Below are 56,193 nucleotides of genomic sequence, written 5' to 3' on the forward strand. Positions count from 1 at the left end.
GCTACAAGCAGCGCAACACCGTCGAGCGCTGCTTCCAGAAGCTCAAGACCTGGCGCGGCCTGGCCACCAGGTACGACAAGAGCCCGGAAAGCTACGCGGCTGGCCTACACCTTCGCGGATCGATCATGTGGTTGAAGCTCCTGACCTCAACCACATGATCCCAATCCTCAACAGCACCTAGCAGGGGGAGCTGTTGACGGATTCGTCGTCGGACCTGGTCGGCCGGTTGGTCAGTGCCGTGACCGCCGGGGACACCGATACGGTGCGGACCTGCCTTGAGCAGGGGGCGGCGCCGGATACTTCGGGCTTCGACGGACTACCTCTGCTCTGCACCGCCGTGGCCAGGTTCGACCACGTCACGGCCGAGGTTCTGGTCGATGCGGGTGCCGACCAGGACCGCGAGCTTCCGGACGGCAGCACCCCCTTGCTGCGGGCGGTCGCCACCGGTTCGCCCGCGCTGGTCTCCGCGGTACTCGGAGGCGAACCTCGGCTTCGTCTGCCCGAGGCTTCCCGGAGGGAACTGCTCGACCTGGCCCGGCACTGGCACGAGGCGGGCGTGGTCGAAGAGCTGCGCCGCCGGACCGGAGTCGCGGAGCCGGTTGCCGAGCGCCAGGTCGACGATCCCGACGGTGACACGATCGACGAGTTCTCCCTCGGCGGCCACACCGTCAGGGACGGCCACGGGACCATCCTCACCCACCTCGAGTGGGCGTTCGGTGTCTTCCCGCCTCTCACCGAAGTGATGGCACGAGCCGTCCCGCACGCGAGGGACGGGGACAGCAACTGGTTCGCGGCCACCTCCTACCTGGGCCGGCGCCGAGGCCCACGCATCTGGTCCGAGCTCGTCGCGCTTCGGCAGCACCCCGATCCCGTCTGCCGCCGCTTCCTCGCGGAGGTGATGTGGCACCGGAACCTTCTCGCGACGGTGGACCGCGCACCGGACATCGCCCAGGACGCCGGCTTCCTCGCATCCTGGGCGCGGGAGGAGCGCGACGGGCAGGTCCTGGCCGCCGTCCTGCGCGCCTACAACGGGCACGAGCATCCGGAGCAGGAGGCCATCGGCCTGCGGTGCATAGGCCATCCCGATCCGGGCGTACGCAGCGAGGCCGTGTTCTGCGTGAGCCGGGAACGGACGACCCGCGGCCGCGCGGCCGCATCGGCGCTGCTCGGCCTCGTCCACGACCCCGATCCGGAGGTCCGGGCCTCCGTCGCCCAGGTGTTCGACGAGCGATTCACCTCGGACAAACGGCTGGATCCGGCGGTCCGGGGCGCCCTGCTCGTGCTGCTTGGCGACGAGACCCCTTGGGTGCGGCGCCACGCCGCAGCCGCACTCGCCGGCTACGACGACCGGAGCGTTCCCGTCCTGGACGCCTTCCTGGCGCTCCTCGGCGAGGACGACGCGGAACTGCGCCTGGAGGCGGCCTGGGCACTGGCTCTCCGCAACCACCCGCGGACCGAGGAGGCGTACGACCGGGTCGGACCCCTCGACGCGTTCTCGGAGTACGACCATCGGATCTCCGGGCTCTGGAGAATACCGCGCGAGTAGTCGGAGCCCGGAGGTATGACAGACCGCCGACCGTGCCGGTCTTCGGCACGGTCGGCGGTGCGCGCCGCCCGGTGTGCCGGACGTGAGCCGGTCCGGGACGTCGACGCGATCGCGTCCATCGACTCGCGGTGAGCGGGTCACCGCCGGCCCCGGCCCCGTCTCCGGGGTCGGGGCCGGTCCGGCAGTGACGGCTCCGTCCGCGGCGCGTCAGTCCGGGGCGGGGCCGGTGCCCGCACTGCCGAGCAGCCGGTCGACGAGGAGTTCGGGGTAGCCGGTGGCCGGCGGGTCGATGCCGAAGATCGCGCGCAGGTAGAACGGTGCGACGAGCTGGTCGAGGATCTGCTCGACGGGTGGTGGGTTCTCGCCCCGGGCCGCGGCCCGCAGGCGGATCTGTTCGATGGAGTGCATGCGGCGGCGGAAGTGCTGCGCCCGTTCGTCCTGGGCCTGGGTGCCGCTGGGCATGGAGAGGATGACGGCACGGACGAGGGCGCGGCCTTCGGGTGTGCGCACGCTGGCGGCACTGGCGCGGGCCCAGGTGAGGAGGTCGCCGCGCAGGGTGCCGGTGTCGTCGAGGGGCGAGTCGCGTTCGAGGCGGGTGGTGACCACGTCGGCCAGGAGTGCCTGGAGACTGCCCCAACGCCGGTAGAGGCTGGTGTGGTTGACGCCGGCGCGCTGTGCGACGGCGGGGATGGTGAGGTCTTCGCCCTGCGGGTCGCAGAGCAGGTCGACGACCGCCTGGTGGACGGCGGCGCGTACCTGTTCGGGGCTCTTGCGGGTGCGGGTGGTCGGTTGCTTCGAGGTCACTCCCACATCGTAAGCACAGATGTTTGCTTTATGCGTCCCGGCGGGTCTACAGTTCTCGTCGTAAGCACAGATCCGTGCTTGCGAGTGGCCGGTACGTCCGAGGAGTGTGTGTGCGATGAAGCAGCTGCTGTTCCCGAACAACATCCAGTTCTGGTACGAGACCCTGCGGTCGATGAGTCACATCGCCTACGGCGGGGCCGACTTCGGCGAGGTCGTCTCGACCGGGGAGCGCATCGTCGAGGGCGACTACGCCAGCTGGTACACCGAGTGGCTGGCCACCGCCGACCGGGTCTCGGGCGAAGCGCGCAAGGCGCTGGCGGCCGGGCACCGGGTCAGCGCCCGGGACGGCTTCCTGCGGGCGTCGAACTACTACCGGTCGGCCGAGTTCTTCCTGCACGGCAACCCCTGCGACCCGCGGCACAACGACGCCTACGAGCGCAGCGTGGAGTGCTTCCGGTCGGCGGCCGCGCTGTTCACCCCGGTCATCGAGCCGGTCGAGATCCCCTACGAGGGCACCACCCTGCCCGGCTACCTGTACCGCGTGGACGACTCCGGGACGCCGCGCCCGACGCTGATCATGCACAACGGCTTCGACGGCACCGCGGAGGAACTGCACTTCTTCGGGGCGATGGCGGGCGTGGAGCGCGGCTACACGGTGCTGGTCTTCGACGGTCCCGGCATGCCGGGTCCGCGTCACCGCGAGGGCCTGGTCTTCCGTCCCGACTGGGAGAATGTCGTCACCCCGGTCGTGGACTTCGCCGAGGCCCTCCCGGACGTCGACAACAGTCGGATCGCGCTGATGGGGATCAGCATGGGCGGCGTCCTCGCCCCCAGGGCCGCCGCGTTCGAGCACCGCCTGGCCGCCCTGGTCGCCGTCGACGGCCTCTACGACCTCGGCGAGACGTCGGTACGCAACATCCCCGGCACCCGGGAGGAGGCCGAGCGACTCCTGCGCGCGCCGTCCGCCCCCGAGCTCGACGCCGCGATGGAGCAGATCATGGACAAGGACCCGATCGCGCGCTGGGCGATCAACCACGGCATGTACGTGATGGGCGTGGACACCCCGCGCGCGTTCAACGCCTCGTACCTCGACTACACCCTCGCGGGCGGGATCGCCGAGCGGATCCAGTGCCCGACGCTTGTCTGCGACGCGGAGCAGGACATGTTCTTCAAGGGCCAGCCGGAGCAGCTCTACGACCACCTCACCTGCCCCAGGACCCTGATGCTGTTCACCGCCGAGGAAGGCGCCGGCGCGCACTGCCACCCCGGTGCCATGCGCCTGACCCAGGCCCGGATCTACGACTGGCTGGACGAAACCCTCGCCGCGGGCGAGTGAGGCGCCGGAGCCCGGCCCGGTCGGGTCCGCGCGCCCCGACAGGCGCGGGGCGGGCCCCCCCCCGGGGGGGGGGCGGGGGGCGCCCCCCGCGGGGCGGGGGGCGGGGGGCGCCCCCCCCCGGCCAAACCCCAGGGCCGGTCCCACCCCCCCCCGGGCGGCGGGGGGGGCGCGGGCGCCCCCCCCGGGGGGGCCCGGGCCCCCCCCCCGCGCGCCCCCCCCCCCGGGGGGGGGGCGGGCCCCCGCGGCGCACCGATCGAAAAGTGTGAGGGGGCCAGCCACGAATCGTTGGCCCTGCGGGTGAGCCAGCTCGCCCACGAGGCCGGGCTGACCACCGCACATACGCACACCTCGGTTGCGAACCGGTGCCGCCGGGGCATGGTCCCCGACTGGCCGGTGCCCAAGCTGTTGGGCTGGGCAATCGGCGAACGGCTCGGCCGGACCGTGCAGTTGGCGGAGATCGGTATGGCGGATGCGCAGATGAACGGCTCGTTCAGCGATGACGTGGGCCGCGAACTCTTCTCCGTGACCGCCGAACTCTCCCGCCTCGCCGGCTGGACCGCCTTCGACGTCGGCCAGCACGACGCCGCCCAGAGGCACTTCATCCAGGCACTCCGCCTCGCGCGGGCCGGCGGCGACATCGAGCTCGGCTGCTATGTGCTCACCACGATGGCGATGCAGACCCTGCTGAGGGGCTTCGCCAGCGAGGCCATCGACATGACCCAGGGCGCCTTCGAGCGCGCCAAGGCTGGGGCGGCCCCCCGGGTGCTGGCGTTCACCAAGTTGATCGAAGCCCGGGCTCATGCTCGCGACAACAACGCCAGGGCAGCTTCGGCCGCGCTGGCCGCCTCAGAGAGCCTGCTCGACCAGGTCCGCGACGGCGCCGGGGAACCGACGTGGATCGACTTCTGTCACCACGCCGGGCTCTCTGCCGACGCTGCCGAGATCTTCCGTGACCTGAAGAACCCCAAGGCAGCGCTGGCCTGGAACGCCCAGGCGGCGGCCATGCAGTCCGGGGTGTTCACTCGCCCGGTAGGCATGCGGCTGGCGATCGTCGTGACCGCTCACCTCCAGGACCGCGACCTGGACCACGGGCTCGAGCTCGGCAACCAGGCCATCGATGTGCTCGCCCGCGTTCAGTCGACCCGCGCCTTGGACTACGTCCGCGAGTTCAATGCGGCCCTCGCGCCGTGGCGCCGGGAAACGGCTGTGCGGGAGTTTCTCAACCGCACCCGGACCGAACTCGGCATGGCGGCCTGACGCAGCATCGCCAGCGCGGGTAGCAGCCCTCCTCCCGAGATCGTGTGATCCTCCTGACCTGGGAAGATGATCAGGCCCCTGTTATTGTGCGCCAATGTCAACGATCAAGCAGTTCCAAGTGACCTTCGACTGCGCGGAGCCGGTGCGCCTCGCCGCCTTCTGGTGCGAGGTGCTGGGGTACGTCCTGCCGACGGTCCCGGAGGGCTTCGCCACGTGGGAGGAGTGTTTCCGCTCGCTGCCGCCCGAGGACACGGTCTACTTCGCGTGCACCGATCCCGCGGGCGTGGCCCCGCGTCTGCTCTTCCAGCGGGTCCCCGAAGGCAAGGTCGTCAAGAACCGGGTGCATCTCGATGTGCGGGCCGGTGTCGGGCTCGTCGGTGACGAGCGCCTGGCCACGCTTGAGGCCGAATGCGCACGGCTGACGGCGCTCGGCGCGAAGCACGTGCTGACGCAGCGCGCCGACGGCGTCAACGAGTCGTGCATCACGATGCAGGACATCGAGGGCAACGAGTTCTGCCTCGCCTGATTCCTCCTCGAAGACTGCGAGGCTGGGAGCCGTTTCCCGGGGCCCTCTCAGGTCCCGCACGCGGCGGGAGTCATCCCGTGGGGGCGAGCCTGTGCGGGCGGGCAACGCCGTGTATCGCGTGGCGCACACCGTCGCCTCCCGGCCGGCAGTCGCGCGGGATCCTCCAGGTCCTCATCCGGGCGAAGGCGTGCCCGACGCGGGCGTGAACCCGTTCGTGGTCGCGGTGGTGTTCGGCCTGCCGGCCAGTCGGTCCGCCGCCTCGGGATCGGCGGTGCGGGATGACGAGGCCGGTGCCGCGGGCAGGGCAGGCCGACCACCACGACCAGGGGAGTGTCGGCGTCGACGACCACCTGGTGCTTCGTCGAGCAGCGATGGTTCCCCCCGCCTGGCAGGCTTCCCAAGTCGCGGCTCTGTCGGTGATCCTGTACGGATGCTGCTTCCCGGGACCGCCGCGCGGACCGACCTGATCGAGGTGGTCCGCATCACCGCGCGGACAGGGTCGGGCGCGGTGGTCGGCGATGTGTTGGAGATCTGGATCGAGGACCAGGTCCGGCGGGCGCTCGGTCTGGTGGCCGAACTGCCGGACGACGAGTTGCATCGCTGCTTCGTGCCCGCCTACGGCATCCGCGCCCACAGTTCCACCGACCTCCTCTTCGAGGTCGCGTTCTGCTTCCGCTGCCACGGCGCGCTGCTCCTGGAGCCCGGGGTCCCGTCCGCGGTACGACGTATCCAGGGCTTTGATCCGGACAGTGTGCCCGGGCGCGAGCTGCTCGGCCTCTTCCGAGCCTGCGCCGGGACGGTCGACGGGTAGTCGGACGGACCCGGAGGAGACCAACTTCTCGGGCACGCCGCGACGGTGAGATGACCGGAGCGGGGACGACGGCTTCCGCCGACGAGACCCCGACCCCCGGGTCCTGCGTGCCCACCTGCGCCGGCGCAACACCGACGCCCGTCGCCCCGACGTGCTGGCCGCCCAGCACCGCGCCCGCCTTCGCGGCGAGAAGGCATGCGCTGGGGAGCCCCACCTCATCACTGCCGACCTCGGCCGCCGCCGTCTCGCGGTTGCCCCGGAGCAGGACCCACCCACTGACCCGCCGTCCGGCGAAGCCCTCCAGTGGGAGTACCGGCGAGGTCCGGGCAAACCGAGGCATGGGTCGGCCCACGCTGAAACACGTTTGCGTGGTTGTCGTGCTGCGCCTGAAGCACAACTGAAGTCCGCCGGACACTCCCTGCGTTCAAGATCGTGGCCATGCGGAACGGCCCGGTGCCGTTCCTCCGTACATACCCGCCCGGCCTCGTGGCCGGCGGCGGACGAACGGGAGTCACACATGCGCACATGGATGAGCCGAAGGACGGCCGCCGTCCTCACGACGGGGGCAGCGGCGATCACGAGCCTGGTCACCGCCTTACCGGCACAGGCCGTCGTCGGGGGTACCGAGTCCACTCAGCCGTACTCGTTCATGGTCTCGGTCCAGTACGACCCTCCCCGCGCGGACGGCCACCGGTGCGGGGGCGTGCTCGTCGCTCCCGATTGGGTGATGACCGCGGGGCACTGCGCCAGCACCCCGACCGGCTCGAAGGCGGGCGTTCCCCGTGACTGGAAGGTCCGCGTCGGGTCGCTGGACGTCACCACCGGCGGCGAGGTCGCCGAGGTCGACCGGTTCTACCGGCGCATCACCAAGTACGACCCCCCGGGCGAGGACATCGCGTTGCTGCACCTGCGCACCCCGGTGCGGGCCAAGCCCGTACGGCTGGCCGGGACCACGCCCGCCGCGGGGACGCCCGCCCGCCTCCTCGGCTGGGGCCCGTCCTCGACGGGCTGCGACGACTTCGCCGACACCACGTGCTTCTCCAACAAACTGCGCGAGGTCGACACCGAGGTCACGCAGCTCCAGAAGTGCTTGGACGAGGTCGAGGGCATTCCGCCCTTGTGCATCGGCCGTGTCGATCCTCCCGCCGGGCCGGGGACGACGGACTCCGGAGGGCCCGCCCTGGTTCGCGAGGGCAACGAGTGGGTGCTGGCGGGAACGGTCGTCGGTGGCAGCAGCAAGGACTCCGACTTCCCCGGTGTGTACTCCGATGTCGCGAAGAACACCCCCTGGATCAACGGCATCGTGAACGGAACCGATGTGCCGCCGTTCGACCCGATCCCGAACGTCGAGGGCGCGGCCAAGGTGGGCAACTGCGTGGGGTCCGTGGTGCGGCCCCCCACCGCGCGCCCCAAGGACCCGGCACTGGTGCTGACCAACGGCCACTGCGTGCCGAGCGGTCGGCCCGTACCGGGCACGGCCCTGGTGGACCGGCCCGCCGATCTGAAGGACCCGGTCACCATCACCGACCCCGAGGGCTACACCCGGACCAGCGCCCGAGCGACCCGGCTGGTGTACGCGACGATGTCGGGCACCGACATCGCGCTGTACCGGCTGGACAAGACCTACGCGCAGTTGGCGGCGGAGGGCGCGAAGGTCTTCCGGTTGTCCACCACCCCGATGCGCAAGGGTGACCGCCTCACCATGGCCTACAACTTCAACCGTCCGTCGTGCACGGTGGACGCCGTGGTGCCGCACCTCCGGGAGGACGGCTACCAACAGGACCGCGCGGTGCGCTACGCCGGTTGCTCCAGCGGGCCCGGCCACTCCGGCAGCGCGCTGCTGGCGTCCGACGGGGAGACCGTCGTGGGCATCAACAACACCCACAACCGCGACGGCGAGCAGTGCACCAACAACAACCCCTGCGAGGTCGGCCGGGACGGATCCGTGACGGCGGTGCAGGGCCGTAGCTACGGCCAGCAGGTCCACCAGATCGCCGCCTGCCTCACCACGGGCTCGCGATTGAACCTGAACCGCCCGGGCTGTTCGCTGACCGGTGCCACGGCAGGACCTCGCTAGGTCTGTTGACGGTTCGGATCGTGTGGTTGGGGTCAGGGGCCTCAACCACATGATCCGAACTGCGAAGGTGCGGGTCCGCCGCGCAGCTTTCGGGTGCGAAATCGCCACCACACCTCGGGGAGGACCCTTGCGGGCGCGGGGCGAACTCCTGGAGGCGCGGCTTCTCCGACCGCTTGCCAGGCCGACCCCCAGGCGCGTGGGCAGGACGGCTCGCGGTCCGCGGGTCGTCCGCGGGTCGTCCGGGGGCACTCGCGGCAGCCGGTCCGGCCGGGCGGGCGGGCGGGCGTCGAATGCTCCGTCAGCCTCGGACGGTCCGGTCGTCGTTGGCGCTCAGGGCCATGGTCGGGCGATTCCTACCGGCCGAACAGCCTTCGCAGACCGCGGCGTTCGGGCTTGTCCTGCGGGGTGGGCGGGCCGGGGTGGGCGGTTGTGGTGGGGCCGGCTTCCGGTTCGGCCAAGAGGTCCACCACGGCGGTCAGGAAGCCGGACAGATCGGAGGCCGGGCCGGGGCCCAGGTTGAGGTGGCTGCCGTCCGCCCACTCGCCGAGCACCGTGTACGGCTCCCCGGTGAACGGGTTCAGGGCCAGCTCCAGGGTGAGGTACCGGCAGCGGTCGGCGCCGCCCGGCTGGACGACGGCGGCGTAGTACGCCTCCGCCGGTGCGGCGGGTCGGGGCAGGACGACCACCAGCAACCGGTGTCGGCCCAGAGTGATCAGGTCCGCGTTCAGGCCCTCGCTCGGCAGCCGGTCCGCTGGGGGAAGTTGCTCACCGAAGTTGTTCCAGAGGGCGACCAGCCCGGGGCCGAAGCCCTGTTCCGGTTCGCTGTCGAGCATCCGCGGCCCCAGGTCGCGGGCGAGGTCGGCGAGCACCTTGTGCGCGAAGCGGTAGTGGTGCGGCCGCGGGTCGTTGTCCACGATGTTCATGCGCGGAAGTATGCCGATCACACCGGGATCGTGAGAACCGCCTTTCCCGCGGCCCCGTCCCGGCCGGTCCGGGGCGGGCGTGTGATCGGGACGCGGCGATCAAGGGCGACCGGGAGGCGGCGACCTTCGTGGGACTGGCGGCCGACGCACTGGCCGCCCTGCCCGGTGTCGGCGCGCTCGCCAAGAGCCTGCGGGTCGGAGAGGCCCTCGCCGGGACCATCGGTACGGGCACCTGGCCCGGTCCCGGAGCGGGCGCCAGGCAGCCGGGCAGCAGCCCGGCCGTCCCGCCCGACAGCCGGGCAGCAGCCCGGCCATCCCGCCCGGCAGCTCGCCGCCGAATCGGGCGATCCGCTCAGCCGCCGGCCCGCTGTGGTCCCCGTTCGCGCTGCACACCGGTCGGCGCGGCCCGTGTCGGGCCGGGCGGCGGAGGGTACCGGTCGAGGACCGTCCCGGCCGGCACCCCTGCGGCCAGGCCCGCCGGGGTGCGGGGCCGGGCCGGATGCGGGAGCAGTCGGGGGGCGCGTCAGGCGGTGTCGGGCGCGTCGCGCAGGGCGGCCATCAGGGTGATCTGGGCACGGTCGCGGCGCTCGGCGAGTTCGGCGACCGGGGTGGTGCCGAACGCGTCCTGGGCCTGCCGGGTGAGCAGGGCGACGGTGGCCTCGTCGAAGGTCGGGCGGCCCAGGCCCGGCCAGCCGGCCTCCATCGCGGTGCCGAGGTGGGCGAGGAAGTGCGGCAGGCCGTCCGGGCCGCCGCCGAGGTGGAAGGTGCGGAACGGTCCGGCGACGGCCCAGCGCAGGCCGATGGAGTCGGTGACGACCGCGTCGAGTTCGGCCTCGGTCACCACGCCCTCGGCGACCAGGTGGACGGCCTCGCGGAAGAGGGCGGACTGCAGGCGGTTGGCGACGAAACCGGGGACCTCCTTGTGGAGGACCTGGGGCTTCTTGCCGAGCGAGGCGTAGAAGGCGCGGGCCCGTTCGACGGTCCGCGCCGAGGTGTGCTCGCCGGGGACGATCTCGACCAGCGGGACCAGGTGCGGCGGGTTGAAGGGGTGGCCGACGACGAGCCGTTCGGGGCGGTCGAGCACCTCGGCGATCGCGCTGGCGGGAATGCTGGAGGTGGAGGTGGCCAGCAGGGCGTCGGCGGGGGCGGCCTGTTCGACGGTGCGCCAGATCTGCTGCTTCACGTCGAGGCGCTCGGGACCGTTCTCCTGGACGATGTCCGCGTCGGCGACGGCGGTGGCCAGGTCGGGTTCGAAGCGCAGGCGCTCGCCGAATCCGGTGGCGGGCAGGCGGAGGGCGGCCAGGCTCGGGGCGATGGCGTCGAGCCCGGCGCGGACCAGGTCCTCGGCGTCGGGGCGGGGATCGCTGACGACTACGTCGAGTCCGTGGGCGAGGAACAGGCCCGCCCAGGAGATGCCGATGACGCCGCCGCCGATGACGGCGGCGCGGCGGCGGCCGGTCGGGGCGGGGTGGACGGTCGGGGTGGAGAGGGTGTCGGACATGGCGGTACGGCTTTCGTGGAAGGTGGTGCGGGGTTTCAGCGGGCGAGGTAGTCGTGGACGGGCTCGGCCGGATCGAGGGTCAGGTCGGTGCGGATGTGGCTCGCCGAGACGACCTCCAGCACCGGAAGGTCCGCGAGCGGGGCGAGCGCGTGGGCGAACAGCTCCAGACGGGCCGGGCCGCGGAAGGCGCTCTTCACGGTGATGTTGAGGTACTCCCGGTCGGTGAAGCGGTAGCGGGCCGGGGCGTAGGCGGGAGAGTCCAGCGGGCTGGCGAAGGCCCGGGTGACGTCGCTGGCTTTCATTGCGTCCTCCAGAGGAGATGCTCTCGGTGGCTCCGTCATCCAGTGGACTGCACCCGAGTGATATCCGTCCAATACCAATGGTCGACCATTCGATATCCTGATCCATATGGACATGTCCCGGCGCCTTCTCGAACAGTTCCTGGCCGTCGCCGAGGAACGGCACTTCGGCCGGGCCGCCGAGCGCCTCCTGATGCGCCAGCCCCCGCTCAGCCAGGCGATCCAACGCCTCGAACGCCACGTCGGCGTGCCGCTCTTCGAACGCGGACCCGGCGGGGTACGCCTCACCCCGGCCGGCGAGGTCTTCGCCACCGACGCGGCCCGCCTGCTCGGCGCCGAGACAGCGGCTCTCGACCGGGCCCGCCGCGTCGGCCACGGCTTCGCGGGCGACCTGCGCCTCGGGTACGTGAGCCTGCTCAGCCTGCGTTACCTGCCGAAGCTGCTGCGGGCGGCAGCGGACGAACTGCCCGACCTGCGCGTCCTCCTGCACCAGGACTCCTCGGCCGCGGTCGCCGAGATGGTCCGCGTCGGCGCACTCGACCTCGGCTTCATCCGTGATCCCGCACCGGTCTCGACCGAACTCACCACCGCCGTCTTCGCCCGCGAACGCCTCATGGCCGCCCTGCCGACCGGCCACCCGCTGGCCGGAGCCGACACGCTCGACCTCGCCGAGCTGAGCGCCGAACCCTTCGTCCTGCCGACCGCAACGGCCCTTCCGACACTGCTGAGCGAACTCCACCTCGCCTGCCGGGAAGCCGGATTCACCCCGCTCGTCCGCGCGTCCGCCGACGACCTCACCGGCCTCCTCGGCTACGTCGCCTCCGGCCTGTGCGTCAGCCTGCTCACCGAGGCACTGCTCGACCTGCCGCTGCCAGGCATCACCTGCGTCCCGCTCCGGGGCGACTCCCTCCACCTGGAGAGCATCGTCACCGCCGTCCACCATCCGCGGCCCGACCCCGCCGTCCGCCGGGTGCTGGACCTCGCCACCCGGCTGTACGGGCCTGTGTGACAGCCGGAGGGGTGGGTCCGGCCGGGGGGAGGGGGGACGGCGTTCCCGGGGGCCCGCCACGAGCGGATCCAGACACCACCGGATCCGCTCGTCCTCCGCGGTGACAACCCTGGGCGCGACGTTTCGGGGGGAACGTCAGGACACCAGCGCGACAATGACGTCTCCGCGCCGCGGGTGGTCCTGAAGTAGCAGACGCCGAGAGGCACTTCGGCGGGGGAGTCCGGTACCGGCGGTGGACGTGCCCGGCTGCCGCGGGCACCTACGCTCGCCCCGACGGCCCGCCGAGGAACCCCAGGGAGAGACCGTGATCCGCGCCGCCGAGTCGGCCGCCGCCGTGGCGGTGCTGGCCATGACCCTCCTCACCGCGTCGGCCGCCCCGGCACTCGCCGCCCCGCCACCGGCCGCCACCGCAGTCACCACCGTCGACCCGCTCGCCGCACTGCGCGCCCAGCAACCGCCCTGGCACCCCTGCGCGATCGGCTCGGACGACACCGACGGCGCCGCTCTCGACGCGGCCGGCGCACGCTGCACCGGGATCACCGTCCCGCTCGACTACCGCCACCCCGACGGACGCACGCTCGCCATCGCCGTCTCCCGGCTGCCCGCCACCGACCCGGCCCACCGCCTGGGCACCCTGTTCTACAACCCCGGCGGCCCCGGCGTCCCCGCCCGCGCGCTCTCCCTCGCGCTGCGTCAGGCCGCCCCCGCCCTCGGTGCCCGCTACGACATCGTCGCCATGGACCCGCGCTTCGTCGGCGCCAGCAGCCCCCTGGACTGCGGGTGGCCGGCGTCCGGCCCGGGCTCCGCCGGTCCCGACCGTCTCGGCTTCGACCGCTCCGCCGAACTCGCCAAGGACCTCGCGGCCCGCTGCGCCCCGTACCGGACGCTGCTGCCGCACGCCTCGACCCGCAACACCGCCCGGGACCTGGACCTGGTGCGCGCCGTGCTGGGCGAGGCGACGGTCGCCTACCTCGGTTCCTCCTACGGGAGTTACCTCGGCGAGGTCTATCTCCAGATGTTCCCCCACCGGGTGGGGCGGGCGGTGTTCGACGCCGCCATGGATCCGGACCGCTTCGGTCCCGACCTGACCGCCACCCAGGGGCCCGCGATGGCGGCCGCGCTCACGGCCTGGGCCGCCCGGGCGGCCGGCCACGACGACCGCCACCACCTGGGCGCGAGCACCGCCGAGGTGCTGGCCTCGGTCGAGCGGGTGCGTCTGGCCGCCGAACGCGCTCCGCTGACGGTCGGGACCCGTCGCGTCGACGCCCGGGCGCTGCCGCAGGTGCTGTGGACGGTGTCGGCGGGCGACGACGACAACACCTACGAGGAGTTCTCCGCCCTGGTGCGTGTTCTGCGCGACGCCGCCGAGGGCCGGCCGGCGGAGCCGACGCCGCTGCTGGAGGCGGTGCTGACCGGCCTGGCGTCCCCCGACACCGGAGGCTACGCCGCCGTCCAGACCGCGATCATGTGCGCGGACCGCGCCGTCCCGCGCGACCCGCTCGCCTACTACCGCGACATCCAGGCCCACCGCGCCGACGAGCCGCTGTTCGGCCCGCTGACCCGCAATCTGACCCCCTGCACCTTCTGGCCCGCCGAACCCGCCGAGGCGCCGACCCGGGTGCGCAACGCCGTCCCGGTGCTGCTGGTCGGCGCCGACGGAGACCCGGCCGCCACCTACCCCGGTCAGCTCTCCGCCCACCGGGCCCTGACCGGCTCCCGGCTCGTCACCCTGCGCGGGGCCTTCCGCCACACCGTCTACGCGGGCCTGTTCGCCCCGCGCGACACCTGCGTGGACGCGGCCGTGGACCGCTACCTCCTCGACGGCGTCCTGCCCGCCCGCGACACCGACTGCCCCTCACCCCGCCCGTAGGAAGGACCAGGGGCCGGCCCGGAACGGTCCGCCGGGGCCCACGGCGTCCCTCCTCAGGTCTTCGGGGCCGGGGCCCGCCGCACGGTGCGAGCGTCGGACCTCCCGGAACGGGCGCCGAAAGGGTCGGTTCGCGGTGGCGGGTTTGCCCCGGCGGATCCGGGTGAGAAGTGGGTGCGGTGGGCGAGAGCGCGGTCCGGACGGCGGACATCCCCTCTTCGCCGTCCGGACCGGCCCACCGCGTTCAGAGCCCGGCCGCCGTGACGACCGCACACCGGCGGCCGGGCGTCCCGCCGGCCCCGCTGCCCGGGGCCGGCGGAACGTCCGGTCAGGCGGCCGGCTGCGCCTCCTTCGCGGCGAAGCGGGCCGAGATCGCCCGGATGTGGCAGTAGTAGGCGGCCGGATCCTCGGAGTAGCGCCACGGGAGCGCGTCGACGTAGCCGTCGACGAGCCGGAACTGGGCCAGTGCCTCGGCCGGCCGGTCGGTCATGGTGTAGCACCAGGCGAGCAGGTGGCGGATCTCCGCGGCCCGGGCGTGCCCGGCCGGGGCGGCGTCCACGGCACGCCGGGCCGCGTCCACGGCCGACCGCGCGTACGGGGTGGACCAGTAGGCGCCCTCGTTGTCGTCGGGCTCGTGCTCGAAGAGCGCGACCAGGCGCATGCCCGCGAGCAGGCTGCCCTCCGGGGCGTCGGTGGCGGCGCGGTCGGCGAAGGCGTTGGCCTCCTCCTCGGAGCCGTGCCACTTGGCGGACCGGTACTGCACGGCGGCATAGTGAGCCGGGTACAGCTGCGGGTCACGGGCGGTCAGCCCGGCCCAGACCCGGTCGAACTCCGCCGGCGGGTAGTTGAGGCCGAGGGCGATCCAGAGCTCGGTGGTCCACGGCAGCGGGTCCCGCGGGGCGATCTCCTGCGCCTCGCGGGCGGCGGTCCGGGCCTCGGTGAGCAGCCGGTGGAAGCCGCCGGCCTGCTCGGGGCTGGTGTCCTCGGCGTAGGCCGCGCCGCGCAGGCGCCAGGCGAGCTTCACCAGGGCTTCGGCGTGGACGACGGCGGCGTCCGGGTCCCCGGGCCGTTCGGCCCGCCAGGCCCGGAGCCAGTCGTCCTGCTCGGCTCCCGCTTCGGCCAGTTCCTCGACGACGCGGTAGCGCCGGTCCGCGTCGGGTCCGGCCGCGGCGAGCTGTTCGGCGCAGGCGCGCCAGTCGCCGCGGTCCGCGGCGGCGCGCAGGGCGTCGAGTTCGGGGGCGGCACAGGCCCGTTCGGTGTTCTGCCGCTCCTCGGGCAGCAGGCCGTACTCGGTGACGACCCGCTCGTGCCAGGAGTCGATCTCGGCCTGCTTGCGGGCGGTGTAGCGGTTGAGCGCCCAGGTGAGGAGCTTGAGTGCGCCGACGGAGACGACGCTGACGAGGATGACGATGACGGGGACTGGCATGGTGAACCTTGTGGATCGTGGAACGTGGATTCGGGAAGGAGCCGGATCAGGGGGTGGTGACGGTCGCCGGGGCGGTGGGGAGTCCGACCTCGGTGAGCAGGGCGCGGACGGCGGTGGTGTCCGGGGTGTCGGCGCAGGCCGCGTCGAGGGCGGTGGTGAGCCGTTCGCCCAGGCCGTCGGGCAGCGGCAGCCGGGCCGGTCCGGACCAGGACAGCTCCCAGCCGGTCAGCCCGGCGTCGACCAGGGCGAGCACGGTGATTCCGGAGAGGGCGCCGCGCAGGGCCGGGCGGGCCAGTTCGCGGGCGGCCCGGCCGGTCGCCGCACGGGCCTCCGGGCTGAGGGGCAGCCGCTCGACGAGTTCGCGGGCGCGGCCGGCGTCGATCGCGTCCAGCGCGGCGCCGACGGTGGGCGCCAGGCCGAGGGCGGCCAGCGCGTCGCGCAGCGGGCGGGTGGACTCGCGGCAGTCGGCGAGCAGCGAGCGGTGCACCAGCGCCGGCCAGTCGACGCGCTCCTTGCGGGCGGCCTCGGGGACCAGGCTGACGACCTCCAGCGCGGCGAGGACCTGCTCGGCGTCGTGCAGCAGGCCGAGCGCGGGGGCGGTGCTGCCGGCGCCGCGGCCGTCGTCGGGCAGGGCCTCGACGGCGGCGACCCGGAGCTCGATCGGCGGGTGCGAGTCGTAGGGGTCGGGCTCGGTCCCGGGCAGTTCGATGGCCAGGGAGGCGAGTTCCGCGCGGCGCTCGGGGTCGGCGAGCAGGTGGGCGAGGCCGCCGTAGAACTGCCCGGCGGGCGGCAGGAGACCGGCCTCCCAGCCGAGGGTGGCGTAGTGGCCGAGGTAGAAGTCCTGGGCCGCGTCGAGGGCGGGGATCCGGCGCAGCGCGGAGGCGGTGGCGTCGCGTCCGGCGAGCCGGGCGGCGACCAGGTCGGCGGCGTACTCCTGGCGGCGGCCGACGGCCTCGGAGACCCGGAAGTAGAGCTTGCCGTACTGGGTGAAGAGCTTGGCGAGCACCCGGTCGACGCCGCCGGTGGCCTCGTCGGCGGAAGCCTTGCGGCCCTTGGCGAGCCGCTTGTCGGCCTTGGCCTGCAGCTTGGCGGCCTCCTTGGCCTGGTGGGCGTCGGCGCGCTCGTGCAGACCGCCGACGGTGCGCAGGAGGGCGGTGCGGCCGGCCAGGGTGATCCCGGCCAGGCGGACGTCCTGGTTGCTGTAGTGCCCGAACTCGTGCGCGAGGACGGCCTCCAGCTCCGCCTCGGTGAGGCCGAGCAGCAGCGGGACGCCGATCACCAGGTGCCGCTTGCCGGGCACCAGGCCGAGGAACCTGGTCTCCTCGCGGACGCCCGCGTTGACCTCCGGGACCAGTCGGATCTCGGCCGGACCGCGGATGCCGGTGCGCTCGGAGATCCGGTCGACGACGGCCCACAGCCGGGGCTGTTCCTCGCGGGTGACCGGCAGTCCGGGCAGCTCGTGGTCGTCCCGGCGATGGCGGGTGAGGAAGACGACCCGGACGACGGGGTAGGCGATGACGGCGCTGACGGCCCAGATCTTCAGCAGGGCCGGGCGCATCCCGCCGGAAGCCTGGTAGAGGCTGACGTCGAGGGCGATCAGCGCGGCGACGATGCCGAGGGCGAACAGGTAGAAGCCGGCGAGCATGGCGACGGCCGTCAGGGCCCTGACGGAGGTGCTCATGCCGGAGGAGGGCCTGCCGACGGCAGGCTGGGACGCGCCCATGCGGGTTCCTTGTCGGGGAGCGCGCCACGGGACGGTGGCGGCGGGGGACGGGTTCGGTGCTGAACGTGTGTTCGGCAGGTGAGCATGGTAGCTGCCGGGACTGACGTTCTCCCACTCGTTTCCCGTCCGTGACCTGCGCTTTCCTGACGCTGCCGGGGCTTTCGCGGCGGATGGCGGGGCGGACGGCGGGGCGGACACAGGGGCACGGGGCAAAGGCCCGGCCTCCGGCGGGTCAGGCTCCCGGGAGGACACGGCGCGTCTCGTAGGCCCACATCGCGATCTCGACCCGGTTGCGGGCGCCCAGTTTGGCCATCAGGCTGGCCAGATGCGTCTTCACCGTGCTGAGGCTGATGTGCAGCGCGTCGGCGATCTCGGTGTTGGTCAGCCCGCGGGCGACGGCGAGCAGCACCTGCTCCTCGCGGGCGGTGACGGGGGAGACCGGCTGGGCCGCGGGCCGGCCGGCGGGCAGGTCCGCGAACGTCCGGAGCAGACGGACGGTGACGCTGGGCGCGATGAGCGCCTCACCGTCGGACGCCGACCGTACGGCCTGGGCGAGAAGGTCCGGTCCGGTGTCCTTGAGGAGGAACCCGCGGGCGCCGGCCCGCAGGGAACCGTAGACGTACTCGTCGAGGTCGAACGTGGTGATGACGACCACGGCCAGCGGGTCGGCGACGCCCGGGCCGGCGATCAGCCGGGTGGCCTCCAGCCCGTCGAGCGCGGGCATGCGAATGTCGAACAGGCAGACGTCGGGGCGTAGTTCGCGGGCCAGGCGGACGGCCTCGCGTCCGTCGGCGGCCTCGCCGACCACCTCGATACCGGGCTGGGCGTTCAGCATGATCCGCAGCCCGGTGCGGATGATCGTCTGGTCGTCAGCGACGAGGACGCGAATGGGCACCGCTCCCGCTCCTCGCTCTCGGCAGTTCGGCTTCGACGTGCCAGCCCCGGTCGGTGCCCGGGCCGGCCCGTAGGGTGCCGCCGAGCAGGGTCGCGCGCTCGCGCAGCCCGGTGAGCCCGTACCCGTCGCGGCCCCGACCGGTGCGCCGGCCGTCGTCGCGCACGCTCACCCTGACGGTGTGCCTTTCCGCGGCGACCCGGACGACGAGCTCGGTCGCGTCGACCGCATGGCGCAGCGTGTTCGTCACCGACTCCTGCACGATCCGGTACACGGCCGCGTCCACCGCCGGGGGCAGCGCCTCCAGTTCGCCGTCGAGCCCCAGGTCGACCCGGAGACGACCGCCCGGGGTGCGCACCAGGCGCTCCAGGTCCGTGACTCCGGCCGGGGGCGCCAGTTCGGCGCCGACCCCGCGGTCGCGCAGCGCGGCGACCATGGCGCGCATCTCCTCCAGCGTGCGCGCCCCTTCCTCCTCGACCCCCGCCAGCGCCTCGACCGCGGCGGACGGGTCGGTGCCCGCGAGCACCCGGCCCGCCTGGGCCAGGATCACCATGGCCGACACGTGGTGGGCCACCGTGTCGTGCAGCTCCCGGGCGAGCCGCTCGCGCTCGTGGGAGCGCACCTGCTCCAACTGCCGCTCGCGCGCGGTCACCCGGAACCGCACGGCGGACCCGACCGCGCCGGGCAGCAGCAGGAAGACGAAGCCCATGACCTTCTCGACGACCGGACTCCCGTCCGTGAGGACGCACACCGCGCCGGCCACGAGGATCACCGTGCCGCCCAGCACGATCTCGCGTCCCGATCCCCACCGGGGCAGCGCGTACACCAGCACGAGCACGACCGCGCCGGTGTACAGGCCGACCGGCTCGCGCGGTGCCGCGACGAGCGAGGCCACCGGAAGCAGGACCACCGAACCGAACGCCAGCGTCACCGTCGCCAGCGGGCGGGTCCGGCGCCACAGGAGCAGCACGCACAACCAGACGGCGGCCACCACCGCCACCGGCCGCCACACCACGTCCTCGCGCAGAACGGCCTCCAGCGCCACGGCGCCGAGGCTCGCGGCGAGCAGCGCCCAGTCCCGCCGCACCCGGGCGGGAGCGTCGGGCGGCCGGGGTTCGGTCCACAGGGTTCGCAGGTCGTCTCGGAGCACGGTTACCAGCCTAGGGACCCTGGCGTGCCGCGCATCGGCCGAAAGGACGGGTCGTCACTCCGCCCCGGGGCCGACGGATCCGCGGCCGGCGGGCCGATGCCGGAGAGCGCCGCGGCGACGAACCTCGGCATCGGCGCCCGTACAAGGACGGCCGCCGAGGTGGTTGGAGGACCCGATGCTCTCGAAATCCCTGCTGCGCCTGGGTACAGGCGCCGCCCGCCGTCCCTGGCGGGTGATCGCGGCATGGCTGGTCGCCGCCGTGCTCGCGGTCCTCGCCGCGGTCGCCCTCGGTGGGCGGACCGCGGACTCGATGACCGCTCCGGGCCTGGACTCGCAGCGGGCCGCGGAACTGATCGAGCGGGCGGGCACCGGCCAGGAGGGGATGACCGCCCAGGTGGTCGTCACCCCCCTCGGCGACGGTGCGACGTTCTTCGACGACGACGGCGCGCGCACCGCTCTGACGCGGCTGCGGGCCGAGGTGGAGCGGCTGCCGCACGTGCTCGGCGCGAGCGACCCGGCAGGGGCGCTCGACGCGGGTGGGGACACCGCGGTGCGCGGCGGCCTCGTCTCGGCCGACGGGCGGACCGCGGTCGTGCGGGTGCAGTACCCCGACCAGAGCCGGCTGTCGGCCGGGGACCTCGACGCCCTCGTCGGCCTCGGTGACCGGCTGCGCGCCGAACTGCCCCTGCGCGTCGAGATGGGCGGGAACCTCTTCTACGCGTTCTCCGACCCCGACGGCGGCGTGAGCGAGCTGATCGGCCTTCTCGCCGCGGCCACGATCCTGTTCCTGGCGTTCGGTTCGCTCGTCGCCGCCGCGCTGCCGATCGGCATGGCGGTGTTCGGGCTGACCGTCGGGGTCGCCACGATGACGGTCCTGGCGGGGGTGACGGACGTGCCCGCCTTCGCACCGGTCCTGGGCAGCATGGTCGGGCTCGGGGTGGGCATCGACTACGCGCTGTTCGTACTCGCCAGGCACCGGGAGTACCTCGCGCGCGGGCTCGATCCGCGCGAGGCGGCCGGCCGGGCGGTGGCCACGGCGGGGCGGCCCGTGGTCTTCGCCGGCGGCACCGTCGTCGTGTCGATCCTCGGCATGGCGGTCGCGAACGTGCCGTTCATGACGGTGGGCGGCCTCGCCGTCTCGATCGTCGTTCTGACCATGGTGCTGGCGTCGGTGACGCTGCTGCCGGCCTTCCTCGGCGCGGCCGGCCCGCGCCTGGGCCGGGTCGGCCGGATCGCCCGGGCACTCGGGGCGGGGCGATCCGACCGGCCCGACCGCGGCCGGTCGGGCCGGTTCGGCCGGGGGCGGGACCGGGAGACCGGCGCCGCCTCCGCCGCCGGGTGGCGCCGCTGGATCGGGCACGTGTGCCGGCACCCGGTGCCGTACGCGGTCGGCGCGGCGGGGCTGCTGCTGACGGCGACGCTGCCCGTGCTCGGCCTGCGCGTCGGGCTGCCCGACGACGGTTCGCTGCCCCGGGAGCGGACCGAGCGCCGCGCGTACGACCTCGTCGCCGAGGGCTTCGGCCCGGGCACCAACGGTCCCCTCGTCATCGCCGCGGACCCCGCCGGCGATCCGGGAGTGCTGGACCGCCTCGTCGCGACGGTCACGGCCGATCCGGGCATCGCGTCCGTCGCGCCGACGCACATCGACCGGGCCACCGGCATCGCGACCCTCGTGGTGTTCCCGACCACCGGCCCGCAGGAGAAGGCCACGGCCGACACCATCGCCCGGCTGCGCGCAGGGGTGCTGCCCGCGGCGATCGGGCCCGGTCCGGCCAGGGCCCACGTCGGCGGCGCCGCGGCGAGCCTGTCCGACGTGGGCCGACGCACCAGCGAACGCCTGCCGGTGTTCGTCGCGGCCGTGCTGGCGATGTCGTTCCTGCTGCTGACGCTGGTCTTCCGCTCGGTACTCGTACCGCTCAAGGCGGTACTGCTGAACCTGCTGAGCATCGGCGCGGCCTACGGCGTCATGGTCGCGGTCTTCCAATGGGGCTGGGGAGGCGCGCTCATCGGGCTGGAAGCGACGGTCCCGATCGTGTCGTTCATCCCGATGTTCCTCTTCGCCATCCTGTTCGGCCTGTCGATGGACTACGAGGTGTTCCTCCTCTCCCGCGTGCGCGAGGAGTACCTGCGCACCGGCGACAACGGCACGGCGGTCGTGGAGGGTGTCTCGGGCACGGCCCGGACCATCACCTCGGCCGCCCTCATCATGGTGGCGGTGTTCCTGTCCTTCGCCGTCACCGACGACCCCTCCACCAAGATGTTCGGGTTCGGCCTGGCCACCGCGATCCTCGTCGACGCCACGGTCGTCCGCATGGTGTTGGTGCCGGCGACCATGACCCTCCTCGGCCGCGCCAACTGGTGGCTGCCGGGGTGGCTGGAGCGGATGCTCCCCCGAGGCCCGGTCGGCCTCGACGACGCCCTCGACTCCGAGGTGGAATCCACGGGCGCGGCCGCCCGTCCACGGCCGGCCGACCGTTGACCCGACTCCCCGTCGGCCCTCGGGCGTCCGGCACCTCGGGGCGTCACCGGCGGCGCGGCCGAAGCGCCGCCGGCAGGGGCGGGCCCGGCGAAGTGCTCGACCTTCGCGCTCGTCGGGGCCGCCCCTCGCCGACCGCCGGCCCGTGGTGCGTGAGGCCCGGGCGACTGACCCGGACGAGCCGGACGGCTTGGGAGGGCGGCCGAGGCCGAGCACAGCGGGCCGCCCGGTGCCGGTGCGGTGTCGGTGGTGACGTGATTCCCCGCCGGTTGTGGTTCGTGTCGGAGTCGTTCCCGCGTCCTCGTGGTGACGAACCTCCGGGGGACGGTCGCCAGGTCGCCCGGGTCAGATACGCACGGTGCCGTCCCCCAGGAGCGGTCGGGCGGGAGCGGTCGGCTCCGCACGGGTGAGTTCCACCCAGCGGCGCACCTCGTCGGCGTGGCTGCCGGAGGCGGTCGCCTCCGCGACAGCCGAAGCGGCCTCGGGCGTCGGCTCGCCCTTGCGGAAGAGCAGAGCGAGCGGCCAGGACGGAGTGGTGGGCTGCCCACCGTCGAACGCTTTCCAGCACCAGGGGGCGTCGAATCTCCACGCGCGCCCGGCGCGGTCGACGACCTCGTCGCCGGTCTCCAGGAACGCGAAAGGGCGGAAGAGCAGTTCGAGTCGGAAGGGCACACCGCCGACCGGGTCGATCTCGTACCCCTGCTCGTCAAGGCCGGCGTCGTAGGACTCGCCCTGCCGCAGGATGTCGAGGTAGGTCGTGGGCCGGGGCAGCCAGCCGGTCTGCATGGGCGGATCGAAGTGGTGGACCGCCAGGACGTGCACCACGGTCGAGGGGATCCCCACCAGGCACCTGTCGCCCCTCTTCAGCCTGTCCGCGGCCGGCTCGGTCCGGAAGTACTCGTTCTTCCAGTCGCGGTCCGCGGGCATCGGAAGAGCCACATCGCCGTTCCACTCGATCCCGTCCGCCACGGTGTCGATTTCCCACCACGGCCAGCGCACCGAGACGTGCGACCGGGAGACCCCAGTGACCGTGGCCTCGGTGAACGGGCACGCCAATCTCAACACGTCGCCCGGACGATGGCCCTCGGCTTCAAAGGTCTGGGTGCTCATGTGTCTCAAGGTGTCCTGGGGTCTCGGCAGCGTCAAGGGATCCCGGAAGTGCGGGATGCCGGGCGGACGGCCCGGCCGACCCTGGGCGCCCGTGACTTCCGGTCACTTCACCGGTCACTTCACCGGTCGCGGGCCGTGCGGTTTCGGCGGGTGGGGCGGCTGGTCGTCGGGGTGGTGCTCGGGCAGGAAGTCGTCGGTGAACTCCGTGCCGGTGAGGGCGGCGTCGACCCGGGCGCGGATGTAGGCACCGGTCATCGGGCAGTCCAGGGGGCTGTCGGTGCGGCAGCCGAGCATGTGCTCCAGGACGGCGGCGGCCCGGGTGAGCCTGCGGATTCGGGCCAGCATCTCCTCCCGTTGCCCGGCGATCAGGGCGTGCCGGTCCTCGACGTGCTCGCTCTCCAGGACGGCGACGGTGTCGGCGATCGGCAGCAGGCCGTCGTCGTGCCACAGCTGGGCGTACGCGAGCTGCTGCAGGGCGGCGTGGTCGTAGTGGCGCACCCGCCCGCGCCGGGCGGCGGGGCTGATCAGGCCGCGCTCCTCGTAGAAGCGCAGGGCGGGCACGGACAGGCCGAACGCCTTGGCCACCGTGCTGATCGAGTACAGCTGCTGTTCCATCGTCCGTCCCTCCGGGTGCCGGGTGCCGGGTTCCGGGTTCCGGGCTTGCGCTCAAGCGCACTTGACCGTGAAAGGTAAGGGCATCCTAACGTCGAACCCGAAGGGCAGGGCCGCCCCGTGCCGGTCTCCTCCTCCGCCGGAACCACCACCGGAATACCCGCGCCGTCCGCCGGGCCAACGGCTGGGAACTCCGCGCCGCCCGCCCCCGCCGGCGCCCACCAGGCTCCGGCGGCGGGGGTGCTGCTCGTCCTCGGCTTCGTGCTGCTGAGCCTGAACACCCGGGTCGCGTTCGGGCAGATCGGGCCGCTGGCCCCGGTCGCGCACTTCGGGTCCGCCGCGGTGACCGTGCTGGGCCTGCTGCCGCCGCTCTGCATGGGCCTGTTCGCGCCGATCGCCCCGCTGGTGCGGCGGCGGTTCGGTGAGGAGCGCGGCCTGCTGTGGGCGAGCGTCGTCCTGCTCGTCGGCGCGGTGCTGCGCATGTTCGGGATGCCGGGCCTGTACACCGGCACCGTCGTCGTCAGCCTCGCCACCGCGGTGATCAACGTGCTCGTGCCGGTCTTCGTCCGGACGCGCTTCTCGCACCGGCACGTCGGAACCATGATGGGCGTCTACGCGCTGTCCATGGGCGTGGGCTCGGCGGTCGTCGCGGCGCTGGTGGCGCCCGTCGCCCTGGCGAGCGGGGGTTCCTGGCAGCTCGCGGTGGGCATCGCCGTCGTGCCGGCCTTGCTCGCGGCGGCGGGCACCGTCCCGCTGGCCTACCTCCGCCGGCCCCGGCCCGTACCTCCGGCGGGCGGCGCGCCCGCACCGCGTCCGCACGTGGCCCGCACCGGGCTGGCCTGGAGCCTGACGGCCTTCTTCGGCATCCAGACCCTCGCCTTCTACACCGCGCTGGCCTGGCTGCCCTCCGTCCTCATCGCCTCCGGCACCGGCCGGACGGCCGCCGGAACCTGTCAGGCGCTCCTCATCCTCGGTGTGGCCGCGGGCGGTTTCCTCGCGCCCGTCCTCGCCGCACCCCGCGCCGACCAGCGCCCGCACATCCTGGGCACCGTCCTGGTCTGCGTCGCCGGGTTCACCGGACTGATGCTCGCGCCGAGCGGGCTCCCGGCCCTGTGGGCGCTCGTTCTCGGCGTCGGCCTGGGCGCGGGACAGGCCCTGCCGGGGGTGCTCTACGCCCGCCGGGGTGTCGACCACGACCACGTCGCCGCCCTGTCGACCATGGCCCAGACCGGCGGCTACCTCGTCGCCGCCACCGGACCCGCCCTCGCCGCCGGCCTCCACGGCGCGACGGGTTCCTGGACCGTCCCGCTCGCGGCCGTCACCGCTGCCCTGCTGCTGGGAGCCGCACTCAGCATGCGGGCGGGCCACGACCCCCGCTGATCGCCGCGACCTCCGCTGTTCGCTTCGGCCCCGCCCGGACGACCCCGTGGACTTCCGGAGGGACCGGACCACCGCACCACCCGCTCGCACCGCCGCACACAGCGGCCCGCCGTCCCGGCGGGCCGCTCTCGGTGGCACGGCACAGCCGGACCGGGCGAGCGCGGTAACCGCCGCCGGGGGTCGAGGGGGCGGGCGGTCGGTCATGCCTGGCTCGGGACGGGAGTGTCCGGGTGGTCGAGCCAGGCAGTGTGGCCGTCGGGGGTGACGGTGACGCCGAAGCGTTCTTGTCGTGCCGCAGTTGACCGTCGAACCGGCATCGAGGGCCCGTAACGGCAACCGAACGTCCTGTCGGAAAGCGCCGGCCGGCTCGGCCCGGTGGGTTCTGGCGTGCTCCGTTCCGCTCCGGGCCGAGCGGTTGAGCTCCGGTTGCGGTCAGCGGCAGTTCCCAGCGGGAGGGTCGCAGAGCTTGACGTTGCCGACGCCCGGGAGGTCGGCGAGCAGTTGACGCAGGACGGTGAGGTCGGCGTCCGGTGTTCGGGGGTCGAAGACGACGACGAGGCGGCCGCCCGGCCCGTCGCCGGACGATGAGAGGTCAACGTGGGTGGCGCCGTGGCCGAGGCGCGAGCCGTCGTAGGTGAGGAGCTCCGGAAAGCCACCCTCCAGGAGAAGACGGCGCTCCTGGACGGTGGCGACGAACGCGTCCGGCTCCCGGAAGTAGGGAGCGATCCATTTTTCGACGAGGACCCAGCCCACGAAGCCAAGGGTGGCCGCGGACACCAGGGCGCCGATCGCAACCGGCAGGCGCCGAGGTTCGGGACGCGACCGGCTTGCGGCGGCAAGGAGGACGATGCCCGGCGGCGTCAGCACGAACAGCCCCCAGACGGAGCCGAGCACGGAGAGCACGACCAGGCACCAGCCGACCGCCAGACAGGCACCCCGGAAGCCCTCGGCTTCCCGCGCGAACAGCGGTATGCCGACAGCCAGCGGACCGAGCACCATGAAAGGGCCCATGAGCGTCGCCCAGGCGCCGTAGACCACCAGGGCCACGGTCGGTGCGGTGCACAGCATCGCCAGCACCAGGAAGATCCAACCCGACCGCGGTACCGGTCGGCGCACGCCAGTGCTGTCCATCCCCACCCCAATACTGAACGCGTTCAAATAAGGCGGGGGTCACGCTACCAGGCATGCGCGGCAGCTTCGGGAGTGCAGGGCCGTGGACGCCGTCGCCGATGCCTCGCGCTGAGGGTTCCCGGGCACCGGCAGGTGCCGGGGGCGTTCGGTGTTGCGGGGGCCCGCTCCGGTCGGCCGCTTGCCGGGGATGGCGGCCGGAGCGGGAATCTCGGAGGCCCATAAGGGTCGATCTCGCACCCACCAGGGGGCCGGGGCGGGAGACGGTCCCACGCACACCGCCGGCCCGCCCACAGGCCGCCGATGCCGAACACCGGGGCGGCGCAGGGGTCCATCAGCGCGGCCGGGGGTGGTCGGCCTCGCGCACCCGCGCCGGCAGCCGGGCGTGGCGGGCCCGGTCCCCCTCCGGCAACGGTTCTTCCGTCCAGTCCTCAGGTGCCAGGACCGGGCGGGGGCGGGACGCCTCTTCGGCGAGCCAGTGGTGGGCCTTCGGTCAGGCGAACGGATCCACCGGCCCCGGCTCCCCACCCGGGTCCTTCGGGGCCGGAGCGTCCCTGTCACTCACCGGTCACCCCCGGCGCCGTCGCACCGTCGGGCCCCCCGGGCCCGGCCGACAGCGGTGCCCCGCAGCGGGGCCCGGCCCCGCTGCGGGGCCCGCCGCGTGCTCAGTCGGTGTCGCCGCGGCGTTCGGCGAGGAGGGCGTTCAGCCGTTCCACCTCACGGTCCACCAGGACGTGCTTGTCGTCGACGGCGGGGAGGAGGACCTTGCGGCCGTCGGCGCGGAACGCGTAGGTGAGGAACGCCGGTGCGGCGCGTCCTGTGTGCGCGTTCGGGTTGGGCACCTTGGCGAACCGGGTGATCCCGGCCCAGGGCAGGCGGCGGCGGCGAACGATCCCGCGCACGGTGATCCCCTGGGCGGTGACCAGGGTGCCGGCCCGGGCGGCGCCGGTGATCACCAGCAGGCAGAAGCCGATCACCAGCAGCGAGCCGATCAGTTTGCTGGACGGCGCGAACTCCTTGTCCTTCCAGATCGGCAGCAGCGCCCCGAAGGACAGCAGCAGGATGGTGACCGCGAGCCCCGCGATCCGGGTCGTCGCCATTCGGTACTCGTGCGGAACTCCCAGTCGGTTCTCGCTCATCCGGCCCGCCCCTCGATCGTCCTCGCCGGTCCGCCGTCCTGGTCGGCGACCGGTCGGACTCGCAGTGTAGGGGCGGGAGTTGACCGTCGACAGGGCATCGACGGATCAGCGGACGGACGGGCGGACGGTGGCCCGGCCGGGTGAGGCCGCGCGTCGGGGACGGCAGGGTTCCGGTGGTACCGCCCCGGGCCGGACAAGTCCTACGCGCGGGCGGCCCGCAGGAGGCGGACGGCGGTGGTCACCACGAGCAGGACCGTGGTGACCACCGCGAGAACGGTGTACAGGCGGGCGGCGCCGAGCCCGTCCGCGGTGGCCACACGGACGTCTGGGCGACAGCGCCGCGGCCGTCGCCGCGCTCGACCGCTCGGAGCACCTGTTCCACCAGATCCACCCCGGGAGCGAGGACCCGGCGTACCTCGGATACTTCACCGAATTCAGGTTCGCCGCCGACACCGCGGAGGTCTTCCGCGACCTTCGCCAACCCGTGCAGTCCCTGGCCTGGGCCGAGCGGGCCGCCGCTTTGCCGAGCGACCGGTTCGCCCGCGCCACCGGAATCCGCCACGCTGTCGCTGCCACCACCCATCTCCAGGCCCGCGACCTCGACCACGGCCTTGTGGCCGGCCACCAGGCCGTTGCCGTCCTCGCCGACGTCACCTCCATCCGCACGGCCTCCTACCTGGGCGACGTCGCCAACGCGCTCACCCCGTGGCAGCGCGAACCCGAGGTCCGCAACCTCATCGGCATCATCAGCCGGACCACCGCGACGTCAACCGCAGCCACGGCCTGAGCGACCGGCACCGGCACCGGCAGAACTGGCCTACCGTCGAAGCACGCAAGCCAGCTCGGCGCCACGACCACCGCCGGGCACCACCGACTCGATCAGGCCGCCTGACCCCCGGGACACCCATTGTCCTCCAGTTCCGAGCCGACCGTCGACGCGGTGGTGCTGACCATGAACGACCGTGCGGACGAGTTCCCCCGGGCGATGGCCTCCCTGCTCGCCCAGCAGGACGTCGACCTGCGGGTGGTGATCGTCGGCAACGGCGGCACCCCCGACCACGTTCCGGACGGCGTCCAGACCGTCGTCATGCCGGAGAACGTCGCCGCAGCCGGTCTGCCCGGGCTCGGGGGCGGGGTGTAGCTTCCGGCCCTCGCGTCGTCGGAGGGCCGGAAGAGGGCACGTGATGCCGCCGGCGTCGCCGGACGCCACCCGGAGGGGCCGTGCGGTCCCGTACGGTGGATCAGTCGGTCGGCGGCACCACGGGAGCCAGCAGCGCCAGCGCGGTGAGGCCCACGGAGGCGGCCAGAGCCTGACAGGAGGGTCCGAAGCCGGGGATCGCGATCGGGTCCTTCTTCTGTGCCCAGAGTCCCTGCACGGTGATCCAGGCCGCGTCCCGCGCGGCCTCCATGCTGAAGCTCGCGAGCAGGTGCTTCAGCGCCTCGGCGTCCGCGGTGGCGAGCTTGAGGAGCTCGGGCTCGAAGGCGGCCCGCACCTCCGCCTCCGTCTGGGAGAGCAGCTGGTTGACCTTCTGGTAGTCGGCGTGCACGGGTGGGGTGTTGGGCTTGGTGTGCCGCTCCTCGCAGGTGAGGATCACGGCGAGGGCCAGGTCGTGGCCGATGTGCGCCGTCATTCCGGCGAAGGCGAACTGGATGGGCCAGATCGCCTCCCCCCGGTGCCGTGCGTCGACGAGGGGTTGCCAGGCGGGGTTCACCGACCGTCCAGCCTTGGCCGCGTCGACGTTGCGCAGGAAAAGACCCGCGAAGATCACGTCCATCCGCTCGATGAACGCGGGGTCCTGGAAGAATCCGTCGGTGAGCTTGGCGCCGACCAGTTCGGTGACTCTCAGATACATGCGGTTGAATGCGGCGACGCCGTCCCTGGCGTCCAGTTCCGCGTCCAGTTGCTTCATCCGTTGGATCGCACCGTTGACGCTGTCGGGGAGTTGACCGATCGGAGCGGGGGCCGGTTCGGTGCCCATGGGTGACCTCCTGGAGTGTGGGGACGACGCGCGGTGACTACCGTACGTGACCGACTGAGCGTACAGCGCCACGACTCGTAAGACGTGAGCGAACCATTCCGGCGCGCCGCCCGCCCTTGCCCATCCTCGTCCGCTCGTCCGTTCGGGATGCCGTCGGGCGCCCGTGAGCGGCGGAACGGGACTCGGGGGTCATGCGAGCGGCCCCGTGTCGTGGCACGGATCGCGACTCCCGTACTCCCACTATGTACACGACCAGTCGTCGGTGCGGTCCCGGGCGAACACGCCGGGCATGCACCAGCCGGGAATCCGCCGACCGAGCACGAGGGACACCGAACATCCATGGCCATCCGTCGCTCCTCCACCATCTGTGCCGTCTCCGCCCTGCTGCTCGCGGCCGTCGTCGGGCCGCTGGGCTCCTCGGCCCGCGCCGACGACAGCGACCCGGACGCCCCCGAGGGCACGGTGGTGCTGGAGAGCCTGGTCCACCAGGCACCCGACCTCGTCACCGCCGAGATCTCCTACAGCTGCGAACCCGACACCGCGCACTCCCTGTTCGTCGGCTTCGAGCAGGAGCTGGACTTCGACGAAGAAGCCGCCGGCAGCGCGGAGATCGAGGACATCACCTGCGACGACACCACCTACACCGTCACGGTCGACATCCCGACCAGCGAGGGCGGCGCGGACTTCGAGGAACCCCTCACCGGCCAGGTCGTCATCGCCCTGACCGGGGACGACCTGCCGGTCGTCGAGGACGCGTTCGACGTCGACCTGTCCGAGCGCCCGCGTGCCCTGGGCCGGAAGGCCGAGAAGTTCCGCTGGAAGAAGGCGACCGTCCCCTACGTCGTCAACTCCAAGCTCAGCAAGGACCAACAGGGGGACGTCAAAGCCGCGATCGACCACTGGCAGCAGAACACCCCGATCAAGTTCGTCGTCCGGACCGCCGCCAACGCCAGGAGCTACCCGGACTACGTGGAGTTCCAGCCCAGCAAGGACGGCGGCTGCAACTCCGAGGTCGGCCGCGTCGGCGGCCGGCAGGCCGTCAACATCGTCGACGACGCCTCGTGCGACGCCGTGGAGATCGTCCACGAGATCGGGCACACGGTCGGCCTCTACCACGAGCAGGAGCGCCCCGACCGGGACACGTACGTCACGGTCTCCTTCGAGAACATCGAGCCGGCCGACAAGCACAACTTCCAGATCCAGAAGGGCGAGAGCACCTTCGGCACGGCCTACGACTACGCGTCGATCATGCACTACGGCCCGAAGTCGTACTCCAAGAACGGGAAGAACACCATCACCCCGAAGCAGAAGCTCCCCGCCGGGCTCGTCCTGGGCGGGACCACGGAGCTGTCCGCCGGAGACATCGCCGCCGTCAAGGCCATGTACAAGTGACCCCGGCACGGCGCGGGTCGGGACTTCGACGCCGAACCCGGCTCCGCGTACGCCGTGTGTGCGGTCGCCCGCGTCGGCGGGGCCGCCCGCGCCGCGAGCGCTAACCGGTCGCCGGTCCTACGGGCAGGTCCCGCTCCTTGCGCAGCGGCGAGGCCAGCAACAGGGCGCCGCAGAGCACCAGCAGCCCGGTCATGATCCACATCGTGGCCCGGAGTCCGAGCGTCGCGCCGAGTGCGCCGCCCGCGACGGCGCCGAGCGGGATGGTGGCGTGGTTGGCGAACATCGAGGTGGCCACCACCCGGCTGAGCAGTGCGGGCGGGGCGTAGGTCTGGCGAAAGCTCCCGAGGACGACGTTGCAGAGCGTCACCCCTCCCACCAGGACGACCGAGCCGAACGCGTACAGGGCCACTCGCGGTCCGGGGCCGGCCGCCGGGAGCAGCAGGCCGAAGGGTGTGGCGGCGAGCAGGACGATCCGCACGGCGCGTGCCGTTCCGAGGCGTCGGCAGAGCGGTCGGGCCGCGAGGGCGCCGAACACTCCGCCCACCGCGCCGGCGGCCGCCAGGAGCCCGACCGCGCCCGGGGCCACGCCCACCTCGCGGACCAGGAAGAGCACGGCGATCGACTGGTAGCCGGTGAGTGCGGCGTTGGCCGACGCCCCGTACAACAGGAACGAGCGGAGGTAGCGGTCGCGCAGGATGAAGGCGAGGCCCTCCCGGACCTGCGCGCGCAGCGGGGCGGGCGCCACCGGCGCGGGCACCGGCTCCCGGTCGCCGCGGATCCGCAGCAGGGCGGCGGAGGCGACCAGGAAGGTCACCGCGTCGGCGAGCAGCCCGGCGGCCGCGCCGCACCACTGCACGGTCAGGCCGGCGACGCCGGGCCCGGCCACCTGGGCGGCGGAGGCGCTGCCCTGGAGCTTGGCGTTGCCCTCGATCAGGTCGTCCCGGTGGACGAGTGCCGGCAGGTAGGCGTGGTAGGCGGCGTTGAAGAAGACGGCCGCGGTGCCGGTGAGCAGGGCGACCAGCAGCAGCTGGGCCGTCGTCAGCACGTCCAGCCACTCGGCCGCCGGGACGCTGGCGAAGAGCGCCGCCGAGGCGAGATTGCAACCGATCATCACCGGTCGCCGGGGTAGCCGGTCGACCCAGGCGCCAGCCGGGAGGCCGAGCAGCAGCCAGGGCAGCCAGACGGCGCCGCTCAGCAGGCCCACCGCGAGCGGCCCGGCGTCGAGCGAGACCACGGCGACCAGGGGGAGCGCGACGGAGGTGACGCTGCTTCCCAGCCGGCTGATGCTCTCTCCCGCCCAGAGCAGCCGGAAGTCGCGCTGCGCGAGCAGGCCCCACCGTGGGCGGGCGGGCGCGCCGGGCGAGGTGTCGGCCGTGGCACCGGCCCGGGCGAGGTCGGTCGTCACGGCCGGGCCGGGACGCTGTGGGCGAAGGCGAAGACGGACTCCCGTTCCTGCCCGTCCTCGGGCACCGGACGCGCGGCCCAGCCCTCCAGGACCGCCACCAGGTCGGCCGCCAGCTCCCTGGCCTCTTCGGGGGTCAGCCGCAGCCAGGTCTCGGTGGCGACGGCGCAGTTCTCGCGCCATGCGGGTTCGTACTCCGGCCGGCCGGCGAACCAGGCGCGCACCAGGCCGGCCTGACGCTCCAGTTGCAGCGAACCGGCGGCGTCGGCGACCGCCTCGGCGACGGGGTCGTCCTCGAAGTCGGCCCGTGCCCAGCGCAGGCTCGCGGAGGTGGGGCGCCACCACCGCTCGCGGCGGTCCCGGGCCAGCTCGGGTGCCTCCTCGACCAGTCCTGCCCCGGCCAGCACCTTGAGGTGGTGGCTGACGTTGCCGACCGCTTGCCCGGTGCGCTCCGAGAGCAGGCCGACGGTGGCGGCGCCGTCCACCTTGAGCACGTCGAGCAGGCGGCGGCGGACCGGGTGGGTGAAGGCGGCCAGGACGCGGGAATCGGAGATCTGCCGGACGTTGCCGCGCGCGGCGGCCGAGGTGTCGGGTTCATCGCTCATGCAACGAGGATATGTACAAGAGCTCTTGTGCGACAGTGGTTGCACAAGAATTCTTGTACATATCCCCGGTCGGTGCGCTCCGCCGCAGGCGGAGGCGGGCCCCGGCCCCGTGCTCCGTCCGACGCCGCCGCGTGGGTGACCAGCACTGTCTTGCGGAGCAAGACAGTGCCTGACTATCTTGTACCGCATGACAAAGGAGGCGTCCGCCCACGACCAGCGGCGAAGCCAGCTCCTGCGCGGCGTGCTGGACCTGTGTCTGCTCGCGCTGATTGCCGAAAGACCGCGCTACGGCTTCGAGTTCGCACAGGGCCTGGCCGAGGGCGGGCTGGAGCTGGTGAGCGACGGCAGTATCTATCCGCTCCTGGCACGGATGGAGCGCGCGGGGCTCATCGCCGCGTTCCGCGCTCCGTCCCCGAGCGGGGGAGCCCCGCGCAAGTACTACCGCCTGACCGAGGCCGGCCACGCGGAACTCTCCGCCGGCCGGTCGGACTGGCACGCCTTCGCCGGCCACGTCGGCCGGATCCTCGACGACACCGACTCCAAGGGGGACGACACATGACGACCGAGCGGGTGCTCGCGGCCTGCCGCAGCAACTGGGAATACCGCGGCATCGACGAGGCATCCGTCCGGGAGATGCTCGACGAGCTCGACGCGCACCTGCAGGACGCCGCGGCCGCCGGGCGCAGCGCCCAGGACGTGGTGGGCAAGGACGTCAGGACCTTCGCCGCCGCCTGGGCCAGGGCGCGGGCCCCGCTCTCCCGCCGGATACTGCGGACGGCGGGCACCGCCTCCTTCGTCCTCGGCGTCCTCCTGCTGCTCAGCCACCTGATCAGGCGCAGCGCCGAGCTGGAGGTCACCGCGGACCGGGTCGTGTTCTGGGCCGTCATTGCGGCGGTCACCGTCGCCTGGGAACTGCGCCGGGGAAGTCTGGGGCTCCGCCGCAGCTGGGGCGTCTCACTGGTGGCCGGACTGCCGGCCCTCCTCCTCACCCGCCACTTCTTCGGCGACCAGCCACTGCTCACCCTGCCGCTGTGGGTCGCCCCGCTCTTCCTGGTGCCCGGTCTGCCGTTCGTCCTGGCGGATGTCCGGGCGAGGAGGGCGATGTCCCCGGTCGGGGGCTGATGCCTTTCTGGCGGACGGTGCCCGTCCCGGACGGGGCCAACGGCAACCGGCAGGGGACTCAGGCGGGCGGACGGGACCGGTCGGTGAGGAACTCGGCCAGTGCGCGGACACCGAAGCCGGTGGCGCCGGGGACCCATTCGGCGTCCGTCCCGTCGGAGAGGGCGGTGCCCTGGATGTCGAGGTGGGCCCAGGGGATGCCGGGCGGGACGAACTCGCGGAGGAAGTGGCCCGCGAGCAGTGCGGTGCCGTGCCGGGTGCCGAGGGTGTAGTTGACCAGGTCCGCGACCCGGGAGCGGAGCTGGGGCCGGTAGGCGTCGGGGAGGGGCAGTGGCCAGAGCGGTTCTCCGGCCCGGGTTCCGGCGGCGCGCAGGCGGTCCACCAGGGCGTCGTCGGTACCCATCAGCGCGGCGACCCGGCGGCCCAGCGCGACCGCGGCGGCGTCGGTGAGGGTGGCGATGTCGATGATCGCCTGCGGTCGGGTCTCCCCGGCGAGCACCAGCGCGTCGGCCATGATCAGCCGCCCCTCGGCGTCCGCGTGGCAGATCTCGACGGTGGTGCCGTTGCGCATCACCAGGACGTCGCCGATCCGGATCGGGTCGGCGTTGGGCATGTTCTCGGTGAGGGGCAGCCAGGCGTCCACCGCGACCCGGCAGTCGAGTGCGCCGAGGACGGACATCGCGCCGAGGACGGCGGCCGCTCCGGCCATGTCGGCCTTCATCCCGGCCAGGTGGGCGTTGGGTTTCAGGGAGAGTCCGCCGGCGTCGAAGGTGACGCCCTTGCCGACGAGGGCGATCCGTTCGGTCTCGTTGCTCCGGTGCTCGGGCCGGTAGGAGAGCCTGACCAGCCGGGGCGGTACCAGGGAGCCGCGGCTGACCCCGAGCAGTCCGCCGAGCCGCTCGTCGGCGATCCGCGGGCCGTCCCAGACCTCGCACTCCAGCCCGGTCGCCGCGGCGACCGCCACCGAGCGGTCGGCGAAGGCCGACGGCGTGAGGGCCTCGCCCGGTTCGTTGACCAGGTCCCTCGCCAGCAGCACGGCTTCCCCCAACCGACGACCCTCGAACAGGCCGCGGGCGGCGTCCGGCGTCTCGGCGGTGAGGAGTTCCACGAACTGGTCGGGCGAGGGGCTCGCGTCACTGCGGTACCGGGTGAACCGGTATCCGCCGAGCAGGTAGCCCTCGACCAACGGCCGCAGGTCCGGGCCCGGTGGGTGGACGGCCAGCCGCCGGTAGGCGCGGACGGCCCGGGCCAGTCCGGCTGCGGCGGCCCGGATGGCGGCTCGGATGGCGTCCCGGTCCGTCCGGGCCCGCGGTCCGACGCCCAGCAGCACGGTCACAGGGGTCCCGGGCAGTTGCAGCACCTCGCCCGCCTCGCCGCCGAATCCGGTGCCGGCGAGGAACTCGGCGGTCAGTCCGGCGGGCGGCTCACCGGCCCACACCGGCCGGACGACGGCCTCGGTCCCGGGGCCGGGCTCCGGGCGCAGCGACCAGGTGACGCTCACTCCCGCGCCTTCCGGGCGGCGCGCCGGGCCGTTCCCCAGGACTCCAGGTCGGCGAGGTACCCGCGGGCCAGCTCGGCCATGCCACCGGCCGCATTGCGGGCTGCTGTTCCGGCGGCGTCACCGGCTGCGCCATCGTCCCCACCACCGGCCGCGTCGTCGCCAGTGGTGACGACCGCGGTGAGCGCCGCCCACCCGCGCGCCGCGGAGATCGCGTACGGGTCCAGCCTGAGGGCCTGGAGGTAGCAGTCCTCGGCCAGGACCGGCTGGCCGGCCCGCCGGAAGCACTCGGCCGCGGACGCGTACCCGAACGCGGTGGAGACCGGTCCGAGCCGGGCGGTCCGCAGGAAGCTGTCGGCCGCCTCCCGGGGACGCTCGCGCCGCAGCAGGCCCTCCGCCACCTCGATGTGCGTCTTGGGCTCGTACGGGTCCAGGGCGAGCGCTTCCGCGACCAGGAGGTCGCCGCGTTCGTCCTCGCCGAACGCGTAGCACTCCTTGGAGCGGCTCTCGACGCAGGCCCGCAGGTTCTCCCGCTTGAGGAACTCCTGGTACGCGCCCTCGGCGGGCACCGCCCGGGCCAGTTCCTCCGCGCGGTCCATGTCGCGGGCCAGCCACTCCCGGTCCTTGGCCATGAACGGGACGAAGCTGACGCTGCGGTAGAACCGGCTCTCCAGCATCGCCTTCTCGAACGCCGGGCGGTCCGGCTCCGCCAGCAGCTCCTCCAGCGCACGCGCGCCGATCTCCCGCCAGCGCGTCGCCTCCTCCAGCGAGCGCGTCTCGCGGGCGTGGAACACCACCGCCACCACGGCGATGACGAACCGCAGGTGCGTCGGGCAGGCGGGGTTCTGCGCGATGGCGAAGGAGGTCTCCGGCGCGGCGACCGTGCCGCCGACCGAGGCGACGTACCGCACCAGGTCGCGCCAGTGGTGCAGCCGCAGTTCGGCGGGGGTCCGGAGCTGATCGGCCGGTACGGCCGGGACCAGTTCCAGGACCAGTTTGATGAAGCCGAGGCGGTACAGCACCATGGCGATCTGCTGCCGGCGTTCGGTGTCGCAGCTGTCGAAGTCGTCCAGCCACGCGCACAGCCGGTTCCAGCGCGGTGTGCGCAGGGCCTCGGGCAGGTCGGCGGGGTGGTCGACCGCGAACTCGGCCAGCCCGGACTCGCGGATCAGGTTGCCCCGGAAGGCCGGCGGCATGAGGCGCTGCCAGTTGACGTCCTCCCGCGCGGCACCACGGCCTGTCCCGCCCTCGTCCCCGCGTCCGTCCGCGTGCCCGTCCCCGCGTTCGGCGACCTCGTAGGCCAGGCCGGGAAGTCGGGCGTACAGCCCGGGGGACTCCGACTCGCCCAGGTTGAAGTACGCGGCGTACATCCGGTAGTGCCAGTTGTTGGCGTAGGGCCGCTCCGGGTCCCGGGTGGCGGCGCGTTCGGTCAGTTCGGCCAGGGGCAGGTCGCCGTCGTCGCGGCAGGTGGCCAGCAGCGCGTCCCGGGTGGCGCCGGCCCGGGGTGCGGCCCGGAAGGCCCGTTCGTTCAGCACCCGGGCGAACTCGCCGTGTCCGAGGTGGCGGGCGCGTTCGGCGGCCCGCAGCAGTGCGAAGGCGGTGCCGAACGGGCCGAGCCGGGCGGCGTGCAGGTAGCCGGCCAGGGCCTGCTCGTGCTCCCCGGCGCGCTCGTGGGCCTGCGCCGCCTGCATCCGGATCTTCACGTCCCACGGGTCGAGGGCCAGGCCCTCCTGGACGGCGGCGCGTTCGGCCTCGGCGTCGCCCGTCCGCACCGCGATCTCCAGGTGCCGGTCGAGCAGTCGTCGGCGGGTCTCCAGCAGGACCAGTTCGTCGTCCCGGTCGGGTGCGGTCAGCTCGGCGATGCCCGCCCGGACGTCGGCCAGCAGCGCCCGGGCGCCGCCGAAGTCCCGCTGCCGCTCGGCGTACATCACCTCACGCAGCGCCAGCCGGGCGCTCAGGACGGTGTGGGTGAAGGGGGTGAGCTCGCCCGCGACCTCCTTGAGCAGTTCCCGGGCGCGGCCGAGGAAGAACGGCGCGGCGGAGTCGTCCCCGGCGTGCCGGGCGAGCAGGTAGCCCCAGGCGGCCACCGCCTGGACGTGGGCGACGGTGGGCGCGGGGTGGTCGGCCAGGGCCCGGTAGGCCGCGGTGGTTCGCTCGGAGAGGCCCTCGGAGCCGAACAGGGTGGCCGCGCGGGCGGCCTGGATGCCCGCCGCCACCTGGTCCCGGCAGGCGTCCGGGTCGAGGTCCTCCGGGACGAGCTGCAGGACCGCGGCGGGGAGGCAGACCGCGACCAGCCAGTGCACGAGCCCGGCCCGGTCCACCCGGTCGAGTTCGGTGTGCCGCAGGTAGACCTCGGCCATCCGCCGCCAGGCGGGCGAGGCCAGCTCGTCGGGCAGGTCGGTCGGCAGCGCCGTCCGGTAGGCGGTCAGCCGGGACTCCTGCACCAGCAGCCGGCGGTAGCTCGCGGGCATCGTCATGCCGAACCGCAGCGCGCCCGGGGAGGGGTTCTCGAAACGCCGGGCGGCCAGGATCGCGGACCGTGCCTGGACAGCGGTGGCCGGAGACTCGGCGCCGTCGAAGTACGGGCGGTGCACCTCGAAGGTGAGCCAACTCGGCGCGTTGACCCCGACGATTCCGTGACTGAATTCCCAACGGTTCACGCGGTACATTCCTCTGCTCTGCGGACGACGCTTCCGGGCGATCGGCGACATGCCCCGCGGTGCAATCCGGATGTTCCGGAATCGGCATCGCGGGGCATGCGTGGATCACCGGTGTCAGACGCCGCCGTCGTCGATCAGACAGGTCCAGCAGTCCGCCGCACCAGTGCTGATCTCGACCTCGTCCTCCAGGGACTCCCAGGTCTCGTAAGCCATTTCACAACCCCTCTCTTTTCACGGGCCGGTCCTGATATCCGGGCCGGCGAAGCGGTCGGTCGATATTCTTCGGGAACCGGAACAGCACCGTCAAGGCTTGTGCACGGCAAGCTCCGAGAGGATCTCCGCCACTTCTTCGTCAGTGGTCCAGAAATGCGGGGAAACCCGGACCAGGCCGTCCGGAACGGAGACGTGTATTCCGGCCGACGCCAATCGCCGGACGATCTCCGCCCCTTCCGTCCCGCGGCCGCTGAAGCACACCAGCCCGGAGTGCCCGGCCCCGTCCGGCGGCAGCGCCGGGCCCGAGTGCCCGGTGCCGTCCCGGGGGAGTACCAGGTCGTAGCCGAGCTCGGCGATCCCGGTGCGCAGCCGGTCGGCCAGGGCGCGGACCCGCTCGGCGACCGCGGCCATGCCGGTCTCCTCCAACTCGGCCAGCGCTGCGGCGAGCCCCGCCATGCCGACCAGGTCGTACATCCCGCCCTCGACCCGGGCGGCCTCGGGGCGTTCGGGCAGGTCGTAGCGCAGCTGCCCCGGTCCCTTGGTCACCTCCGCGGCGCCCACGTGGCCGAACCAGCCGGTGGGCGTGCTGCGCAGCAGTTCCAGCCGGTCGGCGCGGCAGTAGAACACCCCGGTGCCCGGTGGTCCGCACAGCCACTTGTGCGCGCCCGCGGCCAGGAAGTCCACCGGGGTGTCGGCCACCGACAACGGCAGCGCACCGAAGCTCTGCACGGCGTCCACGCACACCAGCGCCCCGGCCTCGGCGGCCAGCGCGCAGATCCGGTCGAGGTCGCAGCGGAAGCCGGTGGCGAAGTTGACGTGGCTCACCGCCACGAGACGGGTCGCCGGTCCGATGGCAGCCGCGACGTCCTCGATCCGGTAGCCGCCGTCCCGCATCGGCACCCAGACCGGCTCGACGCCGTGGCTGCGCAGCCGCAGCCACGGCCGGACGTTGGCGGGGAAGTCCCGGTCGAACAGGACGACCTGGTCGCCCGGGCACCAGTCCAGTCCGTCGGCCACCAGGTGGATGCCGGTCGATGTGTTGGGGACGAGGGCGACCTCCTGGGGCGTGCAGCCGAGCAGCCGGGCGACGGACCGCCGGGCGGCGGCCCGGGCGCCGAAGAGCGGGCCGAGGCTGGCACTGCCGTACGGAAGCACCTCCTCGACGGCGGTGCGCATCGCGGCGACGGCGGCCGGCCGGAGGCGGCCGAACCCGGCGTAGTCGAGGTAGGCCCCCTCGGTGGTGGCGCCGTCCGCTCGGCGGGCGCCGCCGGCGCGGAGGGGCCCGGTCAGGGGGTGGGGTCCGGCTACGGGGAGGGGGTCGCCGGGGTGGTGGGGTCCGGTCACGAGGCGAGGCCCGGTCGTGAGGCCGCTCCGGCGGCGCGCAGCGCCCGGGTCGCCGTGACCGCCATCCAGCCGGCCACCAGCAGCGGGACGCCGTGCAGCAGCAGCACCCACGGCGCCACCCAGTCCGGACGCAGCACCAGGCTCGTGACGAGCAGTCCGGACATGAAGCCCGCGTTGACCGTGATCTGGGACAGCCCGAACACCCCGCCCCTGCGTGCGTCGGGCAGTCGCTGCAGCGACTGCTTGTAGGTGATCTCGCTCAGCGCGTCGCCCAGCCCGGCCCCGGCCGCCGCCAGCAGCCGCGGCCACCAGCCGTCGAGCCAGAAGACGCCGATGAAGCCCAGTGACATCACGATGGTGGCCAGGCAGTACACCGGGCCCGGCGCGCGTTCTACGAGGCGCCGGGCCAGGGGGCGCAGCACGAAGCCGGCCACCAGTAGCCCGGCTGCCCAACTGCCCCACACCGCGCCGGAGACCACGGCCGGCTGGCTCGGGTTCAACTCGGTTCCCAGCAGTGGCAGTCCGACGTGCTGGGAGGAGCTGCCGAAGGCGTCCAGTCCGCGCAGCACGACCAGCCCGGCCAGGCCGGAGGTCACCAGCAGCGGCCAGGCACCGGAACGGTCCCGGGCCGCGGCGGCCGGGCCGCCCGGGTCCCGCATCCGCAGCCGCAGTGCGAGCAGGACCGTCGCCGACAGCGCGTAGCTGGCCGCGTCCAGGGCGAACACCCACCGGTACCCGGCCACCGGGACCAGGACCGCGGCGAGGCCCATGCCGACCATGAACGCCACGCCCCTGAGTCCGGCCAGCACGCTGTTCACCGACGGGGTGAGCGGCCCGGCCATGACGGGGGTGGCGGCGGACAGCGTGGCCTCGAAGACCGACCGCCCGGTGCCGATCACCATCACCGCCGGGTACAGCCACCAGTTCTGCGCGCCCGTCGGCAGCGCGGCCAGCAGCGCCAGCGTGAGCGCCCGGACGAGGTCGGCGCCGATCATCATCCGGCGCCGGTCCCAGCGGTCCCCGTAGCGGTGCCCCAGCCGCCCGCCCACGATCGCGCCGGCGTACAGGGCCACACTGACCAGTCCGGTGTGCAGGGCCGAGCGGCTGTGCTCCCAGACGAAGACGGACAGGCAGATGAAGTCGAGCGCGTAGCCGACGTCCGAGACCGTCTTGGCGGTCAGCAGGACCGCGAGCTGACGGCGACTCGCCGACGCCGCCCGCGCCGCCGTACCGGTGCCGACGACCACGGCGCCCATGAGGCTCAACTCCCCGGTTGTGTGAGGGCTGTCATGATTCCCTCACCAACTCACCACGTGCAAGAGGTCGTTCCGTGCGAACGTGCGCAGCCTGCGGCGGGGCGCTCGCGCCGGTCAGGTGCAGCCGGACGTCGTCACGGCTTCCTGACCGGCGCGCACCGCGATTGCCGTGACCCCTTGAAGGTTCTCGCGCGTGAGCGCGCAGAGGACGATTGAAGCGCGGTGATCACGCTCTTTGCGCACCGGCCCTCGTGCCGGTTCAGGCGTCCGGCACACCCGCGTAGGCCCGCATCGCCGGACGGTCCCGGGGGAGGCCCCACGACCTCAGGATCTCCAGGAAGTTGACCCACTGCCAGATGGACGCGTCGAGGTCGGCCAGCACCCGGATCAGCCGTTGCTGCCGCTCGTCGAGCGCCGCGAAGGCGGGCAGGGGCATCGGCCTGGTCCGGAAGGCCAGGTACAGCGCCGCCGCGGTGACGGTGAAGGTCGACATCCCCGACGCCCTGGAGAGTCCGTCGGTCACGGCGTCCAGCGTCTCCTCCGGGTGTGTGGAGGCGAGCTGGGTGAGTGAGAGGGCGGCGTAGCCGCGCAGGTCGCCGTCGTGGAACTCCAGGAGCGGGGGCCCGGGCTCCGGGGGAGCGGCCTCGGCCGCCGCCAGCTCGGCGAGCACCGCGGTGGTCGGCCCGGCGTCGGGCACCGTCCGCACCGGCCAGACCCCGGCCGGCGCGCCGCCCGGCGTGCCGTCGAGGGTGCCCAATCGCGCCAGTGCGACGGCGGCCGCCCAGCGGGGCAGACGTCCGGCGGCTCCCAGGAACGGCCGCAGCCGGGGGACCAGTGCGGGGCCGCCGAGCAGCCCGGCCGCCACCAGGGCCGAGGCCGTTGCGGCAGCCTCGGGCTGCTCGTCGCCGAGGCCCGCCACCCCACCGGCCCGGTCGACGGCGTCGTCCAGCAGGGCCAGCAGCCGAGGCAGGGTGCGGTCGGCCTCCTCGGGGAACCAGGCCAGCAGGTACGCGGCGGTGGCCCGCACCTCGGCGTCCTCGTCCTCCAGCAGCAGCGACAGCGCGGACAGCTCGGCCCGGACGGCGTCGTAGGCGGCGAGCTCGGCGTCCATCGACCCCAGGTGTTGCTCGACGTCGAAGAGCGAGCGCCGGAACTCCCGGACCCGTCGCTCGCCCTCGTCCGGCGCCGCCGCGACCCAGGCGTCCATCTCGGCCAGCACGGCCGCCGGGTCCTGTGCCGCGAACTCGGCCCGCTCGCGGCGCATGCGGGCGATGCCGATGCCCTCCGGCAGGTGCGCCTCGTCGTAGCCGATGGCCAGTGACGCCAGCAGCCGGACCACGTCGGCCCGCCCGCCCTGCCCGGGCTCCGTGGCGAGCCGGGCCAGGAACGGCACGGCCGCCGCCGAGGCGGGGTAGCGGCTGCCCTGGTGGAAGATGTTGCCGTACAGGGCGTGCAGCGCCCGGCGGCGCTCGGTCTCCTCCGGTCCGCCGAGGGCGCGCAGCAGTGCCGGAACGTCGTCCGCGTCGCCGTAGGCGTGCTCCAGGCCCGCCCAGTCGATCGCGTCCAGGCCGGCCAAGGGGTCGGTGGTCTCGCTCGTCATGCCCGGTACTGTGTCACGCCCCACCGACAGCGCCCCCCGAGGCCCGGCCGAGCCCTGACGGGCCCGCCCGCTCACCCGGACGGCGGAGCCCGATCGCGGGGCAACCGGGCTTGCGGCGAGGCTGTCGGTACGACCGTCGACACCGAGTACCCACCGTCCGCCCCGCCGGTGCTGGACGCCCGGCAGCGGAACGTCCCCCAGGTGGCCCGCTCTCAGCGGGCGGCCACGACCGGGCGGGTGCGCAGCGCCCAGGCCGCGGCGGGAGCGGCGCACAGCGCGGCGAGCAGCAGCGCGCCGGCCGTCACCACGCCCACCTCGCGCCAGGGCAGGACGAGCGGGGCGGGTACCCGCAGTACCGCCAGGGCGCCGTACAGGGAAGCGAGTTGAACGGCGGCCGCGGCGCAGCCGAGGACGGCGCCGACCGCCGTCACCAGCACGGACTCGGCGGTCACCAGGCGCACCACCTGGCCGCGGGTGGCGCCGGCCAGGCGGAGCAGGGCGAGTTCGCGGCGCCGGTCGGCGGTGGCCATGAACAGGGTGTTGGCGAGCGCGATGCCGGTGTAGAGGAGCGCCAGGCCCAGGACCAGGACGGTGCGCAGCCAGGTGATCCGCGGGGACGGTCCGGCGGCGAGCCACTCCTCGCGGGTCGACACGGTGGCGCCGAACGGCAGCGCGGCTGCCCCGACGGCGGCCCGGACGGCTGCGGCCCCCTCGTCGGCGTCCCGGCCGTCCGGGCCGAGAGCGACGTCGACGCGGTCGACCCGGGAGCCCGGGGCGTTGGCGGCGGTCACGTACAGGCCGTTGTCGCCGAGCCCGTCCCGCAGCACGGCGGCCACCCGCAGGGTCGTGCGACTGCCGTCGGCGCGGACCACCGGTACTGATTCCCCGACCCGGTGGTGGCCCCACTCGGCGGGCAGGACGAGGGAGTTGTCGTCGAGTGAGGCCGTCGAACCGGCCAGCACGGGCAGTCGGACCAGCGCCGCGAGCCCGGTCGGGTCCGCGACCGCGCGGGCCTCGGAGCGGACGGCCACACCGTCCGCTTCGACGAGCGAGAGGGAGGTCGGCCCGGTGGCGGAGACGGCGCTGACACCGGAGACGGCGCGCAGTGCGGCGAGCAGCGGGCCCGGGGCGCCGTCGGCCGGGACGACGACCAGGTCGGCGCCGGTCCGGGCCCGCGCCTCGGCGGACCGGGCGGCGCCCACCGCCTCCGGTGCTCCCGCCAGTGACCCGGTCAGCGCCACGGCGACCACGACCGGCGCGGCCACCGCGCCCGTCCGGCGCAGCGCCGCGGCGGCACCGGCGGGCACCAGGCGACCGAGGGCCACCAGGCGGTCGACGGGGCCGCCGACCCGGCGCGGCAGGGCCCGACCGGCCAGGCGGAGCAACGGCGGGGCGAGGAGCGGGGAGAGCAGGCCGCATGCGCAGATCAGCCACATCGGCCGGGTGGTGAAGGTCTTGCGATGCAGCAGGTCGACGGGGTCGGTGGCGAGCGCGGTGACGGTCAGGGCGACGAAGCCGAGCAGCAGCCCGAGGCCGGTCAGGAGGCGGCCGGCGGTCAGCACGCCGGTGTCGAGGTCGGCCGTGCGCAGGGCGTCCAGCGGGCCGGTCCGGCCGGCCCGACGGGCCGCGACTGCGACCCCGGAGACGGCGACCAGCAGGCCGGTGGCGAAGGCGGCGGGCAGTGGCCACCGGGCGGGGACGAGGGTGAAACCGGGCGGGGCCAGGCCCGCCTCGGACAGCCACCGTACGAGAGCGGGAGCGCCGAGGCGCCCGAGCGCACAGCCGCTCGCGCAGGCGACGGTGCCGAGCAGCAGCGCCTCGGCGAGCACGGTGCGCCGCACCTGGCCGCGGGTCGCGCCGGCCAGGCGGAGCAGGCCGAGTTCGCGACGGCGCTGGGCGACGGCGTAGGAGTAGGTGGAGGCGACGACGAACGCCGACACGAACGCACTCACCCCGCCCGCGGTGCCGAGCCCGGCGACCAGGGAGACGAGTTCTTCCCCTTCGGCCGCGCCGGCCGACGCGGAGGCGAGGCCGAGCAGCACGGCGGTGGTCATCGCCACGCCCAGGGCCAGGGCGACGAAGGCGCCGAGGAGGGAGACCGGGCGGGCCTTCAGGGACTTCAGTGCGATCCGCAGCATTCTCATGACGCCCAGCCAAGCGCCGCCCCCCGGGGTGGCGCAGCAGGCCGGGGGCCACTTCGCAGGGTGGGGCAGGCCCTACCGACGGGCGGCGCCCCGCCCTCTAGGGTGGGCGGATGCCGGGAGGGCGCGTGGGGGAGGAGAGACGTGATGGGTGACTGTGGTCGGTGGGGCGGAAAGGCATGATGGACGACAGCGGCCGGTGGGGCGGAGTGACGCGGCCGGGGTTCGTACGTTCGGCGGCGCCCTGGCGGGCGGCCGGGTACCTCCTGGCAACCGGACTGACCGGGCTGCTGCTCTGCGCCGGGCTGCTGGTGTCGGTGGCGGCCGGCGGCGCGCTGGCGGCCCTGCTGGTCGGGCTGCCGCTGCTGGCCGCGCTCGCCCTGGTCGGGCTGCCGGTGGCCGCCTGGGAACGGCGCCTCGCCCGGTTCCTGAACGGCGAACGGATACCGGACCCGCACCGCGTCCCCGACCGCCCGGGCCTCGCGGCCTGGCTGCGGCTGCGCTACCGGGAGCGGGCCACCTGGCGCGAGCTGGGCTTCACCGTGCTCGCCGCGTTCCTGCTCTGGCCGCTCGACCTGGCCGTGGCCGGCTGCGCCCTCGCCGTCCCCGGGTACCTGCTGGCCGCCCTCCCGCTGCTCCTGCTGGACGGCGAGCAGGTCAACGTGCTCAAGCTCTGGCAGGTCCACTCCCCTTGGGCGGCGGGCCTGTTCGGGCTGGCCGGGCTCGCCCTCGTGCCGGTGCTCGCGTACCCGGTGGCACTGCTGGCCGCCGCCCGGGCAGGGCTCGTACGGCTCCTGCTGGGGCCGGGCGGCCAGGAACGCCGGATCGGTGAACTCGTCCTCTCCCGCGCCCGGTTGGTGGACGCCTTCGAGGCCGAGCGGCGCCGGATCGAACGCGATCTGCACGACGGCGCCCAACAGCGCCTGGTAGCCCTGCGGATGACGCTCGGCCTCGCCCGGCTGGACGCGCCGCCGGACGGCCCGCTGGTCGCCCGGCTCGCCGAGGCGCAACGCGAGGCTGGCGACGTGCTCGCCGAACTGCGCGAGCTCATCAACGGCATCCATCCGCAGGTGCTCACCGACCGCGGCCTGCCGGAGGCGTGCGCGGACGCCGCCGACCGTTCACCCGTCCCGGCGACCACCCGCTTCGCGCTGCCGGCCCGCCTCCCGCCACCGGTCGAGTCGGCGGGCTACTTCGCGGTCACCGAGGCACTCGCCAACGTCGCCAAACACAGCGGGGCGAGCACCGCGACCGTCGAAGGCCGCTGGGCGCGCGGCCGGTTGACCATCGAGGTGACCGACGACGGCCGCGGCGGCGCCGACCCCGGGCGCGGCACCGGACTGACCGGGCTGGCCGACCGGGTGGCGGTCGTGCACGGCACACTGACCGTGAGCAGTCCGCCGGGCGGACCGACCGCGGTGCGGGTGGAGATCCCCTGCCGCCCGATGGGGGAAGGAGCGCAGCGGTGGGTCTGAGGAGCGCAACGGTGGAGCCGAGGAGCGCAGCGGTGGAGCCGAGGAGTACGGCGGTGGAGCTGAGGATCGTGCTCGCCGAGGACGGCGTCCTGCTGCGCGAGGGGCTGATCGGCCTGCTCGCCCGATTCGGGCACCGGGTGGTGGCGGCCGTCGGCGACGCCCCGGCGCTGCACACGGCGGTCGAGGAGCACCGGCCGGACCTTGTGCTCACCGACGTCCGGATGCCGCCGGGCCAGAGCGACGAGGGCCTGCGCGCGGCCGTCGCCCTGCGCGAGCGGCACCCCGCCCTGCCGGTCCTGGTGCTCAGCCAGTACGTGCAGCACTCCTACGCGGCCGAGCTGCTGGACTCCGGGGACGGCTCCGGCGTGGGCTACCTCCTGAAGGACCGGATCGGCCAGGTCGAGGAGTTCACGGCGGCGGTCGCCCAGGTCGCGGCCGGCGGGACGGTGGTCGACCCGGAGGTGGTCCGGCAACTGCTGCGCCGCCGACGGGACCCGCTGGAGCGGCTGACCCCGCGCGAGCGGGAGGTACTGGCCCTGATGGCCGAGGGCCGCTCGAACGCGGCGATCTGCCGGGAGCTGGTGGTGTCCGAGGCCGCCGTGGGCAAGCACATCGGTAACATCCTGATGAAGCTGGACCTGCCCCCTGCCGCGGAGACGCACCGCCGCGTGCTGGCCGTGCTGGAGTTCCTGCGCGCTTAAGGGCTGTCCCGTAATTGACCTTCGGGCGTCCCGGGCGAGGGTCGAGGCTCGACGGTCGCCCGTCCCACGCGGCACCTGGCCGGAGCCGCACGAAGGCCGCTTCTGGAACGCGCCAGTCTGCCTGAGGAGTTCTTCGATCCACTGATGGCTGCTGCGGTCTACGACCCTGACCCAAGCTTTTGCCGCTGGTTCGTCGAGCCGGCGCTCTACGTCTTCGGGCGCCGCAGGGTCCTGACCGCACTGCTCGACTACCTCCGCACAGGCACGACCGCGGAACGAGCAGGCGCCCGGCGGGCCTGGTACTGCGCGCATCTGCCACTACGCGCTGACCGGTCACCGGCCTACGCGCCCAACGGGAAACGCAATACGGCCCTGGACGAAGCCGATGACGTGGTGGACCAGTGGCTGGAGTCGTCCAGCGCCTCCGACGGCCAAGGTCAAACCTGAGACCCTCGCGGCCAGAGGGCCGTGGCCATATCCTCGGGGTTGCGGGACAGCCCTTGGCCCGATTTTCGAGTGAATCACCGCCGGCAATCTGCCGGACGTGATCACTCGTACCGGCGCCGACCGCATGCGGAGGTGGCCCGGAACATTCGCCGGACCGGCCGGGGGCAGGCCGGAGCGAGGTGTCGACGGACGGTGCCAAATTCCGGCGAATCACGCCCGGGGTATTCCTTCCGGCGAATTCGGATCAGATCGTACGACCGGGCATTTCGACTGCGGCCCGCCGAAATAGCCTACGAGTGTCGGCGGGCGCCGCGTGCTGCGGCCGGCGCCGCCGTCACGGCGGGGCCGGTCGTAGCAGGTGAGCGGGTGAGCGGGTGAGCAGGCGAGCGGGTGGGCTACGGCGTGGACGTCACTTGCCGCACCAGCCCGGGCCCTTGCCCCACCAGTCGCCGGAGTTGTAGTCCCGGCCGCCGTAGTAGATGCACTGCCCGGGTGCGTAGAGGTAGGCCGTGGCGTAGTAGCTGAGGTTCCGGTACTCCTCCTGCCTCCCGCTGCCGTCGCCGAAGGTCAGGTAGGCGCCGGTCAGTGACGGAGTGCCGACCTTGGAGTTCTTGATGGTGGCGACGCAGTTCTTGCCGGTCGCGCTGCTGTAGGTCAGGTAGACCGTCGAGGTGCCGCCCGGCAGGTTGAACGAGTCCTTCGTGACGTAGCTCGCCCCGCAGGCGGTCTGCGGGGTGTAGGCGGTGACGGCCGCATCGGCGGTCGCGGGGACCGCGAACAGCACCGAACCGGCCGCGACGGCGAGGGCCGCCGTGCGCGCGTAGTTCCTACCGAACATCCTGGACTCCTTCGTGCGGCTCGTACTCCTGGAAAACCGACGTGCCAGACCATGACAACAGTCGGCCCCCGCAGTCACCGGTGGGCGTTCGCGCGATGTCCGGAACCGGGTCGAGGACGGTCCGATTCCGCCCCGGAATTGTCGGCGAATACCGGAAGCGGAACCGGAACTGCCCGACCCGGCATTCTCTCGATTTCCGGGAATCGCCGATGACTTCCGAAATGCCTGCCGCGAGCGCGGCTCCGCGAGGGGGCGACGAATTCCTCGGCGCAGGCCCGGCCGACCACGAGGTCGCCGGGCGATCCGTCAGTCCCCGGCCGCGAAAGCCTCGCAACGCCCGTCGGCGGAACTCCCGCTCGGCGCCGTGGCCGCCCGCCCGGTCGTTCCGGGACAGGCGGCCACGGCGCCGAAGGTCTCTCAACTGCCCTGCTGTGTAAGGGATGTCACGAGTCCATCAGCGACTCCCCGGCTCCTCGCGCGCAGGAGGCGGGACGACACCCGCCTCCGGATCCTGCGTGGGTCAGTACGTGTCGTTGTCGATGATCGAGCTGGCGTAGATGCTGAAGCAGGGGAAGGGGTACGCCTCCTCCGTCTCCTCGGGGTGGGCTTCCAACTGCTGAAGGGCGAGGATCTCGGTCATGAACGGTTGCCTCCGCTTTCCTGTGGGTGGGTGGGAGCCAGGGTGAACCAGTCGTCACCCGGGCCGTGCAGGGCTCGGTGCAGTGCCAGCAGGATCCCGGCGCTGCCGCTGGCCACGTCGGCGCTGAACCGGAGCGAGCCCGGGCCGAGCCAGCGGACGTCCTCGCCGTGCGGTACGGCGTACTTGAGGAGCCCGGTGGCCTGCCGGAGCGCGTCCCGGCGGTCGGCGTCGTCCTGGGTGAAGTCGGCGTGCTCGGCCAGCAGGTGGACCAGTCCGGCGAAGCCGTCGTGCAGGCCGGCCTGGACCGTGCTGGCCTTGCGGGCGTCGGCGAGGACGCGGGGCAGGGCGGTGGCGGAGCGCTCGTCCTCGGTGCCGGCGTAGCGCAGCAGGGCGGTTCCGATTCCGGCGGACCCGGTGGCCAGGTACGGCATGACGCGCCGGTTCACGGCGTTGTCGGCGAAGGAGAGGGAGCCGTCGGGCAGTTCCACCGCGCGGTCCAACTCCTCGTGGAGCAGTCGGCGTCCCGCCGTGCGGTAGCGCGGTTCGCCCGTTTCGCCGGTGAGATGGTGGAGGAAGAGCGCCAGGCCGGAGCGGCCGTGGAACAGCCCGCGGGCGTCGTGGGCGCCGAGGGTGGGCCCCAGGTCCGCGCCGAGCGCGAGGATCGCGTCGCCGGCGGCGGCCGCCCGCTCCAGATGACGGGGGTCCCGGCTCTGCCGGTGCAGGGCGAGCCAGGCGAGGCCGACGCCGGCCCGTCCGCCGGCCAGCGTCGTCGTGGTGGCGGCCAGCGGATGGCGGTCGGCGGTGCCCAGCAGGTCCACCGCCTCGTCCAGGTGACCGATGCGGGCCAGTACCCGCCCGACGCCGGCCGAGCCGACCGCCAGTCCGGGAGGCAGCGCGTGCGCCGCCGCGAGCGCGTCCCGTCGTAGTCGCTTGCGGACCTCGTCCGGGACCGGGACACCGGCCCGGCACAGCGCGTGCACCACACCCGCCGTCCCGTACGCCACGCACACCGTGTTGGTGCGGAACGCCTGGGGCGACGGCGGGAAGGCCCAGTCGGACCGCTCGGTGTCGGCCATGGCCAGCAGGCCCGAGGCCGTCCGCTCGGCGAGCCGGGTCAGGCACCCCACCGGATCGGCGTCCACCGCCCCGGGGTGGGGCAGCGTCGACGCCCGGTCCGCGTCGGAGCGGTGGAAGGCGGTGGCCCGGCGCCACAGGTCACGCGGCACAGGTCCCCGCGCCGCCAGATCGCGGCGCAGCAGGGCGAAGTTGGCGGGCGACAGCTGGGGTGCGTTGTGGAACGGCGCGAGCAGGGTGAGCGCGAGGGCCGCCAGGCCGTACCGGTCGGCGAGCACGGGGTCGGCGGCGTGCTCGGCGGCCAGGCCCGGGGGCGGCGCGAAGCCGGGCGTGCCCATCCGGGCGGGACGGGCGTCCAGCGCGGTCACGGACTCGAAGTCGACCAGCCTGGCCTCGCCGGCGGGGGTGACGATGACGTTGCCGGGGCTGACGTCGCCGAACCGCAGCCCCAGCGCGTGCAGCCGGTCCAGGGCGGTGTCCAGCGAGTCGAGGACGCGGCGGCACTCGGCGTGGTACCGCTCGAAGTCGGCGGCGGGCCGGTCGGCCAGCAGGACGGGCGACGAGCGGTTGATCCACTGCACCAGCGGGAGCCCGTCGACGTGCTCCATGACGAGGAAGTCGTGCTCCCACTCCGTGAACCGCTCCAGCGGTTCCGGGCACACGCCGACGGCCGCCGCGTGCACGGCGGTCAGCGTCCCGTGCTCCCGGTGCAGCCGCTGCCGGGCGCTCGCCCCGTCCCAGGTGTAACCGTTGTGCGGGCGCGCCTCCTTGACCAGCACCAGCCGCCCGGTGCGGGTGTCGCGGGCCCGGTAGGCGCCACCGGCGTTGCTCGGCTGCAGCACTTTGAGGATCTCGTAGTCACGGATGCGGACCGGTCCCCGGTGCGGGGCCGGCTCCCTGTCCACGAAGGGGTCGCCGACGCCCTCCGGCAGGACGAAGTACGGCAGCCGCAGGTCCGGCACGTCCTGCCCGTGGCCGTCGGCCACCAGCGGCTGCGCGGTGCCGTCGGGCAGCATCCGGCTGCGGCCGGCGAACGCGCCGTAGCGGTAGTGGACCGTCCGCGAGTCCCGGTAGCGGCGGTCGCTGAGGACGTAGGCACCATCCTCGCCGTCCAGGGCCTCGGCGAGGAGCACGAGGAGCCGTTCGGCGCCCGCCGTGTCCGGCGGGTACACGGTGCAGAACTTGCCTGCCTGCGACCGCCCGCCGTGCTTGTGGTGGAGGGCGAGGAAGAACACGCGCGCCGACACGTGCTTGAACGCCACCCCCTGGGCGAAGCAGGTGTCCGCGACCGTGTCGAGGACGTGCTGCGCCCGCTCCGGGCGCGCGGACACGTGGATCTTCCAGCCCTGCTCGGCACGGCGTACCCCGGGGCCGCTCCACGCCGTCCAGATGTCCCGCTCGCTCGCGCGCCAGCCGTCGGCGACCCGGACGGGCGCGAAGCGCGGGCCGGGGTCGGCCATGGTGCCGAGCGGCGCGTAGAACTGCTCGTCGGCGAGGGCATCGGACAGTGCGTCGAACAAGGGGCCCCCTCCACAGGGTCGTTCGCCCGCCCGGAGCCGCCGGGCCTGCTCCGGGAACGGCCGTCGCCCCGACGCACCGGGATGCTGGACGGGGCGGGTTCGACAACGGTTCGGCCGCGGTATGGAACCGCTTGTCCGCCGTCCTTCGGCCCGCCCGTGGAGGCCGGCCCGGCCGTTCCGGTCCGCGGTCCCGGGTTGCCGCGGGGTGGTCCAGATCACTGGGACCGATCCCGGGAAGATTCCCTCGCGTCGGTTCCGGCTGCCCTACGCTCACGAACAAGGCATGCTCATGACATGCGACTCGACCCGTACAGGAGCACCATGCACGGAACCGTGACGAAGGCCGCGAAGCTCCTCATCGCACCCGCCCTCGCCCTGTGCCTCGCGGCACCCGTCCTCGCCGCCACCCCGGCCGGTGCCGCGGCGACCGCCGCCGCGACGACTGCCGCCGCCCCCGCCGCCGCCGCCGCGACCGACGCCTACACCTTCACCAACCCCGACGGCACCCTCAACGCCACCGGCACCGGCGACGGGAACCAGATCTCCGTCACCCCCGACGGCACCAACTTCACCGGCTGGCGCCTGATCAGGCTCGGCGAGCCCGGCACCTTCAACCTCGCCAGCACCTCGTCCGGGAAGTGCGTCTACGCCAGCCAGCCCGCGGTGCAGCAGTCCTGCGGCAAGGACGGCGAGCAGTGGCACTTCCGCCCCGTGGACGGCAGGCCCAACGCCTTCGGCATCGTCCGCCGCGACGAGACCAGCGGCACCGAGTACTGCATGGACAACCGGGGCGGCCTCCACCTCTGGGGCATCCTCGCCCAGCCGAACGTCTGCAACGGCAGCGCCGCCCAGGAGTGGACGGTCCCCGCGGCCAAGGCGGCCGAGGCTCGCAGCCTGGCCCTCGACTACTACGCGGACCTGTGCTCCAGGAAGACCTCCACCTGTTCGTGGACCCAGCGGTCCGAAGGGCAGCCGGAGCCCCTGCCCCGGGTGAAGGCGTCGTCGGTCTGGTACAACGACACCGCCGACACGGTCAGTCAGGTGTTCACCACGGTCTACCACTCCGGCTGGTCGCAGTCGCTGTCCGCGAGCCTCGGCACCTCCTTCGGCGTCTCCGTCCCGTTCCAGGCCATGGTCTCCGCCCAGTTGACGTCGGGCGTCACCTACACCTCGGACTCGACCACCATCAACGGCGTGGTCGTCACCGTCCCGGCCAGGAACTACGGCTGGGTCGACTTCGCCGCCGTCGGCAAGAAGGTCACCGGCACCTGGACCTTCGACACCGACAACCAGCCGTGGACCGCCGACGCCACGGTGACCGTCCCCGTCGTGGACTCCCCGGCGGGCACCACGATGTACGTCGCCCACACCAGCGCCGACGCGCCCGGGAGCGGCACCACCCCGGCACCGGCCCCCGCCGTGCAGACCTTCGCCACCACCACCAGCGCGAAGCTCGACCTCCCGGCCGGAACCCGTCTGACGGCCACCGCCAACGGCGCCGAGATCACCGACGCGAGCGGCAGCCCCGTCATGCGGATGCAGCCCGGCACCGTGACCGACACCCAGGGCGTCAAGCACGCCTACAGGCTGGCCGTCGACGGGAACACCCTGACCCAGACCATCGACGGGGCCCAGGGCCCGACGGTCGACGGGACCGAGACACCCTCGGCGGTCACCATGGGCCCGGGCGCGTTCCCCGGAGGGACGGCGGCACGGTCGAGCGCTGCCGCGGCGCCGAAGTCACCGTCGGCTCCGGCGCTGCGGACGCGGACCGGGGACGACGTCGGTGCGGCCTGCGCCAGGGCCCAGGGCCACACCTGCTCGGACGCGGAGAAGAAGGCGTACGAGGAGAAGCTGAAGAAGGCCGCCGCGTGGGACAAGTGCGTGGCCCAGTGGACCGTCGGCACCGCGATCACCGGAGCCGTGGCGGGCGCCCCGGCGGCCGGTGTCGGCGCCCTCGCCGGCGGTGTGCTCGGTCTGATCGGCGGCGCGAGCGCGGGCATGGTGGTGTGCAGCTTCTGAGCCGCCGACGCGCAGCGAGCCGCGTCCGCCGACGGACGCGGTGAGCGCTGCCGCCGCCGCGCCGTACACACGTGTGCCGCCCGTGTGTGCCGGCCGCGAGAGCGACCGGCACACACGGGCACGCACTACGCGGGGCCCACCGTCAGGGACACCGAGCCGAGCCGGCCGAAGGTGGCCTCGACCGGCGTGCCGGGCAGGAGGTCGACGGCGGCGGCCCAGGCCCCGGAGAGGACTACCTGCCCGGCGCCGATGCGCTGAACCGGCTTGCGCCGGCCGGTCCCGTCCTGGCCGACGGGCCGCTGCGGGCGGAGGAGGTGCACGACGAACCGCACCCCGACCGCCTGTACGTGGAGAACGTCAACCGCTGGGTCGCCCGCAGCCGGCCGGGCAGCAACCGGGGCCTGGCCGAGGTCGCGCCGCCGGACTTCGCCCACACCGAACTGCCGAGGCTCCCCGGCCGCTACTCGCCCCGCACCTTCGTGGGCCGCGCCCGCGAGGCCGGCAGCTTCCACACGGAGGACCCGCGCGACCTCGTCCCGGCCGGGCCGGCGCGCAGCGTCGAGTACGTCCTCGACGTGACCCGGGACCTCAACGGCGCCGGCCTGGTCTACTTCGCGGCGTACTTCTCCATCTTCGACACTGCCGTGCACGGCCTGTGGCGCTCGCTCGGCCGCAGCGACCGGAGCTTCCTGCGGCGCCGGGTGGTCGACCAGAAGCTCGGCTACTTCGGCAACGCCGACCCCGGCGCGGTGTTCACCGTCTCCCTCCGCCGCTGGCACGACCGGGCGGACCCGCGCACTTCCACCGCGAGCAGAGGGTGATCAGGGAGGGCCGCCACACCCTCGCCACCGTGCTGACGCACGAGGACGAAGCCGCGGTGCAGGCGTCGTTCGCGGGGATACTGCACGACGGGAGCCCGGTGTCACTGCGCTTCGCGGACTTCTTCACCTTCACCGCCGACGGTGCCTTGCGCAGCCGAGACTCGTTCTTCTTCACCCCTCTCGTGTGACGGCCGCCGGTGCCCGCGCGGGCACCGGCGGTTCGGGCTGCTCCGAGCTGTTCCGGTCGGGTCCGGCGGCCCGGCCGGCCGTGGTCAGGTGAGGATCGTCAGGGTCCCCGTACCGCTCGCCGAGGTCGATCCCCCGGGAAGGAGGCAGGCGGCGGGGTTGGTGTGCAGGACGACGAACAGCCCGCTCGTCGAGGCGCCGGCGAAGCGGCCCGAGGAGACCGAACCACTCCTGGAAGCTGCCACCCGGCCTGGTCACAGGGGAGCTCCGCCGTGCCCGATGACCGACTTGAAGGTTCCCGGCGCTCCGATGCCCCAGGCGGCGGCCAGAGCGTGGCCGAGAGCGGCCTCGCGCGGGCTGGGAGGAACCCGCGTGGTCCACCGCACCTCGATCTGCCCGGTCTGGTCACGGCGGAACAAGCCGAGTTCGGCGCCGTCGCGCTCGAAGCGACTGGAGTGCTCCGACAGTGGCAGCAGCATGTAGGAGGTGCCGGCGAGGCCGGCCTTGACACGGTAGGAGCGGCGGGGGGCGAAACCCGTCCCGGGCGTCACCGTGCCCTTCTCGCCGTCGACGGTCAGCAGGACCTCGTGGCCGTTGCGGGTGCCGACCGGGGACGGGTCGGTGGCGTGGTCGGCCAGGCGCTCGACGGTCGCGGGCGGCAGAGCGGGGGCGCTGACGCCGACCACTCCCCTCAGCGGGTCGACGCTCACCACCACACGCCGGAAGAGCGGATCTTCGATGACCTTTTCCATGGTCCTCAACCCTTTCTCGTGCCGTCAACGTATCTCGTAGGAGAAGCCCGCTGTGCTGGAGCTGAACCCGCACATCGCGGTGGACTTCTGGCCGATCTTCACCCACGGTCCCCACACCGGGAAGGTGAGATCGTGCGGGGTGTTGCGGCCGCGGACGACGGTGCACTTGATCACCGCGCGGTGTTCCTTGGCGTCCTGCGGGCCGGGGCTGATGCACCAGGAGGTCGCCTTCCCCCGGCCGAGGTCGAGTTCGGCCTTCACGCCGCAGGCGACGGGCTGGGCGGAGGCGGCCGCCGCCGGGACGACGACCGCCCCGGCCGCGAGGGTCGCGACGAGGACCGCCTGGGTCAGTCGGGTGCTTTTCATGGCTGCCTTCCGTGTGGATCGCCCACCGCTGGTCGGTGGGAAGCACCAGCTTCGGCGGCGGGCCGGAGGAGGAACAGATGGACATTGGGGCCGGTGTACGGATGGCCACCTGCACGGTCGGGACGGTGTGGCCCGGCGGTAGATCCGGTCGTGCTCCAGGGCCGCGAACGGGGCGGGTTCCAGGCGCGGGCGCACCCCGAGCCTCTCGAAGAGGCTGGATACGCGTTTTTGACAGTGCGTTCGGTGATGCTCGGGTTCAGCGCAATCGAGACGTCGGTCCCTGCCGTCGCTGCGGGTGACACCGTGCTCGCCGTCCCCGACGTGACGATGTGCATCCTCGACGGTGACACCGGCCCCCTGCACACCGCAGCGTCCGATGCCGGGACAGCCGCCACGGCAGCCACGGCCGCCGCGGCCACCCGGCGCGAACGCGACACCCGGCGCCGGACCGGCCGCCTGCCCGGGCCGGGCAGTCCCGCTGCCCCTTCAGGCAGAAAGGCGGCCGAACGGAAACCGAACGGACCGGGTCGGCGGGTCGTCGTGCAAGATGTGCCCCGGGATCGGATTGGTACAGACCACAGCAGGGTCATCGCCGCAGAGCCCCGTCCCTGTCCTGTCGTTGTCCTGTCGTTGGACTCATGGCACACGGCCCTCCGCGGAGGGTGCCGAGGGGAGCAGTGGATGGAACTGGCGGGGGTGGGGCGCCGGATCGGGCGGCACGGTCCGGTGCTGGCGGCCGTCGCCGTGAGCATCCTGGTGGCGACGGCCGTGCTGGCCGCGGTGGCCGGGCTGGCCCGGTCGGCCGCCACCGCCGGCGCGCGCCAGCGGCTGGCCGCCGACGCCGGCCGCTCGGTCGAGGTGACCGCGCGCTGGACGGCGCAGGGCCTTCCCGAGGCCGACCGCGCGGTGCGCTCCGCGCTGCTCCGGACGATGGCCGGCACCCCGTTCCGCACCGAGACCGCACAGCGCGGTATCGGCCCCGTCGACCTCTCCCTGCCGCCCGCCGGGCGCCGCTGGGCCGGCGAGGACGTGCTCCCCGCCCTTCTGACGGTGCTCCCCGACAGCGGCCGGCACGCCCGACTGCGCAGCGGGAGCTGGCCGGACGCGTCCGGGACCGCCCCGGCGGACGGCGAAGGGCTGCGTGTCGCCC

At 73.6% G+C, this 56,193-nt stretch carries 47 protein-coding genes and 4 pseudogenes (1 of these 51 only partly in view); 23 read left to right on the forward strand and 28 right to left on the reverse strand.

Annotated elements, in window-relative coordinates; translation table 11 throughout:
- Window positions 1–158, forward strand: a pseudogene (locus tag ACIQ9P_RS31750) (IS5/IS1182 family transposase); the annotation flags it as partial.
- Between the two features lie 35 nt (window positions 159–193).
- A complete protein-coding gene (locus ACIQ9P_RS31755) occupies window positions 194–1,546 on the forward strand; it encodes a HEAT repeat domain-containing protein (RefSeq protein ID WP_402363916.1) in 1,353 nt (450 codons plus the stop codon).
- A gap of 207 nt (window positions 1,547–1,753) precedes the next feature.
- Here ACIQ9P_RS31755 and ACIQ9P_RS31760 read toward each other — a convergent pair whose 3' ends face one another.
- Window positions 1,754–2,350, reverse strand: a complete 597-nt coding sequence (locus ACIQ9P_RS31760; RefSeq protein WP_402363919.1) for a TetR/AcrR family transcriptional regulator C-terminal ligand-binding domain-containing protein — start codon at window positions 2,348–2,350, stop codon at window positions 1,754–1,756.
- A gap of 115 nt (window positions 2,351–2,465) precedes the next feature.
- Between ACIQ9P_RS31760 and ACIQ9P_RS31765 the strand changes: the two genes are divergently transcribed.
- From ACIQ9P_RS31765 to ACIQ9P_RS31775, 3 genes are all read left to right on the forward strand, one after another.
- Complete coding sequence (locus ACIQ9P_RS31765) at window positions 2,466–3,686, forward strand: alpha/beta fold hydrolase (protein WP_402363922.1); 1,221 nt, start codon at window positions 2,466–2,468, stop codon at window positions 3,684–3,686.
- Window positions 3,687–3,983: 297 nt separating this feature from the next.
- Window positions 3,984–4,943, forward strand: coding sequence for a sporulation protein (locus ACIQ9P_RS31770; protein ID WP_402363924.1), 960 nt, complete (start codon window positions 3,984–3,986; stop codon window positions 4,941–4,943).
- A 94-nt stretch (window positions 4,944–5,037) separates the two neighbouring features.
- A complete protein-coding gene (locus ACIQ9P_RS31775; RefSeq protein ID WP_402363927.1) occupies window positions 5,038–5,469 on the forward strand; it encodes a VOC family protein in 432 nt (143 codons plus the stop codon).
- 70 nt (window positions 5,470–5,539) lie between these two features.
- Here the strand turns inward: ACIQ9P_RS31775 and ACIQ9P_RS31780 are convergent.
- Window positions 5,540–5,846, reverse strand: a pseudogene (locus tag ACIQ9P_RS31780) (IS5/IS1182 family transposase); the annotation flags it as partial.
- A 53-nt stretch (window positions 5,847–5,899) separates the two neighbouring features.
- Between ACIQ9P_RS31780 and ACIQ9P_RS31785 the strand changes: the two are divergent.
- Together ACIQ9P_RS31785 and ACIQ9P_RS31790 are read left to right on the forward strand one after the other, a co-directional pair.
- Window positions 5,900–6,280 carry a hypothetical protein gene (locus ACIQ9P_RS31785; protein WP_402363930.1) on the forward strand — a complete coding sequence of 127 codons (381 nt, stop codon included), beginning with the start codon at window positions 5,900–5,902 and terminating at the stop codon, window positions 6,278–6,280.
- Between the two features lie 529 nt (window positions 6,281–6,809).
- The gene (locus tag ACIQ9P_RS31790) at window positions 6,810–8,357 is read left to right on the forward strand and encodes a trypsin-like serine protease (RefSeq protein WP_402363933.1); all 1,548 of its coding nucleotides are present in this window, start codon (window positions 6,810–6,812) and stop codon (window positions 8,355–8,357) included.
- 353 nt (window positions 8,358–8,710) lie between these two features.
- Here ACIQ9P_RS31790 and ACIQ9P_RS31795 read toward each other — a convergent pair whose 3' ends face one another.
- The 3 genes and pseudogenes from ACIQ9P_RS31795 to ACIQ9P_RS31805 form a co-directional block, all read right to left on the reverse strand.
- Window positions 8,711–9,280, reverse strand: coding sequence for a hypothetical protein (locus tag ACIQ9P_RS31795; protein WP_402363936.1), 570 nt, complete (start codon window positions 9,278–9,280; stop codon window positions 8,711–8,713).
- 523 nt (window positions 9,281–9,803) lie between these two features.
- Window positions 9,804–10,781 carry a 3-hydroxyacyl-CoA dehydrogenase family protein gene (locus ACIQ9P_RS31800; protein WP_402363939.1) on the reverse strand — a complete coding sequence of 326 codons (978 nt, stop codon included), beginning with the start codon at window positions 10,779–10,781 and terminating at the stop codon, window positions 9,804–9,806.
- Between the two features lie 35 nt (window positions 10,782–10,816).
- Window positions 10,817–11,017: pseudogene (locus ACIQ9P_RS31805) on the reverse strand (acetoacetate decarboxylase family protein); the annotation flags it as partial.
- Window positions 11,018–11,189: 172 nt separating this feature from the next.
- On the opposite strand from ACIQ9P_RS31805, the gene ACIQ9P_RS31810 reads away from it, so the two are divergent.
- Together ACIQ9P_RS31810 and ACIQ9P_RS31815 are read left to right on the forward strand one after the other, a co-directional pair.
- Entirely contained in the window at window positions 11,190–12,089 is a 900-nt protein-coding gene (locus ACIQ9P_RS31810) for a LysR substrate-binding domain-containing protein (protein WP_402363942.1), read from the forward strand.
- Between the two features lie 304 nt (window positions 12,090–12,393).
- Window positions 12,394–13,959, forward strand: coding sequence for an alpha/beta hydrolase (locus ACIQ9P_RS31815; protein WP_402363945.1), 1,566 nt, complete (start codon window positions 12,394–12,396; stop codon window positions 13,957–13,959).
- A 325-nt stretch (window positions 13,960–14,284) separates the two neighbouring features.
- Here the strand turns inward: ACIQ9P_RS31815 and ACIQ9P_RS31820 are convergent, their stop codons facing one another.
- The 4 genes from ACIQ9P_RS31820 to ACIQ9P_RS31835 form a co-directional block, all read right to left on the reverse strand.
- Window positions 14,285–15,382 carry a hypothetical protein gene (locus ACIQ9P_RS31820; protein ID WP_402363948.1) on the reverse strand — a complete coding sequence of 366 codons (1,098 nt, stop codon included), beginning with the start codon at window positions 15,380–15,382 and terminating at the stop codon, window positions 14,285–14,287.
- A gap of 46 nt (window positions 15,383–15,428) precedes the next feature.
- Entirely contained in the window at window positions 15,429–17,105 is a 1,677-nt protein-coding gene (locus ACIQ9P_RS31825) for a M48 family metalloprotease (RefSeq protein WP_402363951.1), read from the reverse strand.
- A 232-nt stretch (window positions 17,106–17,337) separates the two neighbouring features.
- Entirely contained in the window at window positions 17,338–18,000 is a 663-nt protein-coding gene (locus tag ACIQ9P_RS31830; RefSeq protein WP_402363954.1) for a response regulator, read from the reverse strand.
- Window positions 17,975–19,147 carry a sensor histidine kinase gene (locus ACIQ9P_RS31835; RefSeq protein WP_402363957.1) on the reverse strand — a complete coding sequence of 391 codons (1,173 nt, stop codon included), beginning with the start codon at window positions 19,145–19,147 and terminating at the stop codon, window positions 17,975–17,977. Before ACIQ9P_RS31835 ends, ACIQ9P_RS31830 begins: the two co-directional genes overlap by 26 nt.
- A gap of 175 nt (window positions 19,148–19,322) precedes the next feature.
- Between ACIQ9P_RS31835 and ACIQ9P_RS31840 the strand changes: the two genes are divergently transcribed.
- Window positions 19,323–21,626 (forward strand): MMPL family transporter, encoded by a 2,304-nt coding sequence (locus ACIQ9P_RS31840; RefSeq protein ID WP_402363960.1) that lies wholly within the window; start codon window positions 19,323–19,325, stop codon window positions 21,624–21,626.
- 342 nt (window positions 21,627–21,968) lie between these two features.
- Here the strand turns inward: ACIQ9P_RS31840 and ACIQ9P_RS31845 are convergent, their stop codons facing one another.
- Together ACIQ9P_RS31845 and ACIQ9P_RS31850 are read right to left on the reverse strand one after the other, a co-directional pair.
- Window positions 21,969–22,733 (reverse strand): hypothetical protein, encoded by a 765-nt coding sequence (locus tag ACIQ9P_RS31845; protein ID WP_402363963.1) that lies wholly within the window; start codon window positions 22,731–22,733, stop codon window positions 21,969–21,971.
- A gap of 114 nt (window positions 22,734–22,847) precedes the next feature.
- Window positions 22,848–23,348, reverse strand: coding sequence for a MerR family transcriptional regulator (locus ACIQ9P_RS31850; protein WP_402363966.1), 501 nt, complete (start codon window positions 23,346–23,348; stop codon window positions 22,848–22,850).
- A 117-nt stretch (window positions 23,349–23,465) separates the two neighbouring features.
- On the opposite strand from ACIQ9P_RS31850, the gene ACIQ9P_RS31855 reads away from it, so the two are divergent.
- Window positions 23,466–24,725, forward strand: a complete 1,260-nt coding sequence (locus ACIQ9P_RS31855) for an MFS transporter (protein WP_402363969.1) — start codon at window positions 23,466–23,468, stop codon at window positions 24,723–24,725.
- Between the two features lie 432 nt (window positions 24,726–25,157).
- Here the strand turns inward: ACIQ9P_RS31855 and ACIQ9P_RS31860 are convergent, their stop codons facing one another.
- Window positions 25,158–25,856: a hypothetical protein gene (locus ACIQ9P_RS31860; RefSeq protein WP_402363972.1), complete on the reverse strand. Its 699-nt coding sequence runs from the start codon at window positions 25,854–25,856 to the stop codon at window positions 25,158–25,160.
- A gap of 662 nt (window positions 25,857–26,518) precedes the next feature.
- Window positions 26,519–26,992: a PH domain-containing protein gene (locus ACIQ9P_RS31865; protein WP_402363974.1), complete on the reverse strand. Its 474-nt coding sequence runs from the start codon at window positions 26,990–26,992 to the stop codon at window positions 26,519–26,521.
- Between the two features lie 484 nt (window positions 26,993–27,476).
- Between ACIQ9P_RS31865 and ACIQ9P_RS31870 the strand changes: the two genes are divergently transcribed.
- On the forward strand, window positions 27,477–27,779 hold the full coding sequence (locus tag ACIQ9P_RS31870; protein WP_402363976.1) for a hypothetical protein: 303 nt from the start codon (window positions 27,477–27,479) through the stop codon (window positions 27,777–27,779).
- 165 nt (window positions 27,780–27,944) lie between these two features.
- Window positions 27,945–28,112 (forward strand): annotated as a pseudogene (locus ACIQ9P_RS31875) (glycosyltransferase family 2 protein); the annotation flags it as partial.
- Between the two features lie 121 nt (window positions 28,113–28,233).
- On the opposite strand, the gene ACIQ9P_RS31880 reads toward ACIQ9P_RS31875, so the two are convergent.
- Complete coding sequence (locus ACIQ9P_RS31880; protein ID WP_402363979.1) at window positions 28,234–28,971, reverse strand: DUF5995 family protein; 738 nt, start codon at window positions 28,969–28,971, stop codon at window positions 28,234–28,236.
- 339 nt (window positions 28,972–29,310) lie between these two features.
- Here ACIQ9P_RS31880 and ACIQ9P_RS31885 point away from each other — a divergent pair, with 339 nt between their 5' ends.
- Window positions 29,311–30,363 (forward strand): M12 family metallopeptidase, encoded by a 1,053-nt coding sequence (locus tag ACIQ9P_RS31885; RefSeq protein ID WP_402363982.1) that lies wholly within the window; start codon window positions 29,311–29,313, stop codon window positions 30,361–30,363.
- Window positions 30,364–30,463: 100 nt separating this feature from the next.
- Here ACIQ9P_RS31885 and ACIQ9P_RS31890 read toward each other — a convergent pair whose 3' ends face one another.
- Together ACIQ9P_RS31890 and ACIQ9P_RS31895 are read right to left on the reverse strand one after the other, a co-directional pair.
- Entirely contained in the window at window positions 30,464–31,768 is a 1,305-nt protein-coding gene (locus ACIQ9P_RS31890; protein ID WP_402363984.1) for an MFS transporter, read from the reverse strand.
- The gene (locus tag ACIQ9P_RS31895) at window positions 31,765–32,370 is read right to left on the reverse strand and encodes an ArsR/SmtB family transcription factor (RefSeq protein WP_402363987.1); all 606 of its coding nucleotides are present in this window, start codon (window positions 32,368–32,370) and stop codon (window positions 31,765–31,767) included. The genes ACIQ9P_RS31890 and ACIQ9P_RS31895 overlap by 4 nt, the downstream gene beginning before the upstream one ends.
- A 187-nt stretch (window positions 32,371–32,557) precedes the next feature.
- On the opposite strand from ACIQ9P_RS31895, the gene ACIQ9P_RS31900 reads away from it, so the two are divergent.
- Together ACIQ9P_RS31900 and ACIQ9P_RS31905 are read left to right on the forward strand one after the other, a co-directional pair.
- Window positions 32,558–32,929 carry a PadR family transcriptional regulator gene (locus ACIQ9P_RS31900; protein ID WP_402363990.1) on the forward strand — a complete coding sequence of 124 codons (372 nt, stop codon included), beginning with the start codon at window positions 32,558–32,560 and terminating at the stop codon, window positions 32,927–32,929.
- Window positions 32,926–33,492: a hypothetical protein gene (locus tag ACIQ9P_RS31905; RefSeq protein WP_402363992.1), complete on the forward strand. Its 567-nt coding sequence runs from the start codon at window positions 32,926–32,928 to the stop codon at window positions 33,490–33,492. The genes ACIQ9P_RS31900 and ACIQ9P_RS31905 overlap by 4 nt, the downstream gene beginning before the upstream one ends.
- Window positions 33,493–33,550: 58 nt before the next feature.
- Here the strand turns inward: ACIQ9P_RS31905 and ACIQ9P_RS31910 are convergent, their stop codons facing one another.
- The 6 genes from ACIQ9P_RS31910 to ACIQ9P_RS31935 form a co-directional block, all read right to left on the reverse strand.
- Window positions 33,551–34,990, reverse strand: a complete 1,440-nt coding sequence (locus ACIQ9P_RS31910; RefSeq protein ID WP_402363994.1) for a leucyl aminopeptidase — start codon at window positions 34,988–34,990, stop codon at window positions 33,551–33,553.
- Window positions 34,987–37,647, reverse strand: a complete 2,661-nt coding sequence (locus ACIQ9P_RS31915; RefSeq protein WP_402363997.1) for a hypothetical protein — start codon at window positions 37,645–37,647, stop codon at window positions 34,987–34,989. Before ACIQ9P_RS31915 ends, ACIQ9P_RS31910 begins: the two co-directional genes overlap by 4 nt.
- 303 nt (window positions 37,648–37,950) lie before the next feature.
- A complete protein-coding gene (locus ACIQ9P_RS31920; protein WP_402364000.1) occupies window positions 37,951–39,204 on the reverse strand; it encodes an aminotransferase class V-fold PLP-dependent enzyme in 1,254 nt (417 codons plus the stop codon).
- Window positions 39,201–40,460 carry an MFS transporter gene (locus ACIQ9P_RS31925; RefSeq protein ID WP_402364003.1) on the reverse strand — a complete coding sequence of 420 codons (1,260 nt, stop codon included), beginning with the start codon at window positions 40,458–40,460 and terminating at the stop codon, window positions 39,201–39,203. Before ACIQ9P_RS31925 ends, ACIQ9P_RS31920 begins: the two co-directional genes overlap by 4 nt.
- A 259-nt stretch (window positions 40,461–40,719) precedes the next feature.
- Window positions 40,720–42,060 (reverse strand): hypothetical protein, encoded by a 1,341-nt coding sequence (locus ACIQ9P_RS31930; RefSeq protein ID WP_402364006.1) that lies wholly within the window; start codon window positions 42,058–42,060, stop codon window positions 40,720–40,722.
- 212 nt (window positions 42,061–42,272) lie between these two features.
- Complete coding sequence (locus ACIQ9P_RS31935; protein WP_402364008.1) at window positions 42,273–44,204, reverse strand: FtsX-like permease family protein; 1,932 nt, start codon at window positions 44,202–44,204, stop codon at window positions 42,273–42,275.
- Window positions 44,205–44,383: 179 nt separating this feature from the next.
- Between ACIQ9P_RS31935 and ACIQ9P_RS31940 the strand changes: the two genes are divergently transcribed.
- The 3 genes from ACIQ9P_RS31940 (at window position 44,384) to ACIQ9P_RS31950 (ending at window position 46,824) form a co-directional block, all read left to right on the forward strand.
- A complete protein-coding gene (locus ACIQ9P_RS31940; protein WP_402364309.1) occupies window positions 44,384–45,676 on the forward strand; it encodes a sensor histidine kinase in 1,293 nt (430 codons plus the stop codon).
- 68 nt (window positions 45,677–45,744) lie between these two features.
- A complete protein-coding gene (locus tag ACIQ9P_RS31945; protein ID WP_402364312.1) occupies window positions 45,745–46,377 on the forward strand; it encodes a response regulator in 633 nt (210 codons plus the stop codon).
- A gap of 144 nt (window positions 46,378–46,521) precedes the next feature.
- Complete coding sequence (locus ACIQ9P_RS31950; RefSeq protein ID WP_402364011.1) at window positions 46,522–46,824, forward strand: hypothetical protein; 303 nt, start codon at window positions 46,522–46,524, stop codon at window positions 46,822–46,824.
- 409 nt (window positions 46,825–47,233) lie between these two features.
- On the opposite strand, the gene ACIQ9P_RS31955 is transcribed toward ACIQ9P_RS31950, so the two are convergent.
- On the reverse strand, window positions 47,234–47,662 hold the full coding sequence (locus ACIQ9P_RS31955) for a spore-associated protein (protein ID WP_402364014.1): 429 nt from the start codon (window positions 47,660–47,662) through the stop codon (window positions 47,234–47,236).
- Between the two features lie 636 nt (window positions 47,663–48,298).
- The gene (lanKC, locus tag ACIQ9P_RS31960; protein ID WP_402364017.1) at window positions 48,299–50,896 is read right to left on the reverse strand and encodes a class III lanthionine synthetase LanKC; all 2,598 of its coding nucleotides are present in this window, start codon (window positions 50,894–50,896) and stop codon (window positions 48,299–48,301) included.
- Window positions 50,897–51,190: 294 nt separating this feature from the next.
- Between lanKC and ACIQ9P_RS31965 the strand changes: the two genes are divergently transcribed.
- Complete coding sequence (locus ACIQ9P_RS31965; RefSeq protein WP_402364020.1) at window positions 51,191–52,918, forward strand: hypothetical protein; 1,728 nt, start codon at window positions 51,191–51,193, stop codon at window positions 52,916–52,918.
- Window positions 52,919–53,043: 125 nt separating this feature from the next.
- Here ACIQ9P_RS31965 and ACIQ9P_RS31970 read toward each other — a convergent pair whose 3' ends face one another.
- Window positions 53,044–53,238, reverse strand: a complete 195-nt coding sequence (locus tag ACIQ9P_RS31970) for a hypothetical protein (RefSeq protein ID WP_402364023.1) — start codon at window positions 53,236–53,238, stop codon at window positions 53,044–53,046.
- On the opposite strand from ACIQ9P_RS31970, the gene ACIQ9P_RS31975 reads away from it, so the two are divergent.
- Together ACIQ9P_RS31975 and ACIQ9P_RS31980 are read left to right on the forward strand one after the other, a co-directional pair.
- Window positions 53,233–53,739, forward strand: a complete 507-nt coding sequence (locus tag ACIQ9P_RS31975; protein ID WP_402364026.1) for an LnmK family bifunctional acyltransferase/decarboxylase — start codon at window positions 53,233–53,235, stop codon at window positions 53,737–53,739. The genes ACIQ9P_RS31970 and ACIQ9P_RS31975 overlap by 6 nt on opposite strands.
- Before the next feature lie 29 nt (window positions 53,740–53,768).
- Window positions 53,769–53,927: a hypothetical protein gene (locus ACIQ9P_RS31980; protein ID WP_402364029.1), complete on the forward strand. Its 159-nt coding sequence runs from the start codon at window positions 53,769–53,771 to the stop codon at window positions 53,925–53,927.
- A gap of 84 nt (window positions 53,928–54,011) precedes the next feature.
- On the opposite strand, the gene ACIQ9P_RS31985 is transcribed toward ACIQ9P_RS31980, so the two are convergent.
- The 3 genes from ACIQ9P_RS31985 to ACIQ9P_RS31995 are packed head-to-tail and all read right to left on the reverse strand — an operon-like array spanning window position 54,012 to window position 55,043.
- Complete coding sequence (locus tag ACIQ9P_RS31985) at window positions 54,012–54,170, reverse strand: hypothetical protein (protein WP_402364032.1); 159 nt, start codon at window positions 54,168–54,170, stop codon at window positions 54,012–54,014.
- Window positions 54,171–54,179: 9 nt separating this feature from the next.
- The gene (locus ACIQ9P_RS31990) at window positions 54,180–54,677 is read right to left on the reverse strand and encodes a hypothetical protein (RefSeq protein WP_402364035.1); all 498 of its coding nucleotides are present in this window, start codon (window positions 54,675–54,677) and stop codon (window positions 54,180–54,182) included.
- A 24-nt stretch (window positions 54,678–54,701) separates the two neighbouring features.
- Window positions 54,702–55,043 (reverse strand): hypothetical protein, encoded by a 342-nt coding sequence (locus ACIQ9P_RS31995; protein ID WP_402364038.1) that lies wholly within the window; start codon window positions 55,041–55,043, stop codon window positions 54,702–54,704.
- 681 nt (window positions 55,044–55,724) lie between these two features.
- Between ACIQ9P_RS31995 and ACIQ9P_RS32000 the strand changes: the two genes are divergently transcribed.
- Window positions 55,725–56,193 carry the beginning of an FtsX-like permease family protein gene (locus ACIQ9P_RS32000; protein ID WP_402364041.1) on the forward strand. Its footprint extends 2,891 nt past the window's final position, so the window shows 469 of its 3,360 coding nt (coding positions 1–469); the start codon lies at window positions 55,725–55,727; its stop codon lies beyond the right edge, outside the window.

This window comes from Kitasatospora sp. NPDC094019, assembly GCF_044764505.1.
Taxonomy (GTDB): domain Bacteria; phylum Actinomycetota; class Actinomycetes; order Streptomycetales; family Streptomycetaceae; genus Kitasatospora.

Excerpts from the sequence above, each read along its gene's own strand:
- ACIQ9P_RS31765 (WP_402363922.1), top strand. The coding sequence starts at position 2,466 with ATGAAGCAGCTGCTGTTCCCGAACAACATCCAGTTCTGGTACGAGACC.
- ACIQ9P_RS31775 (WP_402363927.1), top strand. The coding sequence starts at position 5,038 with ATGTCAACGATCAAGCAGTTCCAAGTGACCTTCGACTGCGCGGAGCCG.
- ACIQ9P_RS31785 (WP_402363930.1), top strand. The coding sequence starts at position 5,900 with ATGCTGCTTCCCGGGACCGCCGCGCGGACCGACCTGATCGAGGTGGTC.
- ACIQ9P_RS31790 (WP_402363933.1), top strand. The coding sequence starts at position 6,810 with ATGAGCCGAAGGACGGCCGCCGTCCTCACGACGGGGGCAGCGGCGATC.
- ACIQ9P_RS31795 (WP_402363936.1), bottom strand. The coding sequence starts at position 9,280 with ATGAACATCGTGGACAACGACCCGCGGCCGCACCACTACCGCTTCGCG.
- ACIQ9P_RS31800 (WP_402363939.1), bottom strand. The coding sequence starts at position 10,781 with ATGTCCGACACCCTCTCCACCCCGACCGTCCACCCCGCCCCGACCGGC.
- ACIQ9P_RS31810 (WP_402363942.1), top strand. The coding sequence starts at position 11,190 with ATGGACATGTCCCGGCGCCTTCTCGAACAGTTCCTGGCCGTCGCCGAG.
- ACIQ9P_RS31820 (WP_402363948.1), bottom strand. The coding sequence starts at position 15,382 with ATGCCAGTCCCCGTCATCGTCATCCTCGTCAGCGTCGTCTCCGTCGGC.
- ACIQ9P_RS31825 (WP_402363951.1), bottom strand. The coding sequence starts at position 17,105 with ATGGGCGCGTCCCAGCCTGCCGTCGGCAGGCCCTCCTCCGGCATGAGC.
- ACIQ9P_RS31840 (WP_402363960.1), top strand. The coding sequence starts at position 19,323 with ATGCTCTCGAAATCCCTGCTGCGCCTGGGTACAGGCGCCGCCCGCCGT.
- ACIQ9P_RS31845 (WP_402363963.1), bottom strand. The coding sequence starts at position 22,733 with ATGAGCACCCAGACCTTTGAAGCCGAGGGCCATCGTCCGGGCGACGTG.
- ACIQ9P_RS31850 (WP_402363966.1), bottom strand. The coding sequence starts at position 23,348 with ATGGAACAGCAGCTGTACTCGATCAGCACGGTGGCCAAGGCGTTCGGC.
- ACIQ9P_RS31860 (WP_402363972.1), bottom strand. The coding sequence starts at position 25,856 with ATGGACAGCACTGGCGTGCGCCGACCGGTACCGCGGTCGGGTTGGATC.
- ACIQ9P_RS31865 (WP_402363974.1), bottom strand. The coding sequence starts at position 26,992 with ATGAGCGAGAACCGACTGGGAGTTCCGCACGAGTACCGAATGGCGACG.
- ACIQ9P_RS31880 (WP_402363979.1), bottom strand. The coding sequence starts at position 28,971 with ATGGGCACCGAACCGGCCCCCGCTCCGATCGGTCAACTCCCCGACAGC.
- ACIQ9P_RS31885 (WP_402363982.1), top strand. The coding sequence starts at position 29,311 with ATGGCCATCCGTCGCTCCTCCACCATCTGTGCCGTCTCCGCCCTGCTG.
- ACIQ9P_RS31895 (WP_402363987.1), bottom strand. The coding sequence starts at position 32,370 with ATGAGCGATGAACCCGACACCTCGGCCGCCGCGCGCGGCAACGTCCGG.
- ACIQ9P_RS31900 (WP_402363990.1), top strand. The coding sequence starts at position 32,558 with ATGACAAAGGAGGCGTCCGCCCACGACCAGCGGCGAAGCCAGCTCCTG.
- ACIQ9P_RS31905 (WP_402363992.1), top strand. The coding sequence starts at position 32,926 with ATGACGACCGAGCGGGTGCTCGCGGCCTGCCGCAGCAACTGGGAATAC.
- ACIQ9P_RS31925 (WP_402364003.1), bottom strand. The coding sequence starts at position 40,460 with ATGGGCGCCGTGGTCGTCGGCACCGGTACGGCGGCGCGGGCGGCGTCG.
- ACIQ9P_RS31930 (WP_402364006.1), bottom strand. The coding sequence starts at position 42,060 with ATGACGAGCGAGACCACCGACCCCTTGGCCGGCCTGGACGCGATCGAC.
- ACIQ9P_RS31935 (WP_402364008.1), bottom strand. The coding sequence starts at position 44,204 with ATGAGAATGCTGCGGATCGCACTGAAGTCCCTGAAGGCCCGCCCGGTC.
- ACIQ9P_RS31940 (WP_402364309.1), top strand. The coding sequence starts at position 44,384 with ATGGACGACAGCGGCCGGTGGGGCGGAGTGACGCGGCCGGGGTTCGTA.
- ACIQ9P_RS31950 (WP_402364011.1), top strand. The coding sequence starts at position 46,522 with ATGGCTGCTGCGGTCTACGACCCTGACCCAAGCTTTTGCCGCTGGTTC.
- ACIQ9P_RS31955 (WP_402364014.1), bottom strand. The coding sequence starts at position 47,662 with ATGTTCGGTAGGAACTACGCGCGCACGGCGGCCCTCGCCGTCGCGGCC.
- ACIQ9P_RS31965 (WP_402364020.1), top strand. The coding sequence starts at position 51,191 with ATGCGACTCGACCCGTACAGGAGCACCATGCACGGAACCGTGACGAAG.
- ACIQ9P_RS31990 (WP_402364035.1), bottom strand. The coding sequence starts at position 54,677 with ATGGAAAAGGTCATCGAAGATCCGCTCTTCCGGCGTGTGGTGGTGAGC.
- ACIQ9P_RS31995 (WP_402364038.1), bottom strand. The coding sequence starts at position 55,043 with ATGAAAAGCACCCGACTGACCCAGGCGGTCCTCGTCGCGACCCTCGCG.